General features: G+C 71.7%; 39 protein-coding genes, 1 tRNA gene, 1 other RNA gene and 1 pseudogene (1 of these 42 running past the window's edge). 12 read left to right on the plus strand and 30 right to left on the minus strand.

Annotated elements, in window-relative coordinates; all coding sequences use genetic code 11:
- Nucleotides 1-537: 537 nt before the first annotated feature.
- The 3 genes from UA75_RS25870 to UA75_RS25880 all read right to left on the minus strand — a co-directional run bounded on the left by UA75_RS25870 (nt 538) and on the right by UA75_RS25880 (nt 7,642).
- On the minus strand, nt 538-4,491 hold the full coding sequence (locus UA75_RS25870; RefSeq protein ID WP_083690909.1) for an FkbM family methyltransferase: 3,954 nt from the start codon (nt 4,489-4,491) through the stop codon (nt 538-540).
- An 88-nt stretch (nt 4,492-4,579) separates the two neighbouring features.
- On the minus strand, nt 4,580-5,923 hold the full coding sequence (locus UA75_RS25875; RefSeq protein ID WP_075742472.1) for a glutamine synthetase family protein: 1,344 nt from the start codon (nt 5,921-5,923) through the stop codon (nt 4,580-4,582).
- A gap of 129 nt (nt 5,924-6,052) precedes the next feature.
- Entirely contained in the window at nt 6,053-7,642 is a 1,590-nt protein-coding gene (locus tag UA75_RS25880; protein ID WP_232237450.1) for an alpha/beta hydrolase, read from the minus strand.
- A 78-nt stretch (nt 7,643-7,720) separates the two neighbouring features.
- On the opposite strand from UA75_RS25880, the gene UA75_RS25885 reads away from it, so the two are divergent.
- The gene (locus tag UA75_RS25885) at nt 7,721-9,478 is read left to right on the plus strand and encodes an NAD+ synthase (protein ID WP_075742473.1); all 1,758 of its coding nucleotides are present in this window, start codon (nt 7,721-7,723) and stop codon (nt 9,476-9,478) included.
- 298 nt (nt 9,479-9,776) lie between these two features.
- Here UA75_RS25885 and UA75_RS25890 read toward each other — a convergent pair whose 3' ends face one another.
- Nucleotides 9,777-10,295 (minus strand): DinB family protein, encoded by a 519-nt coding sequence (locus UA75_RS25890; protein ID WP_075742474.1) that lies wholly within the window; start codon nt 10,293-10,295, stop codon nt 9,777-9,779.
- Between the two features lie 294 nt (nt 10,296-10,589).
- On the opposite strand from UA75_RS25890, the gene panB reads away from it, so the two are divergent.
- Nucleotides 10,590-11,453, plus strand: coding sequence for a 3-methyl-2-oxobutanoate hydroxymethyltransferase (panB, locus tag UA75_RS25895; protein WP_075742475.1), 864 nt, complete (start codon nt 10,590-10,592; stop codon nt 11,451-11,453).
- A 930-nt stretch (nt 11,454-12,383) separates the two neighbouring features.
- Here the strand turns inward: panB and UA75_RS25905 are convergent.
- The 3 genes and pseudogenes from UA75_RS25905 to UA75_RS25915 all read right to left on the minus strand — a co-directional run.
- Nucleotides 12,384-13,367 carry a glutathione S-transferase family protein gene (locus UA75_RS25905; protein ID WP_075742477.1) on the minus strand — a complete coding sequence of 328 codons (984 nt, stop codon included), beginning with the start codon at nt 13,365-13,367 and terminating at the stop codon, nt 12,384-12,386.
- A 10-nt stretch (nt 13,368-13,377) separates the two neighbouring features.
- Complete coding sequence (locus UA75_RS25910) at nt 13,378-14,262, minus strand: helical backbone metal receptor (protein WP_075742478.1); 885 nt, start codon at nt 14,260-14,262, stop codon at nt 13,378-13,380.
- Nucleotides 14,263-14,522: 260 nt separating this feature from the next.
- A pseudogene (locus UA75_RS25915) lies at nt 14,523-15,926 on the minus strand (RNB domain-containing ribonuclease); the annotation flags it as partial.
- A gap of 142 nt (nt 15,927-16,068) precedes the next feature.
- On the opposite strand from UA75_RS25915, the gene UA75_RS32195 reads away from it, so the two are divergent.
- Complete coding sequence (locus tag UA75_RS32195) at nt 16,069-17,973, plus strand: M48 family metalloprotease (RefSeq protein WP_083690911.1); 1,905 nt, start codon at nt 16,069-16,071, stop codon at nt 17,971-17,973.
- A gap of 124 nt (nt 17,974-18,097) precedes the next feature.
- Here UA75_RS32195 and UA75_RS25925 read toward each other — a convergent pair whose 3' ends face one another.
- The 16 genes from UA75_RS25925 to UA75_RS26000 form a co-directional block, all read right to left on the minus strand.
- Nucleotides 18,098-18,298, minus strand: coding sequence for a hypothetical protein (locus UA75_RS25925; protein WP_075742480.1), 201 nt, complete (start codon nt 18,296-18,298; stop codon nt 18,098-18,100).
- A gap of 323 nt (nt 18,299-18,621) precedes the next feature.
- A complete protein-coding gene (locus UA75_RS25930; RefSeq protein ID WP_075742481.1) occupies nt 18,622-19,068 on the minus strand; it encodes a hypothetical protein in 447 nt (148 codons plus the stop codon).
- Between the two features lie 25 nt (nt 19,069-19,093).
- The gene (locus UA75_RS25935) at nt 19,094-20,083 is read right to left on the minus strand and encodes a C40 family peptidase (protein ID WP_075742482.1); all 990 of its coding nucleotides are present in this window, start codon (nt 20,081-20,083) and stop codon (nt 19,094-19,096) included.
- Complete coding sequence (locus UA75_RS25940; protein WP_075742483.1) at nt 20,083-20,727, minus strand: hypothetical protein; 645 nt, start codon at nt 20,725-20,727, stop codon at nt 20,083-20,085. Before UA75_RS25940 ends, UA75_RS25935 begins: the two co-directional genes overlap by 1 nt.
- Nucleotides 20,728-20,744: 17 nt before the next feature.
- Nucleotides 20,745-22,766, minus strand: a complete 2,022-nt coding sequence (locus tag UA75_RS25945) for a hypothetical protein (RefSeq protein ID WP_083683622.1) — start codon at nt 22,764-22,766, stop codon at nt 20,745-20,747.
- On the minus strand, nt 22,763-25,564 hold the full coding sequence (locus tag UA75_RS25950; protein WP_232251248.1) for an ATP-binding protein: 2,802 nt from the start codon (nt 25,562-25,564) through the stop codon (nt 22,763-22,765). Before UA75_RS25950 ends, UA75_RS25945 begins: the two co-directional genes overlap by 4 nt.
- A gap of 151 nt (nt 25,565-25,715) precedes the next feature.
- On the minus strand, nt 25,716-26,189 hold the full coding sequence (locus tag UA75_RS25955; RefSeq protein ID WP_075742484.1) for a hypothetical protein: 474 nt from the start codon (nt 26,187-26,189) through the stop codon (nt 25,716-25,718).
- 6 nt (nt 26,190-26,195) lie between these two features.
- The gene (locus UA75_RS25960; protein WP_075742485.1) at nt 26,196-26,459 is read right to left on the minus strand and encodes a hypothetical protein; all 264 of its coding nucleotides are present in this window, start codon (nt 26,457-26,459) and stop codon (nt 26,196-26,198) included.
- Nucleotides 26,460-26,999: 540 nt separating this feature from the next.
- Nucleotides 27,000-27,245, minus strand: coding sequence for a DUF2630 family protein (locus UA75_RS25965; RefSeq protein WP_075742486.1), 246 nt, complete (start codon nt 27,243-27,245; stop codon nt 27,000-27,002).
- A 621-nt stretch (nt 27,246-27,866) separates the two neighbouring features.
- Nucleotides 27,867-28,163, minus strand: a complete 297-nt coding sequence (locus tag UA75_RS25970) for a hypothetical protein (protein ID WP_075742487.1) — start codon at nt 28,161-28,163, stop codon at nt 27,867-27,869.
- Nucleotides 28,164-28,704: 541 nt separating this feature from the next.
- An RNA gene (gene rnpB, locus UA75_RS25975) (RNase P RNA component class A) lies at nt 28,705-29,109 on the minus strand.
- A gap of 78 nt (nt 29,110-29,187) precedes the next feature.
- Nucleotides 29,188-30,381, minus strand: a complete 1,194-nt coding sequence (locus UA75_RS25980; RefSeq protein WP_075742488.1) for a bifunctional RNase H/acid phosphatase — start codon at nt 30,379-30,381, stop codon at nt 29,188-29,190.
- On the minus strand, nt 30,378-31,115 hold the full coding sequence (locus tag UA75_RS25985; RefSeq protein WP_075742489.1) for a zinc ribbon domain-containing protein: 738 nt from the start codon (nt 31,113-31,115) through the stop codon (nt 30,378-30,380). The genes UA75_RS25980 and UA75_RS25985 overlap by 4 nt, the downstream gene beginning before the upstream one ends.
- A gap of 36 nt (nt 31,116-31,151) precedes the next feature.
- Nucleotides 31,152-32,009 (minus strand): Nif3-like dinuclear metal center hexameric protein, encoded by an 858-nt coding sequence (locus UA75_RS25990; RefSeq protein ID WP_075742490.1) that lies wholly within the window; start codon nt 32,007-32,009, stop codon nt 31,152-31,154.
- 13 nt (nt 32,010-32,022) lie between these two features.
- Nucleotides 32,023-33,249, minus strand: coding sequence for an Rv2231c family pyridoxal phosphate-dependent protein CobC (gene cobC, locus UA75_RS25995; RefSeq protein WP_083683627.1), 1,227 nt, complete (start codon nt 33,247-33,249; stop codon nt 32,023-32,025).
- A gap of 358 nt (nt 33,250-33,607) precedes the next feature.
- The gene (locus tag UA75_RS26000; protein WP_075742491.1) at nt 33,608-34,189 is read right to left on the minus strand and encodes an NADAR family protein; all 582 of its coding nucleotides are present in this window, start codon (nt 34,187-34,189) and stop codon (nt 33,608-33,610) included.
- A gap of 161 nt (nt 34,190-34,350) precedes the next feature.
- Between UA75_RS26000 and UA75_RS26005 the strand changes: the two genes are divergently transcribed.
- The gene (locus UA75_RS26005) at nt 34,351-35,235 is read left to right on the plus strand and encodes an SURF1 family protein (protein ID WP_083684156.1); all 885 of its coding nucleotides are present in this window, start codon (nt 34,351-34,353) and stop codon (nt 35,233-35,235) included.
- On the opposite strand, the gene UA75_RS26010 is transcribed toward UA75_RS26005, so the two are convergent.
- The gene (locus UA75_RS26010; protein ID WP_075744223.1) at nt 35,146-36,138 is read right to left on the minus strand and encodes a cobalamin biosynthesis protein; all 993 of its coding nucleotides are present in this window, start codon (nt 36,136-36,138) and stop codon (nt 35,146-35,148) included. The genes UA75_RS26005 and UA75_RS26010 overlap by 90 nt on opposite strands.
- 1,159 nt (nt 36,139-37,297) lie before the next feature.
- Between UA75_RS26010 and UA75_RS26020 the strand changes: the two genes are divergently transcribed.
- The 7 genes from UA75_RS26020 to UA75_RS26050 all read left to right on the plus strand — a co-directional run bounded on the left by UA75_RS26020 (nt 37,298) and on the right by UA75_RS26050 (nt 49,985).
- Nucleotides 37,298-39,487: a DUF2397 domain-containing protein gene (locus UA75_RS26020; protein ID WP_232251124.1), complete on the plus strand. Its 2,190-nt coding sequence runs from the start codon at nt 37,298-37,300 to the stop codon at nt 39,485-39,487.
- Nucleotides 39,484-40,740 (plus strand): TIGR02678 family protein, encoded by a 1,257-nt coding sequence (locus tag UA75_RS26025; RefSeq protein WP_075742493.1) that lies wholly within the window; start codon nt 39,484-39,486, stop codon nt 40,738-40,740. Before UA75_RS26020 ends, UA75_RS26025 begins: the two co-directional genes overlap by 4 nt.
- On the plus strand, nt 40,737-44,942 hold the full coding sequence (locus UA75_RS26030) for a TIGR02680 family protein (protein WP_075742494.1): 4,206 nt from the start codon (nt 40,737-40,739) through the stop codon (nt 44,940-44,942). The genes UA75_RS26025 and UA75_RS26030 overlap by 4 nt, the downstream gene beginning before the upstream one ends.
- A gap of 712 nt (nt 44,943-45,654) precedes the next feature.
- Complete coding sequence (locus UA75_RS32200) at nt 45,655-46,527, plus strand: DUF3152 domain-containing protein (protein WP_083683628.1); 873 nt, start codon at nt 45,655-45,657, stop codon at nt 46,525-46,527.
- A 98-nt stretch (nt 46,528-46,625) separates the two neighbouring features.
- Nucleotides 46,626-47,435 (plus strand): GNAT family N-acetyltransferase, encoded by an 810-nt coding sequence (locus tag UA75_RS26040; RefSeq protein WP_075742495.1) that lies wholly within the window; start codon nt 46,626-46,628, stop codon nt 47,433-47,435.
- A gap of 419 nt (nt 47,436-47,854) precedes the next feature.
- A complete protein-coding gene (locus tag UA75_RS26045) occupies nt 47,855-48,901 on the plus strand; it encodes an NAD(P)-dependent alcohol dehydrogenase (protein WP_075742496.1) in 1,047 nt (348 codons plus the stop codon).
- Nucleotides 48,902-49,064: 163 nt separating this feature from the next.
- Entirely contained in the window at nt 49,065-49,985 is a 921-nt protein-coding gene (locus tag UA75_RS26050) for a helix-turn-helix transcriptional regulator (protein WP_075744225.1), read from the plus strand.
- Nucleotides 49,986-50,272: 287 nt separating this feature from the next.
- Here the strand turns inward: UA75_RS26050 and UA75_RS26055 are convergent.
- The 3 genes from UA75_RS26055 to UA75_RS26065 form a co-directional block, all read right to left on the minus strand.
- A tRNA-Val gene (locus tag UA75_RS26055) sits at nt 50,273-50,347 on the minus strand.
- Nucleotides 50,348-50,389: 42 nt separating this feature from the next.
- Complete coding sequence (locus UA75_RS26060) at nt 50,390-50,854, minus strand: peroxiredoxin (RefSeq protein WP_075742497.1); 465 nt, start codon at nt 50,852-50,854, stop codon at nt 50,390-50,392.
- A gap of 89 nt (nt 50,855-50,943) precedes the next feature.
- The gene (locus UA75_RS26065; RefSeq protein ID WP_075742498.1) at nt 50,944-51,375 is read right to left on the minus strand and encodes a DUF3052 domain-containing protein; all 432 of its coding nucleotides are present in this window, start codon (nt 51,373-51,375) and stop codon (nt 50,944-50,946) included.
- Nucleotides 51,376-51,680: 305 nt separating this feature from the next.
- Here UA75_RS26065 and aceE point away from each other — a divergent pair, with 305 nt between their 5' ends.
- The gene (gene aceE, locus UA75_RS26070) at nt 51,681-54,473 is read left to right on the plus strand and encodes a pyruvate dehydrogenase (acetyl-transferring), homodimeric type (protein WP_075742499.1); all 2,793 of its coding nucleotides are present in this window, start codon (nt 51,681-51,683) and stop codon (nt 54,471-54,473) included.
- Between the two features lie 253 nt (nt 54,474-54,726).
- On the opposite strand, the gene UA75_RS26075 is transcribed toward aceE, so the two are convergent.
- The 3 genes from UA75_RS26075 to mgtE all read right to left on the minus strand — a co-directional run.
- On the minus strand, nt 54,727-55,353 hold the full coding sequence (locus UA75_RS26075) for a hypothetical protein (RefSeq protein WP_075742500.1): 627 nt from the start codon (nt 55,351-55,353) through the stop codon (nt 54,727-54,729).
- A gap of 197 nt (nt 55,354-55,550) precedes the next feature.
- Nucleotides 55,551-56,156 (minus strand): hypothetical protein, encoded by a 606-nt coding sequence (locus UA75_RS26080; protein WP_075742501.1) that lies wholly within the window; start codon nt 56,154-56,156, stop codon nt 55,551-55,553.
- A 316-nt stretch (nt 56,157-56,472) separates the two neighbouring features.
- Nucleotides 56,473-57,671: the 3' portion of a magnesium transporter gene (mgtE, locus tag UA75_RS26085; protein WP_075744226.1), read on the minus strand. 130 nt of this gene lie beyond the right edge of the window; 1,199 of the gene's 1,329 nt are visible here — the last part of the coding sequence; the start codon falls outside the window, past its right edge; the stop codon is at nt 56,473-56,475.

Consider the following 57,671-nt stretch of genomic DNA (forward strand, 5'->3'; position numbering starts at 1 on the left):
AGTGCGCTGACCTGGTACTTCCACCCGGAGGCGAAATCCCCTGCCCGCGCGCCGACAATCAATCTCGGCCGTGTATTTGTCAAAAGCCTAGACCGGCGCTGATCACCATGTCAAATCGGCTCCGCAGAAATACTCGCAGCCCATTCGACACTTATTCGATGACCGTGCCGATATGTGTTTGTCAAAACCCAGCAAGGCCACCGGGACAGACCACGGTACTGCGACTCTGCGTGAGTCCAGCGTAGGATCTGCACCAACGAACCGACGACCGGAGACATGCTGCCTCAAGCCGCCTAAGTCAACTGGGGTGCCGCAAGATCGTACCCGGTTCGACTCGCAACGTCAAGTTGCTCGACCCGGTGGAACTTGTCCGACTCGGAGAACATTACCACCGAGGCGAACCGCTCATCACCCGGCCCCACCAGGCTCTCGAAGACTCTCGAGATCCCGTTTCGGCCGGTGCTCCGTGCGGCACGGGGAAAAGTACGCACCGCGCCGCACGGAGTCAAATCCGCTGGTCATCACGCCGACGACGTGCTACTCGGCCTGATCCGCAGTCCCGACACCGGGCCGCAGCCACAGCCTCGCGCCGCCGGCCGGGGCCGAATGCACCACGTCGGCGGCCGACACCGGATCTCCCGAGTCGGCCAGGGCGAGCTCGTAACCCCAGGACTGGAACTCCCGCAGCACGGCAGCGGGCTCGGCACCGTCCCGCCGCGTCGCGGTCGGCGAGAACGTGCAGACCACGTGCGGCCGATCCCGGCGCAGCAGCCGAACCAGTCCGCCGAGGGCGCGCTGGGTGCACCCGGGGGTGTCCACCCGCACCACGGACAGCCGCAGCCCGCGCAGCTCGGCCAGCCCGTCGAGATGCCGGTCCAGCCGCACCGCGTCGACGTACTGCGGCTCGACGGTCTCGCCTGCCTCCGCGTCGGCGGGAGCCGAATCGGAGAACAGGTCCACGGCGGGCTGCGGATTCAGCCGCAGCCCGCCGCCGGGCGCAGGCTCCGCCGTCAACCTGCCCGGCTCGTCCCAGGCCGCCGCGGAGACGACCGTCAGCCGGGCCGCCGCTGTCGGACTCACATTGACCGCCACGTTGCGCCGCAGCAGCGCCGCCGTCTTCTCACAGGGTTCGACGGCGACGACCGCCCCTCGCGGGCCGAGCCTGCTCAACACCCGCACGGTCTGGTAGCCGACGTGCGCACCGATGTCGACGAAGACGCCGTCCGGTTCGAGCAGCGCGTCGATCAGCGTGGAGAACTCCGGCTCCCAGACCCCGTGGGTCGACAGCCAGGGCAGCATCACCCCGTCCTCGGCAGGCAGCCGGATGAGGCCCGCGTCGGACAGGACCAGCGAACTCGGCGGTCCGTCCGGCACGCCGACCTGCCGCTCGTGCTCCCGGACGACGACCCGTCGGAGCGCATCGGCGGTACGGGCGGTGCGCTCCACGTCGTGCAGCCGTGAGGCCAGGTCGCCGTCGCGTTCCCGGAGCGCATCGGCCACCCTGGACTCCAGGGAGTCGATCCGGTCCAAGGTCTTGTCCAGTGCGGCCGTCAGGCGGTCCAGTCGCTCGGCGACCAGATCGACCTGGCGATGCCGAGTGCTCGACTCGGTCGTGGCCGCCTCCTCCACCGCGCGCAGCCGCTGCTGATGGCCCGCGAGGTCGGATCGGGCCCGGACCACCGCATCGTCGGTGCCCACCAGGTGCTCGGCGAGCTGGCCGCGTTGCCGGTCGATCCTGGCGATCTCGGCGCGCAGGGCCTCCAGTTCCACCGGCTCGACGCCGCTCGCGATCTCGTCCTGTCTGCGCAGCAGCTCGCCTGCGGTGCGCTCGACGCCGTCGATGAGGGAGCGCATCACCTCGCGAAGGTGCCCGTCGTAATGGCTGAGCGCCTTGAGCATCGCCCGCTGCAAGGCCGGAGCCAGCATCCGGCTGCCCTGGGTGTCGACCTCGGGGGCGCGATGCAGGGCGTGCCGGGCGGCGACGAGCGGCTTGAGCGGGTCGTCGTCGACGGCCCGCTGCTGGGCGCGGGACTGCCGCCAGCTCCGATAGGCCACCTCGACCATCCCGCGCACCTGCTGTGCAGCCCAGTGGACGTCGCGTGCCGCCAGCAGGTGGTCGCGCGCGGCCGAGCCGAGGCCTGCGACCGCGTCAGGCGCGTCGGCGAAGCGACGCAGCAGCTCGGCAGCCGACCGCATGTCCGGTTCGCTACGGCCCTCGAAGCACGGCACCAGGGCCGCGAGGTCCCCGCCGAGCAGGTCGGCGGTCGAGCCGTGATCGCTGGTCAGCACCGGCACGCCCCTGGCCACCGCCGTCAGCAGCCGCAGGGCGATGTCGTCGCCGCCGGTCACCAGCTCCGCGTCGCGATGCAGCGACACGATGCAGTCCGCCGCGTCGATCAGTTCGTGCTCGGTGACCCTCGTCGAGTCCAGCAGCGTGACGCGACGATCCGCCGCCGTCGCCAGCCGCAGCCGCTCGGCGCTCTCCTGGTGTTCCCGCGCCCCGGCGACGAGCAGCACCAGCCGCACGTCGGCTCGATCCGGGAAGGCCGCGAGGAAGGTGCCGACCAGGCCGAGCGCGTTGTCCCGTCGCTCGTCGGCGTGATCGATCGAGGCGGCGAACACCATGCCGTCGTCGAGTCCGAGCCGCGCCCTGGCCGCCTTCCGCGCGGGCAGGTCGAGCAGGCCGGGGTCGGGCACCGGCAGGGACACCACCCGGACCGGACGCCCCGCCCGCTGCATCCTGGACCGCGTCGTCTCGGAGAGGACCCACAGTTCGGCGGCCTGCGGCGAGACGGCGACGCCGTTCACACACACCTGTACGAGATGGCGTTCCGGCATCGTCAGCGCATGGCCGGTGCAGTCCAGCACCACCGGATAACTCGGTTCCGTCGCGGTGGGCAGCCCGGACTGCTCCACCGCCGAGCGCAGCAGGTCGGCCACCGGATGATCACCGAGGACGGAGACGCCGAGCTGGTCGAGCAGCTCCACACCCGCGTACTCCGGTACCGAGGGGACCGTCTCGGGATGCACCCGGCCTGCGGCGAGGCCGGGCCCCGCGCACCAGGCACGGAATCCCTCCGCATCGACGCCGAAGGGGTCCGGGAACTCCCCGCGCAGCGCCTCGTCACCACGCCACACCGCCGCGACCCAGCGGTTGCCGCCCGCGCGCCGCTGCATGGCGTCGGCCGGGTCGGCCGCCCACCCGAGGAAGGCCTGTGCCTGCGGGACTCCGTCGTCGTCGGTCACCGCGAACGCGGGCGGCGGCGGCGGGGCACCGGTCCGCTCGGCCGCCATCCAGCCGTCGTGGAACTCCCGGCGCAGCTCCACCGGGAGCGCCACCCCGTCGGGCAGGACGTCGAAGCGCGGCGACTGCGGCCGAGCGCCCGGCTCGCCCGCCTTCGCCAGTTCCTTCAGGTAGGCGGCGCACAGTCCGGCGAGTTCAGGATGCTCCGACAACAGCACCCTGGGCCGGTCGCTGACCCTAGTGGACAGCAGCCACGGACGCTGCGGGTCGAAACCGTCGAAATGGACGGTCCGCAACGGCGTGCCGTCGGCGATCATCAGCAGGCCGTCCTCGTCCCGCCACAGCTCACGCTGAGCGGCGTTCCAACTCGACAGCCCGACCCCAGCGTCACGGAGCACTCGGTGGTCGACCAGGGCCGGTGCGCCGTCCAGGAAACCCGTTCCGTCCGGGGCCATGCGGACCTGCTGCGCCCAGGAGTGCAGGAAGCGCTCCGCGCCGGGTGCCACGGCGACCAGTCCGGTGTCGAAGGTGCCGCCGACGGCCAACTCCTCGGCGGCGGGCCGGAGTCCGTCCCGAGGCAGCGGTTCCAGGACTCGGGGCGCCAGCACGAGCGGGCGCTCGTGCACGGCGGGGACCACCCGGTCGAGCAGCGAGCCGACCACGTAGACCCAGGGGTCGAGATACAGGACCGGATAGCCCAGCCGCAGCAGGTGGACCAGCAGTCGAGGCCGCAGCGCGGCGCGGAGCTCCTCGCCGGTGCACGCCGTGGCCAGCCGGTTCAGCTCGGCGTCGGACACGCCGATGTCGACGGGCCGCAGCACCTCGCCGTCCCGGTCTGCCCCGCCGTCGGCGCCCGCGCCGTCCCGGCGAGGCTCGTCCACCGTCAGCAGGATGAAACGGGTGTCGGGGTGCTGAGCTCGCAGTGATCTGCGGAGCACCGTCGCGGCGGCCGCCTCGCCCGCCAAGACGATCGAGCACACCGTGATCGCCCAGGCGGTCGGCCCGTCGTCGTCGGCGTTGCGGACGACGTCGGACCGCTCGGCCCGCGGCTCGGCGACTCCGGGGAGGCCGGCCCCTGGGAGGTCCGAGGCCGCGCCGTCGAGCTCAGGGGTCTCCTCCGGCCACCGCGCCTCCAGATCGTCCTCCGGCGGGCCGGCGTCCGGCTCGGCGGCGAGGTCGGAAACAGCAGGCTGGTCTGGAGCGGCGAGGTTGGCGATGCGCTCGCCGTCTGCTGGCACATCCGTCACGGTTACCGAACCTATCGCCTCCACTGAATCACCCGTCCCATCGATCCCGTCAGAAGGTCACCGGCTGGGCGGGCGATGCCGTCGGAGATCAGAGCATCGGCATCAGGGTGCGCAGCTCGTACGGAGTGACATGACTGCGGTAGGCGTCCCACTCGGCCCGCTTGTTGCGCAGGAAGAAGTCGAAGACGTGCTCGCCGAGGGTCTCGGCGACCAGCTCAGAGGACTCCATGACCTCGAGCGCCTCGATCAGGTTCTGCGGGAGGCTGGCATAGCCCGCCGCGCGCCGCTCGCGATCGCTCAACGACCAGACGTCGTCCTCGGCGGCGGGCGGCAGCTCGTAACCCTGCTCGACGCCCTTGAGTCCGGCGGCGATGATCAGCGCATAGGCGAGGTAGGGATTGCACGCCGAGTCGAGACTGCGGATCTCCACCCGGCGGGAGGAGGCCTTGCCCGGCGAGTACATCGGCACCCGTACCAGGGCCGAACGGTTGGATCGTCCCCAGCAGACCGCGCTCGGGGCCTCTCCGCCGGTGACCAGCCGCTTGTAGGAGTTGACCCACTGGTTGGTCACCGCGGAGATCTCTCTGGCGTGCCGCAGCAGTCCTGCGACGAAGGCCTTGCCGGTCTCCGACAGTTCGTGCGGGTCCTCGGCGTCGTAGAAGGCGTTGCGGTCGCCCTCGAACAGGCTGACGTGGGTGTGCATCCCGGAGCCCGCCTGGCCGGTGAAGGGCTTCGGCATGAAGGAGGCGTTGACGCCCTGCTGGATGGCGACCTCCTTCACCACGTAGCGGAAGGTCATCACGTTGTCGGCCATGGTGAGGGCGTCGGCGTAGCGCAGGTCGATCTCCTGCTGGCCGGGCGCGGCCTCATGGTGGCTGAACTCCACCGAGATGCCCATCGCCTCCAGGGTCTCGATGGCCCGGCGGCGGAAGTGCGGGGCCGTGTTGTGGCTCGCCTGGTCGAAGTATCCGCCGGAGTCGGCCGGGATGGGCTCGGTCCCGTCGTCCGGCAGGTTGCGCAGCAGGTAGAACTCGATCTCCGGGTGCACGTAACAGGTGAAGCCCGCCTCGGTCGCCTTGGACAGCGTGCGACGCAGCACGTGCCGGGGGTCAGCCCAGCACGGCGAGCCGTCCGGCATCGCGATGTCGCAGTACATGCGCGCCGAGTAGTGCTCGCCGTCCGGGGTCTCCCAGGGCAGCACCTGGAAGGTGGCCGGGTCCGGCCTGGCCACCATGTCGGACTCGTAGGCGCGCGCGAAGCCCTCGATCGCGGAACCGTCGAAGCCGATGCCCTCGGCGAAGGCGCCCTCCAGCTCGGCGGGCGGCACCGCGACCGATTTGAGGAACCCGAGCACGTCGGTGAACCACAGCCGAACGAAGCGGATGTCCCGCTCTTCGAGCGTGCGAAGGACGAACTCCTGCTGGCGATCCATGAGCCGCAGCGTAGGCAACGCCGATGAACGGCGTGCTACGCCTCGCCGTCGATCGCCGCAGACGACGACCCGAGTCCCGCCACGCCGCGGCGTCGACGACCGTCCGGCGACCGTCGACGCCGCCGGAGATCAGCAGGTGACGTCGTCGGCGGGGACCTCGAGATCGACCAGATAGCGGATGCCGATGTCGTCCACGCAGGTCACTCCCTGAAGGAACACGCCGTGCTGATTGCCCTCGAAGGTCAACAGGCCCGCGCCCATGGCCTCGGCGAGGTCCACGCCCGCCTGGTAGGGGGTGGCCGGGTCGCCTGTGGTGGAGATCACCAGGGTGTCCGGCAGGGTCGCCGGGTCCAGTTCGAGATCCTCGGCGGTGGCGGGCACCGGCCAGAAGGAGCAGACGTCGCGCACGCCCCCCGGCTCGCGGCCGTCGTCGAGGAACGGCGCGGCCTCGCGGTAACGCCGCTCGGCCTCCTGGGCCGTCGCCTCGTCCATGCGCTCGGTCTCGTCGACACAGCGGATCGCGTTGAAGGCGTCCGTCATGTTCGAGTAGCGCCCCTCGGTGTCGCGACCGTGGTAGAGGTCGGCGACGAACATCAACATGTCGCCTTCCCCGACCGCGAGCATGGTGAGGCCTATGTCGAGCAGCTCCCACAGCTCCTGGGTGTACAGGGCCTGGATGACGCCGGTGACGGCGTCGTCGTAGGACAGCTCCCTGCCGTCCTCGGTGGGAGCGGGCGCGTCGATCAGCGGCTCGACGAGGGCGCGGAACACGGGCAGCGCCTGGGCGGGGTCGCCGCCGAGCGCACAGGTCTCGCGGGGCGCGCACCACGCGGCGAACGCGTCGAAGGCCTGCTGGAACCCGGCGCCCTGAGCCACCAGCTCGTCGACGGCGTTCTGATCGGGGTCGACGGCGCCGTCCAGGACGAGCGCCCGGACGTTGTCCGGGAACGCGTCCGCGTAGGTGCTGCCGAGCGAGGTGCCGTAGGAGAAGCCGAGGAAGGTCAGCTGCTCGTCGCCGAGGACGGAGCGCAGCAGGTCGATGTCACGGACGGCGTCCACGGTGCCGACATGGGCGAGCAGTTCCTCCCCGGAGCGTTCCACGCAGCGGGCGACGTACTCCTGAAGCCGCTCTTCGGCGGCGGCGACGCCCTCCGGCGAGGTGTCGACCTCGTTGATCAGCCGGTCCGCGTCGGCCTCGTCGTCGGTCGAGCACCGAATCTGAGGCTCGCTGGTGCCGACGCCGCGCGGATCGAAGCCGACGAGGTCGAAACGCTCGCCCAGCTCGCCGCCCGCGATCTGGGGCACGAGGCCCGCAGCGGCGACGACGCCGGACCCGCCGGGTCCGCCGGGGTTGACCAGCAGTGATCCGATCCGGGACTCCTGATCGGCGGCAGGCCTGCGGAGCAGACCGAGACTGATCGTCTCCCCGTCGGGGTCGTCGTAGTCCAACGGGGCCACGGCCCTGGCGCACTCCAGGCCGGTGCGGCCCAGCAGCGGCCGCTCCTCCTCAGTCAGGACGAAGTCGTCGCAGGGGCCCCACTGCAGCGACTGGCCGTACAGCTCGTCGAGCCCCTCGGGCACCTCGCCCGCAGGCCCCCGCTGCTCGACGGAGATCGCGGGTTCGGCGGCCCCGTCGACGGAGACGGTGCAGGCTGCGGAGACGGACAACAAGGCCAGCAGAGATGCCGCGGTCAGGGAGGCTCGGCTCAGACGTCGCACGGGGTAATCCTGCCAGTGCGGTGTGACGCGGGCCGGACCTGCTGTGACCGCGCGGTGTCGCCGTACGAAGATGTGCGCATGGCGCAGCTCCGGATGGCACTGGCTCAGGTGGACGCGACGGTCGGCGACTTGAGCGGCAACGCGACGATGATCGTGGACCGCGCACGGCAGGCGGTCGAGGAGGGCGCCCAGGTGGTGGCGTTCCCCGAGATGGTGCTGACCGGCTATCCGATCGAGGATCTCGCGCTGCGGCGTTCCTTCGCGACGGCGGCGCGCGCGGAGATGGACGTCGTGGCGCGGCGGCTCGCGGAAGCGGGCTGCGGCGGCGCCCTGGTGGTGATCGGCTACCTCGATCACGACGAGGAGGGGCCGCGCAACGCCGCCGCGCTGGTCCACGAGGGCCGGGTGGTCGAGCGCTACGCCAAGCAGCATCTGCCCAACTACGGCGTCTTCGACGAGTTCCGCTACTTCGTGCCCGGCAGGCGACTGCCGATCGTCCGCTTCGGTGGTGTGGACATCGGCGTGGTGATCTGCGAGGACATCTGGCGCGAGGAGGGGCCGACGTCGGAGCTGGCGGCGGCGGGGGTCGACCTGGTGCTCTGTCTGAACGGTTCGCCCTACGAGCGGGCCAAGGACGACACGCGGGGCGAGCTGGTGGCCAGGCGAGCCAGGGAGCTGGGTGCGCCGATGGCGTACGTGAACCTGGTCGGTGCCCAGGACGAGCTGGTGTTCGACGGCGATTCGATGATCGTCGACGGCAGCGGAGCCTGCCTCGCCCGGTCGCCGCAGTTCGTCGAGGACCTGCTCGTGCTGGATCTAGACCTTCCCCCGCGCGGCGAACAGCGAGCCGAGGAGCACGCCGCCCGTGGAACCTCGGAGATCGTGCGCACCACGATCTCCGAGTCCGTGCCGCCCGCCGCGGCAGGCACCCCGCAGCCGAGCCCCGCCGAGCCGCCGCCGCTGTCGGAGGAGGCGGAGGTGTGGTCGGCGCTGGTCACCGGGCTGCGAGACTACGTCGCGAAGAACGGCTTCCGGACGGTGCTGCTGGGGCTGTCCGGCGGCATCGACTCGGCGGTGGTCGCCGCGCTGTGCGTGGACGCCGTCGGGGCCGATCGGGTGCACGGCGTGTCGATGCCCTCGTCCTATTCCTCGGAGCACTCGAAGTCCGACGCCGCCGACCTCGCGCAGCGCACCGGGCTGCGCTACCAGGTCCAGCCGATCGTGGACATGGTCCGAGTGTTCGTCGATCAGCTCGGACTCTCGGGCCTGGCTGAGGAGAACGTCCAGGCCCGCTGCCGGGCGGTGACGCTGATGGGACTGTCCAACCAGGACGGACATCTGGTGCTGGCCACCGGCAACAAGACCGAGCTCGCGGTGGGGTACTCGACGATCTACGGCGACGCGGTCGGCGGATTCGCGCCGATCAAGGACGTGCCCAAGACCTTCGTCTGGCGACTGGCCGAGTGGCGCAACGCCGAGGCGCAGCGGCGCGGCGAGACGCTGCCCATCCCGCCGAACTCCATCACCAAGCCGCCGTCGGCGGAGTTGCGGCCCGATCAGATGGACTCCGACAGCCTGCCCGACTACCCGGTGCTGGACGCGGTGCTCGACGCCTATGTGGAGGGCGACCAGGGTTACGCGGACCTGGTGGCGGCGGGCTTCGACGCGGAACTGGTGGAGCGGATCGTCCGGATGGTCGACGCCGCCGAGTACAAGCGCAGGCAGTACCCGCCGGGCACCAAGATCACCCTGCGTGCCTTCGGTCGGGACCGGCGACTGCCCATCACCAACCGGTGGCGGGAGCACAAGCCGACGCCGGCGCAGGCTCAGGTCTGAGGGCAGGACTCTGAGGGCAGGGCAGCGAGTCCGGCTGTCGCCGCCAGGCAGGCTCAGCAACGCCTGCCGCCTGCCGACAGCCGACAGCCACTCGGCCTGCCGACTCGGCCTGCCGACTCGGCCTGCCGTCGGCCGCTGGCCTGCCGTCGGCGTCGGCCGCTCCTCGGCCGGGGACACGGCTCCGCCTCGTCGGCTGCGAGCGGCGGGCGGCGGGCGGCGGCCCCCACCGGGGCTGCGGGGCAGGCCGGACGGCCCTGCGCAGGACGGCTCCGCCCAGGGCGGCCCTGCCCAGGGCGGCCTATTCGCCGGTTCGGCCGTCGACGCGTTCGCGGAGCAGGTCGGCGTGACCGTTGTGCCTGCAGTACTCCTCGATCAGGTGGACGAGGATCCAGCGCAGCGAGCGCTTCTCCCGGCCGCCCAGCCCGATCACCTCGACGGACTCCGCCCCTGCGACGAGGGCGTCGCCGTTGGCGATCTCCGCGCGCCAGGCGTCGAACGCCTGGTCGACGTCGGCCTGCGTGACCGTCGCGGGATCGACGTCGTCGAAGTCGCCGTCGGGGCTGGCGTCGCTGTAGAACAGCGGGGGGACGCCCTCGCCCATCAGGGAGTTGCGGAACCAGCCCCGCTCCACCTCCGCGAGGTGCCGGACGAGCCCCAGTAGAGACAGTGTCGACGGCTCGACGGATCGGGTCGTGAGCTGTTGCGGCGTCAGGTCGGCGCATTTCATCGCCAGCGTCTGCCGGTGGTAGTCGAGGAAGCCCATCAGCACTTCGAGCTCGGTGCCCTGATTCGGCGGGTCACGCCTGTCATCGGTCATCGAGGCATGATGTCGGCTGCTCGTGGCCGGTGCACCTGGTTTTCCTCACCTTCGCCTACGGCGGGCGGCCGGGCAGGCCGCTCCGCGCTCGGGCCGCGCAGCACCGTTCCTGCGGCCGGGGCCTGCTCAGACGCAGCAAACGCCCGCCGACGTGAGCAGCATCCCCCCGCGTCGAGCTGTGAAGCCGATCCCACCCGGCTGCCTCACCGCCCCCGTTCGTGACACGCTCGATGTCAGGACCATTCACGATGACCCAGGGACCTGCTCGCAGGCCTTGAGGGAGGACGGTCGACGATGACCACGGTTCGTGAGGACGAGCAGCCCGCGCCGTACGGCACCGGGGCTGCCACGACCAAACCCGCCCGGCGAGTCCGGGTACATCACCTGCGGGAGATGAAGGAGCGCGGCGAGGCCTGGCCGATGCTCACCGCGTATGACATGTACACCGCGAAGATCTTCGATCAGGCGGGCATTCCCGTGCTGCTGGTCGGCGACTCGGCGGCCAACAACGTGTACGGCTACGAGAGCTCGCTGCCGGTGAGCACCGAGGAGATGCTGCCGCTCGTCCGGGCGGTCACCCGGTCGGCGAGCCGCGCGCTGGTGGTCGCAGATCTGCCCTTCGGCAGCTACCAGGCTTCGCCGGAGCAGGCGTTGACCACGGCCGTGCGGATGATGAAGGAAGGCCGCGCCCATGCGGTCAAGCTGGAGGGCGGGAGCCGCTTCGCCCCCCAGGTCGAGGCGTTGACCTCGGCGGGCATCCCGGTGATGGGACACATCGGCTTCACCCCGCAGAGCGAGCACGGCCTGGGCGGTTATCGGGTCCAGGGGCGCGGCGCGAGCGCCGACGCGCTGGTGGCCGACGCGCTGGCGTTGGAGGCGGCCGGGGCCTTCGCGGTGGTGTTGGAGATGGTGCCCGCCGAGGTCGCCAAGCGCGTGACGGCGGAACTCGCGATCCCCACCGTCGGCATCGGAGCGGGGCCGGACTGCGACGCGCAGGTCTTGGTGTGGCAGGACATGGCAGGCCTCAACCAGGGGCGGTCGCCGCGTTTCGTCAAGCGCTATGCCGACGTCGCAGGCGTGCTGTCGCAGGCGGCGAGTGAGTTCGCCGCCGACGTGCGCGGCGGGAGCTTCCCCGCCGAGGAGCACTCCTTCCACTGAGGGGTCGACGAGACGCCGAGTGCCCCGGCGCGCGGCCTGGAACGCCACGGCTCGAGCGCGTTGGGGCTGCCTGGCCCGATGGTCGTGCACGCCTCGGTGTTCTCTCGGGTTCCGGTGTTCTCTCAGGTTCCGGTGTTCACACGGGCCTCGGCACGCACGGCAGGCGGAACGGCGATTCCGCCGGGCCGAGAGGGCTGGTGGCGGACGGTCGCTGCCGACCGTCCCCATCGGCTCCGCCTGCCGCCCCGGCTGGGCCGACTCCGGCCGGGCTGATTCCGATCTGGCTCCCATTCGTCCCGGCCCCGGCTCGACCGGGCTCGAGCGGTTCGGATCTCGACCAGTTCTGATCAGACCCGACCGGCCCCGGCGGCTCCAGACCTCGGCGGGGCCGCGGCTGGACGCTGCGGGGCGCGCATGGACACGGAACGTGTCGATAGTCGCGATCGACGACAGCGACGACGCGGCAGGCGATAGGGGCCTCAGGGACGGAGACTGCGACGGCAGGACAGGATGCGAGGTCATGCCGCAGATCATCTCGGACGAGAATCACCGCAGGTAGTGTCAACTGTCATGAGTTTTCCATGACAGTTGACACCGATCTTCATGACAACTGTCATGAACCACGCTCGTCCGGCAGCGTCGCCGTCGACGCGCGACTACCGTGAGTGCATGGACGGAGACCAGACGGGCGCGCTGTCGTACCCCTGCGGCGCGGCAGGCTGCCCACATCGTCAGCCGAGGACGGCCCCGGCTCGGCAGTGCGCCTGTCTGCCGGTCGGCGCCCCCGATCACCGGGCCCGCGTCCATCGACCACGCACGGACGCCCGGGCAAGGCTTTCGACGGCGGACGAGCGCAGCGCCGGCCTGCCCGGCCCGCGCGGATCGGCTTTCCACGCCCCGCCGACGGGAACAGACGGCGTCCCGCCGGTGTCAGACGGCAGGCGGCGGGGTGCCGTCCCCGAACGGGCTGCCGCCGAGCGCCGCCCTGCCGTGCGGCGAGTGCCAGCCCGCGAGATCAGGTCCCGCCGGCACGATCCGACTCGGGTTGATCCGCTCGTGGGTCTGGTAGTAGTGCCGCTTGATGTGGTCGAAGTTCACGGTGTCCCCGAAGCCGGGTGTCTGGAACAGGTCCCTGGCATAGGCCCACAACACCGGCAGTTCGGTCAGCTTGTTCCGGTTGCACTTGAAGTGGCCGTGGTAGACCGCGTCGAACCGCACCAGGGTGGTGAAGAGCCGGACGTCGGCCTCACTGATCGACTCCCCCACCAGGTAGCGACGTCCGGCCAGCCGGTCCGACAACCTGTCGAGTTCGCCGAACAGATCCGCGAACGCCGCCTCGTAGGCCTCCTGCGAGGTGGCGAAGCCTGCCCGGTAGACGCCGTTGTTGACATTGCGGAAGATCGGCTCGACCACCTCGTCGATCTCCGCACGGGCCGCCGCCGGATACAGGTCCGGGGCGCCGGGACGGTGGAAGTCGGCCCATTCGGTCGACAGGTCCAGCGAGATCTGCGGATAGTCGTTGGTCACGACCTGCCCGGTCCGGGTGTCCACCAGACTGGGCACGGTCACCCGGCCCTTGAACTCGGGGTCGCGGGCGAGATAGGCCTCGGCCAGGAACTCGATGTCCAGCACCGGATCGCGACCGCCGGGATCGAGGGTGAACCGCCAACCCCGATCGTCGCGGATCGGATCGACGACGCCGAGGGACAGCACGTCCTCCAGGCCCAGCAGTCGCCGCACGATGATCGATCGATGCGCCCACGGACAGGCCGTCGACACCACCAGTCGATAGCGATCCGGCTCCACCGCGTGGCCCGCCGAGCCGGACGCGGTGATCCGATCGGTGAAGCGGTTCGCCTGTCGGACGAACTCGCCCTTGGCCGAGGTCTCCGCCGTGAACTGCGCACCAGACATGTCGGCAAGCCTAGGCCGGGGAGCCGGGCCTCGGCGGACTGTCGCGGTCGGCGGCGCGGGTCGACCGTGCCTCGGCGGAGCCTGCGAGCCGGTCGAGCACCGGATCGAGTGCCCGGCCCAGCACGGCCGCTGCCTCGGCGAGGGAGGGACCGTGCCAGGTGAGGTGCCTGCCGGAGATCAACGCCACCGGCACGCCGGGAAAGGCCTCCGGGCCGTCCCCCGGGTGAAAGGCGTAGGGCTCGTCGGGCAACACCAGCAGATCGGCCGCGCCGTCTTCGAACAATCCGCGCAGTTCGGCGAGACTCGGTCTCGGATACCGCTCGGCGTCGGCGGGCGGGCCCGTGAGGGTGTCGCCGGGGTCGCAGGCGTTGGCCAGGCCCAGTCTGCGCAGCAGGTCGCCCGCGAACGTGTCGCGGCCGAGGACCACCCACGGCCTGCGCCACACCGGCACCACCACCCTGGCCCGGACCGGGGGCACCTGCTCCCAGTCCGACGCCGCCTGCCGCCACCAGGCAGGCAGTGTGACGTCGAACACCTCGACGAGCAGCCGACGCAGGGAGTCCAGTGCCTCGGGCACGGTCGCAGGCGCCGCCGTCACCCACACCGGGATGCCCTGCGCCCGCAGTTCCGCGACGTCCTGCGGCCTGCTCTCCTCGCCGTTGGCCAGCACCAGGTCCGGCGCCAGCTCGATCACCTGGGCCACGACCGGGTACTTCGAGCCGCCCACCCGGACCACGTCCAAGTCCGCCGGGTGCACGCAGTAGTCGGTGGCGCCGATCAGGGCGTCGGGTGCGACGGAGGCCACCGTCTCGGTCAGCGACGGGACCAGCGAGACCACTCGCCTCGGCGCGCTGGGCACCGAGACCGCGGCACCGAGATCGTCGCGGCGGATCACGACTCGGCGCTCCCCCGCACGCAGGCATTCCCCGACAGGTCGGGACTCGCCAGCTGCTCAGTGTCATGGGAGTCGTCGCCCGTCGAACCGGCGGCGGCGATGACCAGCCCGCGCATCGGGCCGCCGCGCCTGCCCGCTCCGTCCACAGAGCTCCCGGACGATGCGGCGTCCGCCGAACCCCGCCGGGCCGCCTCGGTCGAGCCCGCCACGGCCGGTCCCTCGGCGGCCCCGGGCGAACTCTGCGAACCGGCCTCCACAGCCTCGAAACGAACCTGCCGGGTCGTCGGGTCGGCGGCGGCCAGCCGCACCCGGAGCCGTCCGCCCGGTGGCAGGCCGACCTCATACCGGGCCAGCACTGGCGGGTCCGTGATGAAGAGCTCACTGCCGGTGTCCCCGGAGCGCACCACCGTCGCCTCGAACTCCTGACCGACCCGCGAGGCCAGCACCCAGGCCTCACTCTGGCTCACGCAGGCCCGTTCCACCCGGCCCGCGAGCTGGTCCGAGGCGCCCATCAGCGATGGCAGCCTCGGCAGCGCGGCAAGCGCCCACTCGGCGGGTTCGACGCCGGCTTGAGCCGCGAGACAGATCTCGGTGCCGAAGCGGTCCACCAGCCGCCGCAGCGGCGCGGTCACGTGGGCGTAGGGAGCGCCGATGCCTGCGTGACCGTTGTTCGCCGGGGCACCGGAGTCGAAGGCCGTATAGCCCGCACCACGCAGCAGCCGGGTCGCGTCCATGTACAACGCCATGGACTCGGGTCTGGTGGGGTCGAGCCCGGCCAGCAGCTGGGCGGGCCCGGTGTCGGCGGGCCACGCCACACCCAGCGCCCGCGCGCCGGCGCGCAGCCGGTCCACGGCCGGGGCGTCGGGATCGGGCAGGGTTCGCAGCACACCGATCCCCGCTTCCAACATCATCTCCGCCGCGACCATGCCGGTGAGCAGCGATATCTCGGCGTTGAAGTCGTCGATCTCGGAACGCCGTCGAATGGCGGGACGCCAGCCGCCTGCGCCGTCGGAGACGACCTGTTGATCGGGCAGTTCCAGCTCGATGGCGCCTCGCCGCAGCGCGAGGGCACGGCGCAGCCTGCCCAGTTCCGGGAGCAGGGCGATCGAGGGGTGCGGCGTGCCTGCCGCCAGTGAGGCGGCCACGGTGTCGAAGTCGAGGCAGGCCACCGAACGCACCAGCGCCCGGCAGACCGAGGCCGTTTCGACTTCGCCTTCGGCATCGAGGTCCATCGTCCACAGCACGGCGGGTCGGACCCGGTCGGGCAGCAGGCTGGCGACGTCCTCCGACAGCACCGGCGGATGCATGGGGATCACGCCGTCGGGCAGGTAGAGGGTCTGTCCGCGTCGGCGGACCTCGGCATCGAGCAGTCCGTCGGGCACGACGAACGCGCCGAGGTCGGCGATCGCGTAATGCACGCGATAACCACGCCGCCGCCGCTCGATGTACATGATCTGGTCGAGGTCCTTGGCGCCGGGCGGATCGATGGAGGCCAGCGGGAGGTCGGTGGCGTCGCGGCGCGGACCGACGGCCAGATCCCGGCCGACCGCCTGTTCGGCTTCGACGAGCACGCCGGCTGGAAACCCCGAAGGCAGGCCGAACTCGGCACGCACCTGGGTGAAGTCCTGGCCTGCGGCTGTGCTGCGGCTCGTCCTGGCGGGCACGGTCTTCGACCCTACTGGGAATTCGCCGCTGAACACACCAGGTTCTTCCCTGACTTCGCACCGTGATGGAATCATCAAGGGTAGTCACCGCTAGTCACGGTTGATCACGCAATGGACATCCCTCTGCCGCGAGGAGCCTCCGGTGCACACCCCCCTCGGCCCGCCGTCCGATGACGCCGTCAACCCGACTCACGACCCGGCCCAGCCCGCCCCGATGCCTTCGTCCCGCGAAGCGGCCGCCCCACGCCGCGCCGCAGGCCCCGCCGATCCCGACCGGGACGACGACGTGCTCGCCACCGAGGCCGCCCGCCGGGCGGACCGGGCCGACGCCCGTGCCGAGACTCCGGCCGGGAATCCCGGCGCAGGCAGTGCCACGCCAGGACGCCCCGCCGTCGACATCCGAGGCGGTGACACGCCGGGGCGCGGCCCCGTGATCGCAGGCCCGGTGGTCGCGGGCGTGGTCACCGACGCCGCAATCCCCGAATCTATGACCATCGACACGGTGAGCGCCGATGGCGGGCGCCGAAGCACGCCCGCCGGGCCGTCCGCAGCCGCAACGGCCCCCGCCCCCGCGATCGTCGACTCGACCGGGACCGCCGTCGCGACGGAGCCCGACAGCGTGGGAACCAGGATCACCGTCGGTGGCGCCGAATCCGCGACCACTCCGACATCCGCATCCGCATCCGCATCCGCATCAGACTCGACATCGACACCCGCGCCGACACCGACAACCTCGGCACCCGAAGCCGCAGGCGTCGGGACCGGAGCCGGGACCGGCACCGCCACGGCAGGCACCGCGACCTCCGCCGCCGACGAGACCACGACCACCGCGAGGCAGGCCCGGCCCGAGAGCGGTCCCGACGCCCCGCCCGTCGGCCGCCCCGACTCCGTCAGCGAGGCGGCCGCAGCCAGGACCGCCGCAAGCGGGCAGGCCCAGCGCCCCGACGGCCGAGCCGCAGCCGACCGAGCCGCCGAGCACCGGACCGCCGATCGCCGGGCTGCCGGGGAGACGACCGACGACATCGCCGCCCAGCGCCCCGCCACTCGTCGGGAACCCCGCGTGGGCGGCCCGTCGACGTCCGCAGGCTCGTCCGAGTCTCGTCGCCCGCTGCCGCCGCCGCTGCCGACCGGCGGCAGCGCCTCGGTCCCGCGAAGCCGCGTCGATCTGAGCGCCTGGCTCGGCGCGCTGTTGAGTCTGCCGTGGACGCTGAGCAGCCTCGGTCTGCTGCTGGTCATCGGCTCGCTGCTCGGCGATCACGTGTGGGCGCCGCTGAGCTGGCTCACTCCGGTGGTGTGGCTGCTCTCCGCCTCGGTGATCTTCCTGCCCGGCTGTGAGAGCCTGCTGGCCCGGGTCTCCTTGAACTCCCGGCCGCCGACCGAGGGCGAGCGCCGCATCCTCGAGCCGGTCTGGGATTCGGTCCTGGACGACGTGGTGGCCGATCCGCGCCGCTTCCAGCTGTGGGTTCAGGACGTGCCGGAGTTGAACGCCGCCGCGGCGGGCGGGCGGATCGTCATCGTCACCAAGGGGGCGCTGCAGCTGCCGCCGCACACCCTCGCCGCCGTGCTGGCCCATGAGCTCGGTCACCACCTCGGCGGCCACTCGCTGGTCCTGCGCCTGCACGGCTGGTACTCGATTCCGATCCGGCTGTTTCTCGGTCTGACCGTGGCGCTGGCCCGGCTGGTCGGCGCGATCGGCAACGCGATCACCAGGACCGGCAGCGCGGTGGGCATGGCGATCGGCCTGATCGCGCTCGTCGCGGGCCTCGCGTTCGCGGTCTACCTCAGTCCGATTCTGCTGCTGGTGCCGGTGGCCTCGGTGCTGCTTGCCGCCGCGAGCCGGCTGAGCGAGATCCGTGCCGACCGGATGGCCGCGCAGCTCGGCTACGGCCCCGCGCTGATCGAGGTGCTGACCCGGTGGATGCGCGACGGCCATGCGGCCAATCGCACCCCGCCCGGCCTGCGGGCCAGGCTCTTCGCCTCACATCCCTCACACAGTCGACGAATTCGGAAGCTGGAGGACTATCTCGGGCGAGGTCCGGCCCGCTGATCACCGAGCTGCGGGCCGTCCGGCGTGGGCGGCATGTCGGTCGGCCCGCCCACGGGGCACGCGACGGCACCGGAGACGACAGCCGAGGAGAAGGACGTCACCCGCATCGCGGCGGTGCGGACGGTCAGTCCTCGTCGTCGTCCTCGTCACGCCAGGCCCGGTCCTGCTCGTCGGCCTCCTCGGTCCGGGCTTTCGCGATGGCCAGGGCATTCGAGGCCGTCGTGGCATCGGGGTAGGGACCGAGCCGGTCCAGGGATCGACACCCCGAACCGTGCTCGACCTTGCCGTGCTTCAGGCAGTAGTACCAACCAGCGGGATCGACCACTCCCCGAGCGTGGCACGTCCGACCGCCGCTGTCATCCGCGTGGGCGCACGCGCCCCGGCCCCGGCCGCCCGGTCGACCTCGCACGGGCGGCCCCGGAGCACAGGAGCGTCGACGGACCGAGGCCGACCCACACCGGTCGCGAGAGCGTCCGCCCTCGATGCCATGCCCCGAGCTGCCGAACCGACTCGGCCGGAGTCGCTGCGGCGCGCATACCGGGAGGTCCCGACCGGACGAGGAGCAGGGCGAGCTGCACAGCCGCTCGGGAGCACCCGGCCCGGCGAACAACCCGCCGCGTACCCGGCTTCGAGCCAGCCGGACGGGCGTCACGCGGAGCCGTTGGCCTTCGCCGCAGGCTGTCGGACGAGCGGGTCCAGACAGGACACCAGGACCGTCCGGTCCTCCGGGTCCTCGATCCGTCTGCCGTTGCGCTCCCGATAGACCAGTTCGCCCTTAGTGTCGATCTCCACCAGGCAGCCGACCTCGGCCAGTTGCTCCTCGTCGAGGTCGATCAGTCGTTCACTGCGCGAGGGCACCACCCGGTACACCGGCCACGGCAGGTGACCGTGGGCCTGATGGAACTCCGCGAGCAGGTGGACGAGCTGCTGCTGCCAGGGAAGCGGCATCGACTCCACCAGGTTTCGAGGCAGCACCGCGTACGTCGCGTCCACGCCCGCCCGACCATGGGCCTGTGCGCCCGACAGGTAGTCCCGCAACGGGGAACTCGACGCGGGAGGACCTGCGTGTCTGGGGATCGGCTCTGGCGAGAACATGCTCCTCCTCGGGTCGTGCTGTCAGTCAGGTCAGCTGGGTGGCGGGCCCTGGGCGGATCGCGGTCGGAATCAACTTGCCGCCGTCCCAGAGCGGCGCTCGTTGGACCACGTCACCCGGCTGAGGGGCATGCACCACCTCGTTGTTGCCGAGGTACAACGCGACGTGGTCGACCGCTCGCGGACTGCGTCCGGCCCCCCAGAAGATCAAATCACCTGGGAGCGCCTCGTCAAGAGGCACCGGCGTGCCCGCTCCGAGGAACTGGTCCTGGGATACTCGCGGGATCGTGACGCCTGCCGCCTCCCAGGCCCGCAGCGTCAGCCCCGAGCAGTCGAAGGTGCCCGGCCCGGTCGCGCCCCAGACGTAGGGCTTGCCGATCTGATCCAGCGCGAAGTCGATGGCCAGCGCGGCCCGCTCGTCGGCGGGCGGCAGGTCTTGACAGTCGTTGATGTCGGTGACTCCGCCGAGTTCGGAGATCAGGAAGACAGCCATCGACTCCCAGCGGTGGTACCGGTCGGGGAAGGCCGACCGCTCCACCGCCTGCGCGGCGTCGCCCGGCCGCATCTCCTCCCAGCCCGGCACGCTGAGCAGGACGTCGTAGAACTTGTTGATCTGATAGACGGGGTCCTGCAACTGCGCAGGCGTGCCCCAGCCCATCGAGGGCCGCATCTGGAAGATCCCCAGCGAGTCCCGGTCGCCGTAGTCCAGGTTGTGCAGGTTCGACTCCGTCTTGCCCGCCTGAATGGCGATCTGCCAGGCCCTGGGCGACTCCTCGCGTTCCTGTCCGATGCCGATGATCTGCCCGGTGATCTCCAGCGACTCGTCGTCGAGCGTGGCGGCGTCGCGCTCCCCGAGATCGGCGTCCTCACCGCCCCACAGGCCGTGCTGCGGCACGCAGTAGCTGTAGGTGTCGGCATAGGCCGTCCCGCCGGTCACGACCGTGCTGACGCCGCCGTAGACGAGGAAGGCGATGAAGGCCGTCGCCCCGAGGAAGCCGAAGAGCATCAGTTTGCGCATCAGGCACTCACCTGGTTGTAGGCCGACACACGCCACTGCTCTTCGCGGACGATCAGGGTCAGCTCAAGCGGCTCGGTGTTGGTCGGCAACAGGACGGTCAGGGTCGAGTCGCCGGCGTCCAGCAGCTCGGGGTCGCCGATGATCTCGTCGAAGGGAATGTTCCTCGGGTCGACGGAACTCATCACCGCCAGCCGTTCCTCCGTCGTGAACGGGGCGAGCCGGGCCAGCCACTCCTCGGTGTCGGCCGCCTCCTCGTGGCTCAGCCAGGCGGCGCCCCATTCGCGCGCCACCTCGATGCCCTGCTCCTCCGGCGGGGGCGGCAGGGCGGGCTCGGTGAGGTCGATCGAGGGCGGAGCGGCGTCCTCCCACTCCGTCGTGGGGGTCGCCGTCGAGTCGCCGAGGCCCGGCTGGCCGTCGCCGATCGTCGCGTCCGTCCCGTCGGTGTCCCGACTCACCGGGGTCGACGCCGGATCACCGGCCCGCGGCGACTCGGCCTGGGGCTGCTCGGGAAGCAGGATGCCCATGCCGGTGACCAGCAGGGCCAACAGGACGATGGTGAAGACCAGATGCCGGGGCGAACGCATCGGCCAGCCCCAGAGCCTGCGATACACCGCGGCCCTGCCTCGATTGGTGCGGATCGGCACGGTCGCTCCTCACTGACTCACCGGACATCGCCGCCTTCTCGGACCTCCAGGCCGCGAGAAGGCCGATACACCACGAACACGGGTCTGCCCTGGACGACCTCCATCTCCGCCCGACGCGGCGAGGCGACGGGACCGCGACCGGGCACGCCCGGCTCGGACGACATCCGCGAGGGCAGCACGACGGCGTCCTCCTCCCTGCGGTCCCATCCGCCGCTGACCGGCGAGGTGTCCACCACCCGGCTGCTGCGGGGCGGCATCCCGCCCGCCGCCGCACGGTCGGCGGTCGAGGCACGAGGCGGAGAGCCGCCTGCGGCATAGGGCGCCGCGCCGCCGACGCCCGGCGGCAACGCCGGTGCCCCGTCGGATCTGCCTGCGGGCAGTGCCTCCGCCGAGGCCGATCCGATGCCGGTGTTCGCCGTCACGGTGGTCCGGTCCATCCGCTCAGCGGTCACGGTGGCCGGGTTCGCCGCCTCCGGCCGGATGCGCTGCCTGCCTCGGGTGGGGGCGGTCGAATCGTCCTCATCGGACTCACGGACCTGATCCCAGAACTCGTCCTGCGGGGTGCGCTGCTTCTCGCCGCGCTTGCGGAAGAGCCCCGGCGGCCCCTTGGGCAGACTGCCGCCCACGGCACCCGCCGAGAGCTCGACCATCTGCCACATGCGACGGAAGGGTTTGACGATCATGAAGAGCACGACGGTGATCAGGATGGCCAGCAGCATCTGCGCCAGCAGCGAGAGCCCGCTGGCCGAGTTGAACAGCCAGGTCAGGATCAGCGTGTGCACACCGGCCAGCGCCGAGACCACCACGACGTTGAGCAGTGCGGCACCCACCGCGCGGCCCACTCGCCGCAGCACCTCGTGCTGGATCATCGCGATCAGGCCGATGATCGGACCGGCCAGGATCAGCACCCGCAGCAGCACCTGGGCCAGCAGGATCGCCGCCTTGGCGAGGAGCTGGAACAACGCGTAGGCGAAGCCCTGGATCATCGCGAGGAAGCCCGCGCCCATCCGGCTGCCGTCGACGCCCTGGAAGTAGCCGTAGGAGCTGCCCATCTGGTCGGCGATGGCGTGGAACGCGGCCTGCTTCTCGTCGGGGGCCTCGGCGTCGAGCCCCGCCGCGACCTCCTCCTTCGTCCAGGCCTGCGCGAGCACCAGGTCTCGGCCGAGTGCCTCGGCCTGCGGCGCGTCGGTGGCGCCGAACTCGCCGCGCAGCCAGTTGTCGTAGACGACCCGTTCGTGCAGCAGTTCGGGTAGCGCGTTGCGCTCGTCGACGTCGACCTCCTCCAGGAAGCCCGCCTGCACGGCCGAGGTTCCGGTGATGAGGATGTCGTCGAGCAGGTTCGTATAGATCAACGGCGTCAGATAGGTGGCTGCGGCCAGCCAGATCGCCGCCAACGCCCACATGCCTCGTCTGCTGATCCCGGCCAGGTCGCCGCGCCAGATCTGCCGGAACATCAGGATGCCGAGGACGATGGCGAGGATGCCGAAGAGCGGGGTGTACACGGTGTCGTAGAGGGCGTTGGTCCCGGTGGTGATCAGACCGTCCAACGGGCCCATCAGGTCGCCGTCGAGCAGCGCGTAGTGCAGGCCGTTGGTGGCGCTGACCAGGTTCTTGCCGACGTTGAACAGCTGGTTCCCCGCCCAGGTGTCGATCAGGGCGTTCGGGTTGCGCATACCCTCCGGCCCGCAGCCGAGGTCGTAGGTGTGCCACACCAGCCCCGCATAGCCGACCTCGTCGTAGACGCTGCCCGGCTGGCCGGTGCCCATCGGGGCCGGGTCGAAGGCGCCGACCATGCCCGCACCGGGCCGTTCGGGGTTGGGCGCCACGCGACACCCGTCGTTCTGCGCGTTCGCAGGTGCGCCGAGGATGATCTGGGCGCCCAGCACCGCGACCACCACGGCCAGTGCGCGACGACGAGCCCGCCCGGCAGGCCGGGTGAGGCCCGACTCGGCCCTTCGGCGGGCGGCACGTCGCCGCAGCGCTCGGAATCCTGCCGCCAGGAGCAGCAGGACCCCGACCAGCAGCAGCGTCGTGATCATGCCGAGTCGTCCCTGCCTGGGTCACGGCTGCGGTCCGCGCCGCCGCGGGCCATGCCGTTCACTCCCACCTCGTCGAGCTCCCTCGGCTCGATCTCCCTGGCGTCGATCTCCCTGGCGTCGATCTCCCTGGGATCGATCTCCCTCGGATCGAGGTCGGCGTCCAGGATCGGGTCGAGGGCGACCTCGTCGCGCCCCTCGGCACGATCGGTCGGCCGTTCCCTCGGCACGCCGCCCCGTGCGGTCGACCTCGGGTCGGCCGCCCCGGTGGGGGTGGTGTCCAGCGCGGAGCGCAGGTGGCCGAGATGCGGGCCGGAGAAGTCGATGCGGATGCGTTCCACTCCGCCCGCTCCGTCCCCGAAGATGAACTGGCGGGGCGCCATGTCCCGCTCGGTCGAGGCGCGGTGGCCGGTGGGCCTGCGCCCGAGGCTGGCCACGACCTGCTCGTAGCCCGCGCCGACCGGGACCTTGAGCAGCCGCAGCGCGTCGGCCTGGGCGTCCTCGTCGTCCACCCGGCCGATGAAGACCGAGTCCAGCAGCGACACGAAGCCCTGCATCTTGAGGAAGTCGCCGGGAACCTGGCTGGAGAGCAGGACTCGGACGTTCCACTTCCGGGAGTCACGGGCGAACCGGTTCATCAGGACGCGACCGGTGGGCACCTCGGAGAGGAAGAACGCCTCGTCGATCCAGACGCCCTTGCGCTCGTCCTTGGGCCGTTCGTAGATCGACCGCTGGGTCAACCAGGCCGCGAGATTGAGCAGCTCGACGCCCAGCGACTCGGCGTCGGTCCAGTGCTCCCGCCCGATCCCGTCCTTGGGCATGGTCAGACCCGCCATCGTGAGCACCGTGAGACGGTCGTCTCGCTGATGTGAGTACGGGTCGGCGTCGTCCTCCGGGATGAGCAGCGACATGCGCTCGCGGAGTTCGTCGAGGAAGTCGGCGACGACCACGGCGTGCTCGCGATGCTCGCTGGCATCGCGGCGCAGCGCCTCGAACACGAGACCGGGATGGGCGTCGGGCCTGCCACCGATGGTGCGGACCGCGCGCAGCAGGACGATGCGGGTCTGCGCCAGCCGGGACACCTCGTAGGGCAGGAGTCCGGTGAGGACGTCCAGCACCAGCCGCCGCCGGGTGGCCGCCGACAGGGCACGCTCGCGCCGCCAGGCCCGTTCCGGGTCCTCCTCGTCCATGAAGTGCTCGAGCTGCGGCTCGGCCACCACCCGGTACGGATTGAGGATGCCCGGCTCGGCGTTGAGCAGGTTGATCGGCCGGGCATAGGGCCGCAGCTCCGGCAGCTCGCAGAGGGACGCGAGCGGACCGGACGGGTCGAGCAGCGTCCAGTTCGCCCCGGCCCGCAGCGTCTTGTAGACGATGCCGCCGCCCAGGAACGACTTTCCGCCGCCCAGCCCGGCCACCATCGCCGTCAGTCCGGAGGCGTCGCGGACCTCCTGGGCCATCCAGGGGTCCCAGGCCACCGGTCGCCGAGTGGCGGTGCAGGTCTCGCCGAGCAGGATGCCGCGCCGGTCGCCGACGTCGGCGGTGGCGGCGGGCACCGAGGAGGCGGCCCAGACGACCGAGCCCCGACGCTGATACGCCCCGGAGGCCAGCGGCTCGCCGGGGATGAACTCGCGAGCCATGCCGTACTGGGCCTCGGGGTGCTCGATGGCGACCTTCGGCTTGTACAGCTCCAGCATCTGCTGGGCCAGGCGCAGCGCCTCGCGCTCGGTGGAACCGGCCACGGCCAGCCGCCACCAGGACCGCACGCGCGTGGCCAGCGCGGTGAAGCCGGTGGTCATCTCGTCGTCGATCTCCAGCACCCTGGAGGCCTGCCTGGACAGCGACTGCGGCGGCTCCAGCTCGTGCTCGTCGGTGTAGTGCCGGACCTGCGAACGCACCTTGTTCATCTGACGTTGCAGCTCGCCCGCGACCTCTTCCGGTCTGCGCACGTAGATCCGCGCCGACCACTCCACCGGGGCGGGCAGGCGGTCGGCACGCTGCATCCACGGGTCGTCGACCTCGGGGATGCGCAGTCCGTGCATCATGCCGACGGTCAGCACCGCGACGTGTCGGGTCATGCCCGCGTTGGAGCCCGTGCGGCCTCGGACGGTGACGGTCGGGGCGTACGGGTCCTGGTGGAGGTCGGCCGCGTCGGTGAACGACGCCAGGTCCTCCGGTTCCCAGGTGTCCGACGGCACGGCGGGCATGTTGCGCGGGGAGGGCAGCCCCAGCGAGCACGACCGGTGCATCAACCAGGACATCTCGTCGGCGGTGACCGGCCTGCCCTCGAGCCCGGCCGAGCCCATCACCTGGTCCAGGTGCTCGATCTCGCTGTCGAGCGCGAGCAGCTCGGCGTCAACGGCCTCGGGGAAGATGCGGCGCAGCAGGGGCGCGGCGCGTTCCACGGCCCGGTCCATCACGTTGCGGGTCTGGACCTGGACGCCGAGATAGACCTCCTTCTCCGCCATCGAACGGCCCATGAGCTGCTGCTGCTCGCCGACCATGTAGTCGTCGAAGGTCATGGCGCCCTGGGTGTCGGGCAGCCTGCGCACGGCGTTGTGCACGTGCGCCTCGGCCCACATCCGGATCGGATACGGCCGGGTGGTGGCCCGCAGGTGCAGCCAACGGCCCTGGAGTTCGGCGTACTGACCCCCGATCGCGTGGATCAGGTCTTGGCGCTGGGCGTCGGAGCGGAAGGACCAGCGCTGCGGCGCCAGTCGGTACCAGGCGTAGACGTCCTGGCTGGTGCGCAGCAGGTGTCCGTCGATGCTGCGCGCCAGGATCGACGGGGTGTAGGTGGGGATCGACTGCTCGCCGGGGAGCCTGCGATCCCGCCGCTTCTTGGCCGCCTTGCCGCCGCGAGGCTCGCCTGCGTACGGCTCAGTGTAGCGGCGAGACGCGGCGGAGCCCCGTCCGGACTTGCTGCCCCGGGAGCGTTTCCGGGGCTCCGGCTCCCTATCGCCTCGGCGCCCGGACACGGCGGACCTCCTTGTTCTTCTTGCGAGCAGAGCCGCGGGACGGACCTCGGCCCGCAGGTCGCCTGCCGGACCTGCCGGACCGCCTCGGCCGAGGTCGCTGAGGGTGCACCCGGATCCGGTCGGCGCTCACGGCGCCGCCCCTGGCCGAGTTGGTCTGTCGGGGTGCGGTCAGCTCGCGCACCCACATCGCCAGTACCGAGGCGAACGGCCGCTCGTGGCTGATCCGCGAGCAGATGAAGGTGGTGAGGGCGACGGTGATGACGACGGCCCACGCGGTGGAGAAGAAGTCGAAGCCGATGCCCATCTGCCGTTCGACGGTGAGCACGACCAGCAGGACGAGGACCCCGATCCCCCAGGCGACGTAGCGAGCCCGCCACGGGAAGGTCGCCTTGGGCGGACCGAGCCAGACTGCATCGACCCGATAGACCTCGTCATCGGTGCGGATTCGCACGTCCGATCACCCGCCGAACAGGCTGGCGAGCCAGGTGCCGATGTTGATGCCGCCGCCCGTCACGGCCAGACCGATCACCGCCAAGGCGATGAAGATGCCGCCGACCCGGCGCATCACACCCGCGTTGTCACCTCGCCCGGCGCCGAGCCAGAGCAACAGGATCGCCACGGTCAGCAGAAGCAGGGGCAGGACGTTGTCGAGCATCCAGTCCTGGATGCCACCGGTGCCGAGGGCGCCCTGCGCCAGGGTGTACACAGCCGTCGCGGTCATCGCTTACTCCCGAGGATGAGGAGCGTGGTCATCGGGCCGAAGCAGGGTGCTGCGGCCCCGTGGGGCACCTTCGAGTACAGCATGCCCGGCGGGCAAGGTGCACTGACAAGGGTGCCAGGTCTCGACGCAAAGACGATCCCTTCGTCCTCGGCTTCGCCTTCTCCAGCGCCACCCATCATCATGGCGAAGTCCGGGGTCGTGAATAGCCGCACCCTGTTTCTCCCAACTGCCGAGAAGGTTCACCCGCTTGCGCCCAATATGGTTACACAAAGTGATCGTTAGCGGCCGTGAAAATCCCTCGTCGCACGTTTCCACACCCTCACTTCACACGGCAGGTCCGAGGGGATCGGCCGCGCGTCGGAGCCGACTCGACGATGCGCGGGATTCGCGGCGCCTCGCTGAACTGCGAGAACGTGATCAGGGACGACAGGGCGGAACCTTCGCGGACGTGGCGGGTGACGAGGAGACGACCGCACGATCCACGTGGCCGCCGGGCAGAGGCTACCGAGAGCGATCTTGTGCGCAATCGCCGGGCATCGGTCACTGTTGGTACCGCTGGACTTCGTCCGCCGCGCGCGGCTCGACGTCGTCCGCCCCGCTCCCCGTCGCCGCCTGCACCCGGCGACGCCGCAGCAGATCCCAACATTGATCCAGGGCGGATTCCACGCGACGCAGTCGATCGGTCTCGTCGGCGCGGCCGACACGGCCGGATTCCCGTTCTTGTCGAAGCGCGTGTTCCTCGTCGACCAATTCCCGGATTCGCAGCAGGATTTCCTCTTCCTTCATCTTCTGCTCCCTCTGGTCGTTCTCGGGTCGGCAGGCCGCACGACTCGATCAGCACTGCAACACCGTGCTTCCTCGCCCGCAAGTCGAGGAGTGCCGGGCGGCCGCCGCGCCACTCGTGACCCGAGGAGAATCGTCGGTCGCGGACGCCGCAGTGCCCGGCGGGCCAGCATCGATGCGCCGGGCAGGCGGACAGCGGGGCAGGTTCGGGAGATTTCGCGTGCGACTCTCACGATTCCGGGGGTCATTGCCTGTGCGGCACGAGCTACGTGCGCTGCGGATCATCCCCATACCGCGCGAGGCGGCATCGCTTCAACCGGACGCGGCCGGGCGGCGGCAGGCTCGGCCTCTCCGGCGGCGCAGCTCGATGAATCGATCCGGATTCGTGGCGTGCTCGTCACACCGAGTGCCGGGATTCGGCGGCGAAGGTCACCGAGACGGATCGAAGTGAACGGCCGAATCGGCATTCCGCCGTTCGCGCCGGATCGAAGGCGAACGGGGCAGCCGTCCGCGCGGCCGCTCGCAGGCGCGCTGCGAGCGGCGCCCACGAGGGAGCGGGCCTGCCCCGCCCCGGCGCCGGGCGAGCGGTCGTGACCGCGCCGAAACGCCGGAACGGAGTCGAGGTCAGTGATCGTCGACATGCCCGTCGTGGACGGCGTGCCGATGCCCGTCGTGGACGTAGTCGACGTGATCACCGTGTGGCACCGAGACGTGTCCACAGCCCTCGCCGTGCTGGTGGCTGTGTGCGGAGTGCTCGATGTGCATCGCGGGATCGCACTCGTCGAAGTGCCCGTCGTGCGTCCGGTGCAGGTGTCCGTCGTGCGCATAGTCGACGTGGTCGCCGTGGGGCACGGCGACGTGCCCGCAGCCCGTCCCGTGCTCGTGCTGGTGGCCGGGGTGCTCGACGTGGGCGGTAGTCATGATGAACGCACCTCACTTGTCCTCGTGTTCGCGGCGGCCGCCGTCGGGCCGGGCAGGAGTCGACCCGATGACGTCCCTCACACCTAACGCTAGCTGGCTATATAGTCACATGCGCATGTCTCACCCCAACGTGTGACGGGGCGTGAGTTCAGGCAGGCTGCGCACGACCGTGGTCCGAGGCGCGGGACTCTCCGTTGCCTGCGATCCGCGAATCTCGATCCTGCCCCGAGCGCAGCGGGGCGGGACTCGGACACGGACCCGACGAGCCTGATGTCGGCCGGTCGGCGCGACCAGGCAGACTCCCGCAGGTCGACGCGCCGGGCGACCGTCCGAGGACGAGCCGAGCAGGCAGGCGTCCCGTCGGGGGGAGCCGCCGCGCCACCGATGCATCAGGTCCGTGGCGGTCGCTGGTCGTCGCCACGGCGGCCCCGACCGAACCGCACCGTGCCGGACCACACCGCACCGCGCCGCGAGGGCGTCGCGGGGACGTCGAGTCGAGAGAATGCGAACCGCCCGCCCACGGCGCGGGAGGGGCGGGCGGGGGACGAGCCGGTCTCTAAGCCGGATTCTGTCGTCGAACCGCCTCGCGGCGACTCGACCGGCGACCATCCATCTAGGCCCGCCGTCGCCGACGGGCTCCAGCAGCCTACCCGCGAGCATCGGGCGGGCCGCCCTCGAACGCTCGCGCAGACGCCGTCACCGACGTCCTCTTGGCCTTGCTCCGGGTGGGGTTTACCTAGCCACCCCGGTCACCCGGGGTGCTGGTGGTCTCTTACACCACCGTTTCACCCTTACCCGACCGCGCCTGCAGGCACGGCCCGGCGGTCTGTTTTCTGTGGCACTGTCCCGCGGATCGCCCCGGGTTGCCGTTAGCAACCACCCTGCCCTGCGGAGTCCGGACTTTCCTCGACGAGGTCACCCCCGTCGCGGCCGCCCGACCGGCTCGTCCAACGGCCGATTCTAGTCCCCCGATCCCGGCTGTCCGACAAGGGAGTGGAGATCACGCCGCCGCCGGAGCGTCGGATCAGCTCAGATGGGAGATGTCGTTGACGAGTCGGACCGAGGCGTTGCCGTCCGGGTAGAACTCGGCGATCGAGAGCGAGGCCAGATCGAGGTGCAGCCGATAGAGCAGCGACGGGCCCGCGTCCAGAGCCATCCGCAGCAGCGCCTTGATCGGCGTCACATGGCTGACCACGATCACCGTCGCCGCGCCGTGCGTGCTGATCAGCTCGTCCCTGGCCCGCCGCACCCTGCGATGGACGACGTCGAAGCTCTCGCCGCCGGGCGGCCGCACCGAGGGATCGCGCAGCCAGCGGGCGTGCTCCTCGGGATCACGCTCGGCCGCCTCGGTGAAGGTCAGCCGCTCCCAGTCGCCGAAGTCGGTCTCGATCAGGCCGGGATGCGTCACCGGCTCGGCCGTCCCCAGGGCTGCGGCGATCGCCGATGCGGTCTGCCGAGTCCTCGCCAGCGGCGACGTCACCACCGCCGTGTTCGCGTCCACGCCGTCCAGCCCCGCGAGCCGCCGCGCCACCGCCGCCGCCTGGCTCGCACCGAACTCGGTGAGGTCGACGTCGCCTCGACCAGAGTAGCGCCGGTCCACCGAGAGGCTGGTCTGCCCGTGCCGGACCAGCAGCAGCTTGGTCGGCGTGCCGCTCGCGCCGTTCCACCCCGAGGGCCGCGACCTGGCCGCGCCGGTCGCCGTCGTCCCTGCGGCGCTGCCCGCGCCTGCCGAGACGGAACGCGCCGCCGGGGTCGCCGCACCCGCGCCGTCGGCAGGTGCACCGCCGCGTCCCCGGCCCGCACCGTTGGCCTGCTCGTCCATCGCCCGGTTGGCCAGGCGGTCGGCGTGGGCATTGCTCGCCCGAGGAATCCACTCGTACCGCACCGTGGAGAAGGCACCCGCGAGATCCCGGGCCTCACGCGCCAACGGCGCGAGCTGCGGGTGCTTGATCTTCCATCGCCCCGACATCTGCTCCACCACGAGCTTCGAGTCCATCCGCACCGCGACGGTCGACACGCCCAGTTCCGACGCCGCCCGCAGGCCCTCGATCAGCCCCCGGTACTCGGCCACGTTGTTGGTGGCGATGCCGAGGCCGCCTGCGCGCTCGGCGAGGACCTCGCCGCTGACGCGATCCTTGACGACCGCGCCGAAGCCCGCCGGGCCGGGGTTGCCGCGTGAGCCGCCGTCGGCCTCGACGATGACGTCGGCACTGCTCACAGGCCGGACTCCACCGTACGGACCAGGATCACGCCGCACTCGTCGCACCGCACGACCTCGCTGGGATCCGCGGCCTTCAACTTGCTGACGGCCACCCGGTCCAGCTCCAGCCTGCACGCGCCGCAGCGCCGAGCCCGCAGCAGCGCGGCGCCGTTGCCCTTCTGCGCACGAATCCGCTCGTACAGGGCGAGCAGATCGGCAGGCAGGCCGTTGGTCAACGTCGCCCGGCGCTCGGCGTGCCTGCTCTCCTGGGTGCCGAGGTCAGCGAGGAGCTCGTCACGGCGGCGGGTCACCACCGCCAACGCCTCCCGGCTCTCGGCGAGCCGGTCCTCGGCGAAGCGCACGTCGGTCTCGGCGGCCTCGGCCCGCTCCATCACCTCGAGGAGTTCGTCCTCCAGCACGCCCTGGCGGCGGGTCAGCGTGTCGAGTTCGTGCTGGAGGTCGACGACCTGCCGAGCGCCCACCGTCCCGGCGTCCAGCAGCTCCCGGTCCCGTTTGCCCCTGGCCCGGACCTGGTCGATCTCCTTCTCCTGCCTGGCCAGCTCCCGCCGAAGGTCGCTCAGCGCCGTCTCGGCAACCACCTGAGCGTCCTGCCTGGTCCGCACCGTGTCCTCGGACTCATCGATCTCGGCGTGCTCAGGCAGGTTGGTGCGGCTGTAGGCGACCCTGTTCAATTCGGTATCGACATCGGCCAGGTCGAGCAGCCTGCGCTGCGTGGCGGGATCGGCTTTCACGCGGGCGTCCTCCAGGTGTGCGGGCGCGCTGACGGTTCAGGGTCGCGAGCGATCGCCGGGCTCGTGGAGATTCCACGGGTCGGTTCGACGCTGCGAGACGTGGACTTCGACGGTACTCTGCGTCGCCGCGCGGATGACCCGGGCCGCCTGCGCGCACCATGGCCACTCCCCCGCCCAGTGCGCCACGTCCACCAGAGCGGGAGCCGCCCCACCGGGAACCGTCGCCATGGCGGCGTGCTCCCCGGCCGGATGGTGTCGGAGATCGCTGGTCACGTAGGCGTCGACGCCCAGAGCGGCGGCGGTGCTCAAGAACCCGTCGCCCGCGCCGCCGGACACCGCCACGCGGCGGATCGGACGATCGGGGTCCCCCGAGGCACGCACTCCCCAGGACGTGGTCGGCAGCGCGTCGGCGACCCGGCGGACGAAGCGGGCGAAGGGCTCGGGCTCCGCCAGCTCGCCGACCCGGCCGAGGCCGAGCAGCGGTGTCTCGGCGGTCGCGCTCCGGTGCGGGCGCAGCGCCGCCGTGACGGGCAGGCCGATCGCCTCGGCGAGGGCGTCGGACACTCCGGGCACGGCGGTGTCGGCGTTGGTGTGGGCGCAGTACAGTGCCACGCCGCCGAGGAGCATCCGATGGATCAACCGCCCCTTCGGCTGGTCGGCAGGCACTCCGTGAACGCCGCGCAGCAGCAGCGGGTGGTGGGCGACGATGAGCCCGACACCGCGTTCCAGCGCTTCGGAGACGGTGTCCTCGGTGGGGTCGACGCAGATCAGCACCCTGTCCACGGCGGAGGTCGGATCACCGCAGACCAGGCCGATCGCGTCCCAGTCCTCGGCGTACTCGGGCGGGTAGGCCCGCTCCAGCGCGGTGATGACGTCGGCGACGGTGGCGCTCACGGACGGTCCCCCTTCACGACATTCGCGTGTCGCGCAGCAGATCGGACAGGGCCGCGCACAGCAGGCGGGTCCGCTCGGCAGACCGCACCGCGACGCGAAGATGATCCTCGGTCAGTCCGGGAAAGGTATCGCACCGACGGACCGCGACTCCCCGCTGACGCAGGCCCCGGCGCACCCCGGCTCCGTCGGGCACCGTCAGAAGCAGGAACGGGGCCGAGGCAGGCTGGTGGACGCGTAACGCGGCGAAGACGGTCAGCTCCTCGATCATCTCCCGGCGACGGGCGGCGAGATCGCCTGCGGCGGCCTCGGCCTCGGCGACCGCCGCAGGCGAACAGCAGGCCTGGACCGCGACGTGGACCAGGCTCCCGACCGGCCAGTGCGGTCGACGCGCGGCCAGCCTGGCCACCAGTGCCGGCGCGGCCAGGGCGTAGCCCGCCCGCAGCCCGGCCAGCGCCCAGGTCTTCGTGAGGCTGCGCACCACCACGAGCCCGGGGACCTCGCCGTCGCCTGCGAGTGACTCGGCCTCGCCGGGCACGACGTCGATGAAGGCCTCGTCCACCACCAGGGTCCGCCCAGGACGGGCCAGCGAGCGGACGACCTCCGCCGGATGCAGCACCGAGGTGGGGTTCGTCGGATTCCCCAGCACGACGAGATCGGCGTCGGCCGGGACGAGTTCCGGCCGGAGGCGGTAGCCGTCGGCGGCGGAGAGCACGACCCTGCTGATCGGCACCCCCGCCTGACGAAGCGCCAGCTCGGGCTCGGTGAAGGAGGGGTGCACGACGGCGGCGTGCCGGGGCCGCAGTTCAGGGAGCAGTGCGAAGCACTCGGCGGCGCCGTTCAGCACCAGCACCTCTTCCGGCGGCCTGCCGTGTCGCGCGGCGACGGCGGACCGGGTGGCGGCGTCCTCGGCGGGCGAGGGGTAGCGGCCGAGGTCGGCAAGGCCCGCGGCGAGTCGGTCCCGTAACCAGCGCGGCGGCGCGTCGAGCCGGACGTTGACGGCGAAGTCCAGCAGGCCCGCCGTCGCCTCGACGTCGCCGTGATGGCGCAGCGCGGCGAGGCCGGGCTCGGGGTCGGACCGGTGCCCGACGGGGAGGGGCCTGTCGACCGATGGCGCCCCGCTGCCGTGGTCGGCCCGATCGCGCTCGCGGGCCGGGGCGGCCGCCGGTGGGCGAGCGGCGGCCGCCGGGGACGGCAAGCCGTGCCCGACCGCCGGACCGTGGTGCCGATCGCCGCTGCTCATCGGCGGGAGTCTAGGCACTCGCCGCCCGGAGGTGCCGCCATCGAAGCTGTGGTGCGCACGACAGAACGCCGGGGTGGCGCGGCGCAGGAGAGCCGGGGGCTCGACGGCGCGGCTCGGCACGTCGCCCGCGCAGACCGGAGGAGCGGCCCGATGCCGCGAGCCGTTCAGGCCGTCTCGAGGGGCGGTCCGACGCCGCCGCTGTGCGGTCTTGCGGCGGGACGGCCCGGCGCTGCCTGTGCAGTGCAGGCACCCGTGCGGAACAGCGATGGATCGACGGCGATGGGCAGCGCGGGACCGAGTCGCCTGCCCGCGCCCGAGAACCGGGAACGCGCTCACGGTCATCGGGGCGGACACGGGCTCACCGCCGATCCGCCACGAGACGGGCTCGTACCTCCATCAGCGCGAAGCCGAGCAGATTGAGCCCCGGCCACCGCGACGGCCGGGTGGCCGCGTCGTCCTGCGCGGCCAGGCCGATGCCCCACACGGCGTCGAGCGGGCTCGCCTCCACGAGAATCCGGCTGCCGGTGGAGCGCAGGAACACGGCGGCCTGCTGCTGGGCGGTGAACTTCGCGAGGTTGCCTGCGACGACGATCTGCTCGCGGTGGGCGTCCCACTGCTCGGCGTCGAAGGCCCGGACCTGGCGTCCGAGCCGTTTGGCCTCGCCGGGATGACCCGCGGCCATGATCTGCTCGGCGACGACGTCATCGCCGAACAGCCGTGCCTTACGTTCCATCATGTAGTGCTCGGCCGTCGGATAGCGGCGCCCGTCGGCGGCGAAGTCGCCGAACCACCACTGGCTGAGGCACTCCGCTCGCACGTCGCCGTCCGCCCGTCGGAGGCCGTTCCAGAAGAAGACGAACCGCAGATTCTCGTCTGCCGACTCCCGCCGACGCAGCTCGGCGATCCTCGGGTCCACTCGCGCGGGTCGTGCCTCGGTCATGATCGACGACGCTAGGACACGCGGGGCATCGGCCGCGAGCGATTTCGACCGGCCTCCGCCGGGGGCGGTTGCGGCCCGCACCCGCCGCGACCACCGCCGGGCGACGTGGCGGGCGCCGGGAGCCTCGCGGTGCCAGCAACGCCGTGACGTACCGTGAGTCCGTGCGCTACCGGTTCCTGCTGCAGCCGGGATGGATCACCATGACCGTCGCCGTCCTGGTGTTCGCAGCCATCTCCGTCTTCATGCTCTCGCCATGGCAACTCGGTCGTCACGACGACAAGCTGGCCCAGAACGAGGCGATCGAGCGATCCCAGAGCAGCGAGGCCGTGCCGCTCGACACGATCGTGCCGCCCGACGCCGCGCCCGGCGAGGACGCGGTGTGGCAGCAGGTCGCCGTCGAGGGCCGGTATCTCCCCGAAGGGGAGACGGTGGCCCGGCTCCGCTCGGTGCACGGCGAGCCCGCCTACGAGGTGTTGACGCCGTTCGCCCTGACCGACGGCACCACGGTCCTGATCAACCGAGGCTTCGTCCGTCCCGATGACGAAGGCCGAGTGCCCGACGTCCCCGGGGCGCCCACCGAGTCCACCAGCCTGACCGCCCGCGTGCGGCTGGACGAGAACGACACTCGCAGGCGGGCGGCCTTCGAGGAGGACGGCAGGCTGCACGTCTACGCGGTCAACTCCGGCACCGTCTCCGAGGCGGTCGACATCCCGCTGCGGGCCGGTTACCTCCAGCTGACCGCCGACCAGCCCGGCGGCCTCGGCGCGCTGCCGCTGCCGAGGCTGAACTCCGGGCTCAACCTCGCCTACGGACTTCAGTGGGTCGCGTTCGGTGCGATGGCCCTCGGCGCGCTGATCTTCTTCATCTGGCGGGAGGCCCATCCCAAGCCGGAGGCGGGATCGGCGACCACCGACGAGACGGCGGAGCCGCCCGAGGGAAGCCGGACGTCGACCCGGTCAGCGCTGCGTGCCGCCGCGTCGGAGCGCCCCTCGGCGACGCGGACGACGACGGAGACCCTGGCCGACCGCTACGGCGGTCGCCGCTGACAGCACGCCCGCGACGGCGCCGATCACCCGGGACAGCTCCACGCCCCGCGTGACGTCGCCCGCGTCGGGCGTCCGGCCGTCGCCGAGCATGGGACGTTCCTCGGCGCCGTGGTGATAGACGGTCCGACCGCCCAGCCGTACTTCGAGTGCCCCGGCGAAGGCGGCCTCCACCTGGCCCGCGTTGGGGCTGGGATGCGCGGTCGCGTCCCGACGCCAGGTGCGCCACGCGCCCTGCGCCGAACCCCCGACGACCGGAGCGCAGAGGCTGGTCAGCATCGCGGTGGCCCGGGAGGGCACCAGGTTGGCCAGGTCGTCGAGCCGCGCCGAGGCCCAGCCGAACTGGCGGTAGCGCGGTGATCGGTGGCCCACCATGGCGTCGAGGGTGTTGATCGCGCGGTAGCCCAGCAGGCCGGGCACTCCCGCGACGGCACCCCAGAACAGCGGGGCCACCACGGCGTCGGAGGTGTTCTCCGCGATGGACTCCACCGAGGCCCTGGCCAGGCCGGGGCCGTCCAGCGAACCGGGATGCCTGCCGCAGAGCCTCGGCAGCGACTCACGGGCCTCGGCCAGCTCACCGGAGTCCAGCGCGCGTGCCATCGTGGTGCCCTCCTCCGCGAGCGAGGCGCCGCCGAGGACCACCCAGGTGGCCAGCGCGGTGGTGGCGGCCTCGGCCACCGGACTCAGCCTGCCCAGCCGTCGGGCGGCCAGGCCGACGGCCACGCCCCCGCCGACGAGCACGCCGGTGAAGACCACGCCGGACGACCGTCGATCGCGATAGATCCGACGCTCCAGCGCGCCTGCGACCCGGCCGAAGCCCGCCACCGGATGTCCTCGTCGTGGGTCACCGAAGGCCGCGTCCGCAGCCACGCCCAACAGCAGACCGACCGCGCGACCCGCGTTCACTGTTGCCCCCTCGTTCGTCTCGTCCACTGCCTCGTCATGCCGTCGACGACTCCGCTCGATCGCTGATCACGCTGTGCCGCCGCCAGTCCGGAAGCCCCCGAATCGGGGACGCCCGTTCTTGTGATCGAGCGGTCGACCTCCGTGCGGCCGTCCGCCCGGATCAACGATGATCATCGTGCCCCCTCGGGCGGCGGTCGACGGTGCCACCCGTCTGCGGGGTCCAGCCCGGTCGGCGCGACTGCTCGACCTCGCCCGTACAGGGTCCCAGACCGGCCGGTGGCCCCGTCATCGATCGGGCGAAACAGTCGACGCCGACCTGTCCCGGCGACTCCCGTCCAGAGTCTCCGACACGGCGCACCGACGTCTCCTCGGCGGGGTCGCCATGCACCGCAGCCCCGCAGGCAGACCGGTTCTTCTCGAGCGGACCGCCGTTCGTCCGCGCGGCCCACCACTCACTCCACTGCACGGCCCGCCACTCACTCCACTGCACGGCCCGCCACTCACTCCACTGCACGGCCCGCCACTCACTCCACTGCACGGCCCGCCACTCACTCCACTGCACGGCCCGCCGTGGTCGCCCCGTCGCGCCGAAGCCGCGACCGGTCACAACGCGGGCAGCCGGGTCGATCATTCCCGGCGCCGGAGAGCCCTGGTCGGCCGACCCGGCCGTCGGCGAGTCGCCGCCGCGCCGCCCGCCGACCACCGAGCGAGGTCCGCAGGTCGACGCCCCGCCCCGTACTGCGGCCCGGACGTCCACGCGGGACGCCCACGACGCAGGCGAGGCCCGGCAGACAGACCCTCGTCCACAGGGGACGGCGACCATCCCGCCCACCACGGCGCCCCGACGGACGCCACGCCGCTGCCTGCCGACTCGGCGGGGACGTCCCGCCACGCACCGCAGGCCCCGGGAGCCGCGAGGGTCGCCGTCGTCGCGGTCGGGGCCGGACAACGTGTGATCCGCCGCACGCGGATCACCGGCGGCAGGCGCCTGCGCCTGCATTCTTCGCGCCTCCCCGCACCGATCGGCGCGGCGAAGAAGGGCAGGCGAGGGGCCTGGCGCGTTCGGCACCATGCCGGGTCCGCTCACTCGCGGTAGGGGGTGGCGGCCTGCCGACCCGACCCGATTGTGCGGGGTGAGCTGCCTCTATCGTGACCTGCCGTGACCGAAGTCGAGCCGCCGCCGTCGCGAGCCCCGATCCCCGGTGGCTCGACGGAATCCGAGGCGACCCCGCGGGACACGACGAGCCCCACCGGCGCGCATCGCGACGGCAGGCCGGGGTCCGGCCGCACAGCAGACGAGCGTCCTCGGAACGGCGCGGCGACGGACGGGCCGAGCACGGGCCCGGCGGACCCCGGATCGACGAGGGCGGGCCTGCCGAGCGAGCGGCAGGCCGAGACCTCGGACGTCGATCCCGCCGGTCGACTCCAGCTCTTCGCCTACCTCGGTGCACGTGACTATCGACGTACCTATCTGGCGATCATGCGGCTGTTCGCGGGCACCCTGCTCGCCGACCTGTCCGCAGGCGAGGTCGCAGGCGCCCTGGCCGGTGTGGAGCGGGCGGGCCTGATCGACCCCGGCGAGCATCACGTGGACACCGTGATCTCGCGCCTCCGTCAGCTCGTGGAGTGGGGGAATCTCGTGCACGGCAGGCGGGAGACCGTCGCCGCGAGCATCGCGGAGTTCCAACACGGCAGCGTCCGATACCAGGTGAGCAAGCTCGCGGTCCGGGTGCAGCGGGACGTCGACGAGCTGCTCGCCGTCCCGGAGGGCGCCCGCGAGGTCTCCCGCGAGCTGCTGCCCGCGATCGAACGGGGGCTGCGCGGTCTGGGTGCCACCCTGAGCGAGGCGCTGACCGCCGAGCACGGCGACGCCGGATCGCGACGCCTGCTGAGCAGGCGCGAGCTGCTCGCCGAGCAGGTGACCACGCTGTTCCTCCAGCATGCCGAGCTGGCGGCCACCGTCCGCGACTTCTATGCCTACCTCGGGCAGGTGGTCACCCGCCATCAGCTCGACTCCGAGGAGCTGTCGGGCTTCCGCGACCTGCTCGTCGACTACATCCAGATGGTCGTGGAGGACGTGCTCCGGCACACCCCGAACATCGGCGGGCTGCTGGCCAGGCTGGCCCGCTCGCGCGGCGAGCTGCTGCGGCTGCTCGGACCGACCGAGGGCTGGGACGCCGGGCTGGAGCGGTCCAGGGGCCGGTCGGCCTCGGACTGGCGGGAGCTGACCGACTGGTTCGTCGACCGCGCCGGTCGGCCGAGCCAGGTGACGGCATTGCGGGAGGCCACGGCCCGCGCGATCGGCACGCTGCTGGCGGGCGTCAAGCGAGCCACTGCGGGCGCGGGCACGCTGCCCGGCAGGCGAGCCGAGCTGCTCCGGCTGGCCTCCTGGTTCGACGCGAGCGACCGCGAGCAGTCGGCGCGGCTCTACGCGGCGGCGTTCGGCCTGTACTCCGCGCGCAATCTGCTCCCGCCGCCGGAGCACGACGGCGACGACGAGCACACCGCCTGGCGAGACGGCCCGGTGATCGACGTCTCGGTCAGCGTCCGATCCCGTGCGGACCGAGGCGCCCGAGGCCGCACCTCGCGGGTCGTGTTCGATCCGATCACCGAGCAGACCCTGCTCGCTCAGGCCCGCCAGGACGCGCGAGCGCATCAGGCAGCGGTGGACGAACTGGCCGCCGCCGCACCGAACCTGGCCGACGCGACGCTCTCGCCGCAGGCGCTGCGGGTGGTCTGCGATCTGCTGACGCTCGCGATGGCGAGCCGGGACAGCAGACAGGACGCGAGTTCGGTGGCCGATCCGGTGCACGGACTGCGGTTGACCGTGACACCGCAGCCGGGGCGACACACCACGCTGACCGGCACGAGCGGCAGGCTGACCCTGCACGACACGATCGTCACGCTGGCCGCAGGCGAGGACGGGAGTCGAGACGCGGCAGGCCGAGCGGGTACCGGCGGGCGGCCGCGATCGGCGCGACCCGTCTCGACGGTCGGCGCACCGACCAGGCCGGCCGTCCCGTCGGCGGCGCAGGCTGCGGCAGGGGTCAGCGAGGCGGGGGCTGACGAAGCAGCGGTCGACAAAGCAGCGTTCGACAAAGCAGGGCACCACCCGGCAGCCGCCGACGAGCCGAGTCCTGCGGCGGCCGGGCTCGACAGTGCGGCACCCGGCGAGACGACCCCGGCCGAGTCCTCGGCGGCTCCCGCGACGGCCGCCCCGGAGCAGGCGCACCCCGCAGCCGAGCGGCCGACCGCAGCGACGACGGCCGTCGAGTACCGCTCCACGGTCGACGGCCCCCACCCGCCGAGTTCCGCGACGGACCGGCCGACCAGCGAGGCACAGCGATGAGCGGGCGCGCGACGCGGAGTCGGGGCAGCGGCGCGGCCGGGCTCGCCCTGCTGGACGGACTGTCCGACATCGACGCCGCCGACGTCGCCCGGTGCGCCAGAGTGCTGCTGCGCAGGCCCCTGCTGCGGGCGAGCGGCCCGGACGGCGACCTGCTGCCGCTGATCCACCGGCATCGGACGCTGCTGGTGGATCTGTTCACGACGCTGCTGGGGTACCGACTGGTGGTGGAGCGCCGCTTCGCCCGGCTCTACAAGACCGGGCCCGGCCAGGACGCGACGCGGGACGAACCCACGCTCTCGCCGCGAGGCCATGCCTACGTCGCGCTCGCGCTGGCCTGTCTCACGGGCGCGGGACGGCAGGTCCTGCTGTCGCGACTGGTCAACGATCTCCGAGGGGCGGCGGCCGAGGCGGGCATCAAGGTGACCGACGACATCGCTGATCGTCGCGCGCTGACCGCCGCCCTACGGCTGCTGCTGAGTCTCGGCGTGATCAGCGAGACGGAGGGCACCGTCGCGCCCTGGCAGCAGGACGGGCCCGCCGAGGCATTGATCACCATCGACACCGATCTGCTCGGGCTGCTGGTCAGCGGGCCGCTCGGCGAGGCGGAGACCCCGGCCGACCTGATCCGGCTGGCGGCCCGTCCCGGCGCGCGCGGCGTGGAGCACTCGGTGCGGCGCAGGCTGGTCGAGGACCCGGTGGTGCTGCACTCGGAGCTGTCCGATGAGGAGTCCGCCTGGCTGCGCCGCAACCAACGGCGCGAGTCGCTGCTGCTGGACCGCGGCTTCGGGCTGCTCAGCGAGATCCGGCTGGAGGGCGTGGCCGTCACCGACCCCGAGGAGTACCTCACCGACGTGGCATTTCCCGGTGCGAGCACGGTGTCGCGCATCGCGCTGCTGGCGCTGCCGGTGCTGACGGACCTGCACGAGGCATGCGCCGACGGGAGCCGTCCGGTGACGACGGCGGAGGTGCGCCAGGCCTGCGACGAGCTGGTCACGGCGTTCCCCGCCGCCTGGTCGCGGGGCGCGACGGAGGATCTCGACGGCCTGACCACCGAGGTTTTGCGCCTGTTGATCAGGCTGCGGCTGGCCCGCCGGGACGAGGACGATCCGGCGGGCTGGCTGCTCTCCCCCGCCGCGCACCGTTGGCTGCCGCAGCCGGACGACGCGCCGGGGCGCCCGACCGAGGCACCTGAACCGAGTCCGGCCCCGCAGGCCGACTGGTCCCTGTTCGACGAGACGGAAGGTCTGATGTGAGCGAGTCCGGTCGGTGGCGGCTGCATCGCGGCGGCATCGTCAACATCTGGCAGTACGCCGAGCAGACCTTCGATCTCTCCGGCGGCCGGGCCATCTTCCAAGGCACCAACGGGTCGGGGAAGTCCCGCACGCTGGAGCTGCTGCTTCCGCTGTGCCTGGACGGGGATCTGCGGCAGCTCGGCTCCAAGGGCTTCGACACGGTGAGCATCCGCAGGCTGATGCTCGACGACTACACCGGTGGTCCGAACCGGATCGGCTACGCCTGGGTCGAGCTGGCCAGGACCGCACCCGCCGGGCCCGAGAAGGACCCAGCGGACCAGGACGGCGCCGCCCCGGACGCACTCGAGTATCTGACCTGCGGAATCGGGGTCAAGGCCTCCAAGACCTCCCAGCAGATCACCGACTCGTGGCGCTTCATCACCACGCGGCGGATCGGCGTCGATCTACGGCTGGTCGGCGTCGACGAAGTGCCGTTGAGCGCGGCCGGGCTGCGCGACGTGCTCGGGCCGGACTGCGTGCTCGACGAGAGCACCTTCCGGGCCAGGGTGGCGGAGCTGGTCTATCGACTTCCTGCCGCCCGCTATGGCGACCTCCTGCATCTGCAGCGGACGCTGCGCAACCCGGACGTGGGCCTGAAGGTGTTGGAGGGCCAGCTCGAACAGATCCTCTCCGACGCGCTCCCGCCGTTGGACACGACGCTGGTCGAGTCGCTGGCGGGCTCGTTCGACGACCTGGAGGCGATTCGGGAGAACATCATCGGCCTGAGCACCGCCGACCGAGCGCTGAGCACCTTCGTGGCGGGCTACTCGGGGTACGCGGCGGGTTCGCTGCGCAAGCTTGGCAGGCAGATGAGCGCCGCCGCCGAGGAGCTGGCCGCGCTGCGCGCCGAGCTGGCCGACCTGGAACGGCGCGGTGACAAGGCCTTCGCCGAACGCGAGGCGGCGGCGGGCACGGTACGGCGGCTGGAGACCGAGGAGAGCGAGCTGGAGGTGCGCATCGACGGCATGAAGTCGATGCCTGCCTATCAGGGACTCCGGGATCTGGAGGACCGCGAGGCGTTGGTGGCGGCGGGCCGGGCCTCCGCGCAGACGGCGTTGGAGACGGCGGGCAGGCAACGCGGCCAGGAGGATCGCGCCGTCGACGCCGTCCTCGGCGTGCTGCGACGGCTGCATCAGGACGCCTCGGCGGCCCGGGAACTGGCCGACGCCGCAGCCGCGCGACTGGCGGCGGCGGGGCTGGATCCGAGCCTGTGTCCGACCGTGCCGCCCGCCCCGAGCGTCGACGTCGAGGTGCGGCACGAGCCGGTGCTGGCCAAGCCCGACCCCGGTTCGGAGCCGCTGCCGGTGGAGCGCAGGCACCTGCCCGCGTTGTCCCCGGAGATGCTGACCGACCAGCTCCAGGCGGCGGCAGGTGTCGCAGAGCGGGCGACGGCGGAGACCCGTCGGCGGGTGGCGTTGATCTCCAGCCTGCATCAGCAGGCCGCCGAGGCGGACCGGGCCGGTGTCGCCCTGGCCCAGTCCCATCGGGACGTGCGGGCGGCGCAGGTCGCGGCCACCGAGGCCGCCGGGCGCCGTCATGAGGCCGATCAACGGCTCGGCGACGCCGCCGAACGCTGGCGGGACCGGGCCAGGGCGTGGTTCGAGTCGGCGTCGCACGCGCCTGCGGGCGAGCGGTTCGATGCACTGCACACCGTGCCGGAGCTGCCCTCGACGGCCGACCTGCAACGGGATCTCGCCGCGCCGCGTGCCGTGCGCGACGCCGCCCGTGCCTGGTGCGCGCCTGGCGTCGCCTCGGCCGCTGCGCGGACGGCGGCGGCGCGGGGCGAGCTGTCCAGGGTGCGCGGGGCGATCGAGCAGCGGGACCGAGAGCTGGCGGGCACGCGGTCCGGTGAGCGGCACCGCCCGCCGACGGCGGGCTGGGTCGAGCACGACCAGGATGCGACGCGGGGCGCCCCGTTCTACCGACTGGTGGACTTCCGGCCCGAGGTCGAGCCTGCGGACCAGGCAGGGCTCGAGGCGGCCTTGACCGCATCGGGTCTGCTCACGGCGTGGGTCGACGCCGCGGGCGCCGCCCGCCTGCCCGCCTCGGCCGAGCTGCTGGCGGTCTCCGACGGAACCACGCTCCCGCCCGGCCGGACCCTGGCGGAGCTGCTGATCCCGGCCGACGACGGCGATTCGCCCGTGGCGGCCGAGGTGGTCGAGGCGCTGCTGCGGACGGTGAGCGTCGACACGCCTGGTTCGGGTGCGGAGCCGTCGACGAGCCTCACCGTCTCGACCTCGGGCCGCTGGTCGGCGGGGGTGCTGCGGGGCGCCTGGCACAAGGACGCCGCCGAGTACGTCGGCGCGGGCGCCCGCAAGGCCGCGCGGATGCGGCGGATCGTCGAGCTGGAGGACGAGCTGGACAGCCTGCGCGGTGAACAGGCCGCCGCAGAGCGGGCCCTCACCGAGGCGGTCGACGCCGAGGCCGAGCTGGTGGCGCGGGTGGAGTCCTTCCCGGACGACGGGGAGTTGATCGCGGCGCACGCCTCGGCGAGCAGCGCGCGGGGCGTCGCAGACGAGGCTGCGACCCGAGCCGAGTCGCTGCGGGCCCGCCATCGGCTCACGGAGCAGCGCGAACAGGCGGTGGCGGCGGAGCTGGCCAGGGCGGGCGCCTCGGCGGGGCTGTCCTCGGACAGCGCCGAGCTGGCCGCCGCCCGGCAGGCCGCCGAGCAGGCCAGGGAGACCATCGAGCGGCTCGCCGAGTCGCTCAGCCAGCGGGCGGTGCGCACCGTGGCGGACCTGGCCGAGGGCCTGCGTCATCTGCACGCCGCCGAACAGGATCGTGTCGAGGCGGAACGACAGGCCGAGCAGGCCTGTTCCTCCCATGCCGAGCAAGCCGCGGCACTGGCGGAGCTGACCGACGCGGTCGGCCGCGAGGCAGGCGAGGTGGCGGACCTGCTGGCCGCATTGGAGCAGCGGCGAGTCGACTGCCGCGCGGAGCTGCCCGCCGCCAGGGAGCGGGTCGCCGCGCTGCGGGAGCGGGCCGCGAAGGTCGCGACGCTGACCGAGACCCGGCAGGCGCAGCTCGACGGTCGGGCGGCGCAGGAAGAGCGGGCGACGGCGGCGTTCCGCGAGTCGCTGCGCACCCCCGGCCTGTGGGCTGCTGCGGTGGCCGAGGCCGGGCAGGACGTCCCGCGAACTCCGCCCGCCGACCCGGCCGAGGCGCTGCGGCTGCTCGGCGAAGGCCGGGCGGGCGCGGCCGTCTCGGAGGCGTCGGTGATCGGCAGGCTCCAAGCGCTCCAGGCCGCGCTGGCAGGCACCCACGACATCCAGGCCACCGAGCAGGCAGGCGTGCTGTGCGTGACGGTGAGCAGTGCCGACGGGCCCCGGCCGGTGGCCGAGGCGGCGAGTCGCGTCGCGGAGCAGCTCGGCAGGCAGCGCGGCTTCCTCGGCGAGCGATACCAGACGATCTTCTCCGACTACCTGATCAGGGACCTCGCGGAGCGCCTGCGGGGTCAGATCGCGGTGGCCGAGGACCTGTGCCGACGGATGAACGACGTGCTGGATCGGGCCCGATCGAGTCAAGGGGTGCACGTCCAGCTGGAGTGGCGCCCGTCCGCCGCGCTGGACGAGCCGACGAGGCAGGCCCTGGAACTCGTCCGCACGCCCTTCGCCGACCGCGACGGCGGGCAGGACGAGGCGCTGCGGCGAGCGTTGACCGAGCGGATTGAGGCCGAGCGCGACACCAGGACCGGCGGCTATGCGGAGATCCTCACCAGGGCCTTGGACTATCGAGGCTGGCACGCCTTCACCGTGCGGGTCCGCGACGACGGACCGGACGGCAGGCCCCGGGTGCGCAGGCTGCGTCAGCTGTCCTCCGGCGAGACCCGGCTGGTGTCCTACGTGACGTTGTTCGCGGCGGCGGCCTCGTTCTACGACGCGGTCGGGGCGGCGGGCACCGAGGAGACGACGGTGGAGCCGCTGCGGCTGGTACTGCTGGACGAGGCCTTCGAACGGCTGGACGATCCGACCATCGCCCGGATGCTGGGGCTGCTGGTCGACGTCGACATGGACTGGCTGATCACCTGGCCGAGCGGCTGGGGGGTGTCTCCGAAGATTCCCCGGATGCACATCTACGACGTGCTGCGGCCGAAGAGCGGCGGCGGACTGGCCTGCACGCACACCACCTGGGACGGCCGAGACCTGACCGGACAGGACAGATGATCACGCTGAGTACGCCTCCAATCGCGAAAGGTCAACCATTCGCTTGAGAATCACGCGAATGTAGGAAACGTTTAGCGACGTACGGCAAGCTGACCCTCGGCACGGTGGTGATGGGGGTCTCCGCCGCGTCGTCGGACCCGGTGGGTGACGACATTGTCGTCGGGTCTACCGCCGGGGGCGGGCAGGCAGGCCGAGCACGGGGCCCGTTTCGCGACCCGCGTCGCGTCGCCGCCGCCCGCTCCCGAGAGCGGTGTGATCACCTCGTCGACCACGGGACGAACCGGTCACCGCGTGCGCATTCGGATGAGGCAGCCGTGATCGGGCGAGTGCCTCGCCGGGCTGCTGCCCCGAACCGCTGTCCGATCGAGCCGTCCTGCCTGCCCGTCCCGGGCACACCAGGCAGGCCGACCGGCCGACTTCACCGCCCGGAGACCGCCGGTCCCGTGCTCGGCGGCCCGAACACGCCATCCGAGTCCGGGGCGTGGAGCAAGTCTGCCGCGCACCCTTCGCCGAACAGCCGGCCCGCCCGCTCGACGCCCCCGGGAGCCGCCCGGCGTGTCGGCCGCCCCGCTCGGCGTGTCGGACAGCCCCGTAGGCGCGTCGGCCCCGTGGCGCGCTCGGGCGGTCCGCAGGCCGAGCCGAGCCGAGCATCCCCCCGGACGGGGACCGACGTCGCGCCGCGTCCACGCGGGCGGACTACGCTCTCCCCTCGATGAGCACGGGCGAGGGCAAGCGACGGGACGACACTCCGGCAGAGTCTGCGGAGGGTCCTTCACCTGCGAAGACCAGCCGGAAGGCAGGCAGGCGGGAGACCGTTCGCCGGGTCAGGAGACTGATCTTGTTGATCACCATTCCGGTGGCGTTGCTGTGGGCCGTGGACACGGCGGGCGGCCTGCGCGAGCGGGAGACGCCGCCGACGGACACGGCTCAGGAGGAGGTGAGCGAGCCGCTCACGACCCCGGCCGACGTTCCCGGCGCGCCGGAGGCACGTTCGGCGCGTCCTGGCGCGTCGCCGGGCGTCTCGGCACCCCCTCCCGAGGTGGGTTTCGCTCGCGAGACGGAGGTGTGGAGCGCGGATCGGACGCTGACGGTCGTCCCCGGCGAGGGCCGGGTGTACGGCGACGGCCCGCTGCGCCGCTATCTCGTGGAGGTGGAGGACGGACTGCCCGGCTATCCGAGGGCGTTCGCCGAGGACGTCGAGCGCACCCTGGGCGACGAACGGAGCTGGAGCAACGAGGGCGCCATGTCCTTCCAACGGGTCGATGCCGAACCGGTCGACTTCCGCGTGACGCTGGCCTCTCCGGAGTTCACCGACGAGCTGTGCGCGCCGCTGAGTACGAACGGCGAGGTCTCCTGCTTCAACGGCACCCGATCGGTGATCAATCAGAACCGCTGGGTCAGCGGTGTTCCGCACTTCGACGGCGATCTGGAGAGCTACCGGATCTACGTGATCAATCACGAGGTCGGGCACGCCCTGGGCTTCGGACACGTCAACTGCCCCGCCCCCGGTGCCCTCGCCCCGGTGATGCAGCAGCAGACCTACGGCCTGCAGGGCTGCGAGCGCAACGGCTGGCCGTTCCCGTGAGAACCGGGCCCTAGCCGGGCCGGTTGATCGACGAGCCTGCGGTCGCCTGAGTGATCAGCGCTCGCGGACGACTGATCGGGTCGCGGTAACGTCACGGCATGGCGCAGCGAGTCGTCGACACGATCACGGCCTACTGGGCTCTCGGGGACAGCCGATCCGCGGTCGACGGCGGCACGGTGGTCTCCCATCCGGGGATCGCGCCCCACCCACTGGGCGACTTCCTCCAGCTCTCGGCCGAGACCGGCGCCGATCGGCTGCCCGAGGTGCTGGCGGCCGCCGAACGCCGGACCGGCCGGGTCTGTTCGACGGTTCGGCTGCACCCCGCCGGGCGGCTCGACGTCGAGCCTCGGCTGATCATCGAGGGCTGGCAGGGAGACTCGGAACTCCAACTCGTGTGCGACGGACCGCTCACCGTTCCCGACGGCGCCGCGTCTGAGGTCGACGTCCCCGGCCTCGAGGTCCGACCACTGCGCGAGGCCGACTGGCCTGCCGTGGCCCGGCTGTTCCGGCTCGACCACGAGGAAGAGGACCGGGCGGCGGGCGTGCAGACGCGCCCCCACGAGGTGACGGACGCCGCCGTCGGGCTGCGGCGGGAGCTGAGCCGCCACGCGGACTTCCAGGTGGCCGCCGCAGGCGAGACGGTCGTCGGTTTCGTGGTCTCCGCGGCGGGGGAAGGCGGTCTCGGGATCGTCGAGGACGTCTTCGTCCGATCCGACCACCGCCGCCAGGGCATCGCGACCGCCCTGATCGTCGCGGCCGTGGCACAGGCCAGGCGACGAGGCGCACGCGAGCTGCTGATCGCCGCCGATCCGGACGACCATCCCAAACACCTCTACGCCAGGCTGGGATTCCGCCCGACCCTCGTGACCTGGTCCTACAGTCGGCCTGCACCACAGACCGAGTCCTGACCGACCGGGAGGTGCCTCGGCGGGGCGTCCGGTCCGCGTCGACCAGGGCAGCACCGACACAGCACGATCGGCGGCGAAGCCGACGGACGACGTCCGGCCGGTCCGCCTGCGCCCAGCGCAGGCCCGTCGCTCCTGCTCAGGTCGAGCGACCAGGACCCGAGCGATCGCCAAACCGGGCCTGCGCCAGCGTCGAGATCGCTCCGAAGGCGCTCACCCGCCAGGCCGAGCCCCTGCGACGCACGTCACCGCCGCCCCCGGCGGAGAGGGGTTCTGAGAGAACCTCCCGCCCGGGGCGGCGCGATGGTTCCGTGGTGAAGGCGTCCCACGTCCGCTGCGGCGCTCGAGCCGCCTGCGGCCCGACCCCGCCGGACGAGCACGGACGCGCCTTGTCGCACCCCCGAACATCACGAAGGACTTCGATGACCCTCGTACCCGCCTACACCGCCGTCTCGGCCACCGACCCGCTCACGCCCGGGATGATCTCCCGCCGGGAGGTCGGTCCTCGGGACGTGCTGATCGAGATCGCCTGGGCAGGCGTGTGTCACTCCGACATCCACACCGTCCGGGGCGACTGGGGCGACGTGCCCTACCCGCTCACCGTCGGGCACGAGATCGCCGGGACCGTCACCCAGGTCGGCGCCGAGGTCACCCGCCACCAGATCGGCGACCGCGTCGGCGTCGGCTGCATGGTCGAATCGTGCCGAGAATGCACGAACTGCCTGGCAGGCCAGGAGCAGTACTGCCTCGCCGGGTTCACCGACACCTATAACGGCACCGAACCCGACGGCTCCATCACCCAGGGCGGTTACTCCTCGCACATCGTCGTCGACGAGCACTTCACGCTGCGCATCCCCGAGGCGATCCCGTTCGAGAAGGCCGCCCCGCTGCTGTGCGCGGGGATCACCACCTACTCGCCGCTGCGACGCTGGAACGCGGGCCCCGGCAAGAAGGTCGCCGTCGTCGGCCTCGGCGGCCTCGGACACATGGCCGTCCAGCTCGCCCATGCCCTCGGCGCCGAGGTCACCGTCCTCTCGCAGAGCCTCCGCAAGAAGGACGACGGTCTGCGCCTCGGCGCGGACCACTATCACGCGACCAGCGACCCGGCGACGTTCGAGGAGCTGGCGAACACCTTCGACCTGATCGTGAACACCGTCAGCGCCCCGCTGAATCTGGACGCCTATCTGGGACTGCTCACGCTGCACGGCACGCTCGTGAACGTCGGCGCCCCGCCGGAGCCGGTCCCGGTGACCCTGTTCACGCTCTTCGAGAACCAGCGGTCCTTCGCCGGGTCGAAGATCGGCGGGATCGCCGAGACCCAGGAGATGCTCGACTTCTGCGCCGAGCACGGCATCGCCCCGGAGGTCGAGATCATTCGCGCCGACCAGATCAACACCGCCTGGGAGCGCGTCCTGGCCTCGGACGTCCGCTACCGATTCGTCATCGACATCTCCACCCTGGCCTCCTGAGCAGGCCGGGATCGCCGGGGCGGCGGCGTCAGACGAGAGCGTGGCTGCTCTTTCGCGCGCCCCGGCGGGCTCGGACGTCGCAGACGACAGCGTCGGCGTCGAGCAGCGGCGGGGGTCGATCCGACCGCTCTCCGCTGCTCGTGGCCGCTCTACCATCGGATTCATGAGCACCAGGGACGAGGTTCGGGAGTTCGTCGTCTCCCGTCGCGCGAACGTCACCCCCGAGCAGGCAGGCATTCCCGACTTCGGCGGCGGGCGGCGCGTGCCCGGCCTGCGGCGTGAAGAGGTCGCGATGCTGGCAGGCGTCAGCCTGGACTACTACACGAGGCTGGAACGCGGAGACATCCGGCGGGCCTCGGACAGCGTGCTCAACGCGATCGCCCGCGCCTTGCAGCTCGACGAGGCCGAACGGGAGTACCTGTTCGATCTCGCCCGCGCTGCGCCGTCGGCAGCCGCAGTCCGCACCCGGCCCGTCGTCCGGTCGGTGCGGACGTCGGTGCAGCGTGTGCTGGACAACCTGACGGTCCCCGCGATCGTGCACAACGCGAGTCAGGACCTCATCGCGGCCAACCTCCCCGGCCGGGCGCTCTATGCACCGCATTTCGACACCGAGGGCGTGCCGAACATCGCTCGGTTCATCTTCCTCGACCCCCGCGCTCGGGACTACTACCTCTACTGGCCGCAGGCCCGCCGGACGGCGGCGGCGGTGATGCGGCTGGAAGCAGGCCGCGATCCGCTGAACAGGGACCTGACCGCGCTCATCGGCGAGCTGTCCGCCCGCAGCCCGCACTTCCGGCAGGATTGGGCAGGCCACGACGTGCACTCGCATCGCACGGGCGTCAAGTCGTTCCGCCATCCGGAGGTCGGCCTGATCGAGGTCGCCTTCGACGTGTTCGAGCAGGTGGGCGAGTCGGGTCTGCAGATCGTCACCTACAGTGCCCCGCCCGGCAGCGACTCCGCAGACAAGTTCGCCCGCTTGACGGCCTGGGCCGCGACCCGCCTGCCCGAGGCACACCGTCGGGCGAAGTCCGCGACGGCGCAGGACGATGAGGAGGCGATGCCGCCGAGGGCCGGGAACGACTGATCGACAGACCCACGTCGCAGCCGTCCGGCCCACACACCGTGCGTCGCAGGCCGACCCCGGACACGCCCCCGACCCGGGCGCGTCCCGAGGGGATGGAAGCCCGTCCTGCCGAACCGTGCCGAAGGAGCCTGCGTGGGCTCGCGACGGCAGCGCGTCACACCGTGACGACCGGCGGCCTGCATCGCGAGGCGCCGCACCGGGCGCCGCACTCGCCGACTGGGCGAGGCAGCCTGCCCGTGATGACGCTCCGCCTGCACCGGACCTCGCGGCGGGCACGTCGACGGACATGGTGGGCGCAGCAGGATTCGAACCTGCGACCGCTCGGGTGTAAACCGAGTGCTCTCCCGCTGAGCTATGCGCCCGATCGTGTCGGGAAGCCTACCCGGCTCCCCGACACGGTCGAGTCAGGCCGCCAGTTCGGCGATCGCCTTCTTCCAGGCCGACTGGTCGCGCGCCTCGCCTGCCCCGTTGCGCTCGGCGAAGCGGATGACACCCTGCTTGTCGATCAGGAAGGTGCCGCGATTCGCGAACCCGGCTGCCTCGTTGAACACGCCGTAGGTCTGCGCGACGGCACCGTGCGGCCAGAAGTCGGACAGCAGCGGGAAGGTGTATCCCTCCTGGCCCGCCCACTTCTTCAGGCTGAACGTCGTGTCGACCGACACGCCGAGCACGGTCACGTCGGCACCCTGGTAGTCGGCGAGCTCGTCGCGAACCTGGCACAGCTCACCGGTGCAGGTCCCGCTGAAGGCGAAGGGGTAGAAGACGAGCAGCACGTTGCTCTTCCCCTGGAACGACGAGAGCGTCACCGACTGCTTGTCGTAGTCGTTGAGCGTGAAGTCCGGGGCCTGAGTACCGACCTCAAGTGTCATTACCGCGAACCCTTCTGCTGGAAGCTCTGATAGGCGCCGTCCCGACCGCGTCAGCGCAGGCCGGGACAGCGTGTTCGGGAGCTGGTGGGTCAGCGTTTCGACTTGGCCGCCTTCGGCGAGACCAGCCGCGTCGCGGACCAGTCCTCCGCGACGCTGACGCTGGATGTCCGAGACAGTCCGGCTGTCGGCGCGGCCTCGGCGATCTCGCTGGGCTCGACGTAGCCGTCTCTGCCGGTCTTCGGCGTGAAGACCCAGATCACGCCGTTGTCGGCCAGCGGAGAGATCGCGTCGACGAGCGTGTCCACCAGATCACCGTCGTCATCCCGCCACCACAGCAGGACGACGTCCACGACTTCGTCGACTTCCTCGTCGCGCAGCTCACTGCCGCAACGCTCCTGGACCGCTGCACGAAGTTCGTCATCGACGTCCTCGTCCCAGCCGATCTCCTGGACCACCATATCCGGCTCGATCCCGAGCCTGTCGGCGACGCCGACCTTTCCGGCGTCTCCCGCGGCGACCACGGCTTACTCACTCCTCCTACAGTGGAGGTGCCAGGGCCTCGAACGGCCCTCGCACACAGTTGCTCTGTCCGATCTACTGCGACCGATTCCGGCTAGCGAACACCGATCGCACCCCCCAGCGCAACCGCTGGCAGGTGGACACGCCGCAGGAGATCCAATCACCACCGGTCAGGGTACTCGTGCCTGCGAAAAGTTACTGACCGGTACAGATGACGGCACCAGCGGTCCGAGACGACGATGGTGAAGGATGGCAGCGTTGGGCGAAGCCCAGCTTGACGACACCTCGACGTTGGCGAGGAGATCCCTTGGCCCCGCAGAACAACGGCAACGCCGCCGACAACGCCCCGCAGCGGGTGCGTGTGATCCGGGACGGCCTTGCCGCGCACCTTCCGGACATCGACCCGGAGGAGACAGCCGAGTGGCTGGAGAGCTTCGACTCGATCCTGTCCGCCACCGGCAGGCAGCGCGCCCGATACGTGATGCTCCGACTTCTCGAGCGCGCCAGGGAGAGCGGCGTCGGCCTGCCCTCCCTGACCTCCACCGACTACGTCAACTCGATCCCCACCGATGTGGAGCCCTGGTTCCCCGGTGACGAGGAGACCGAACGCCGCTACCGGGCGTGGATCCGCTGGAACGCCGCCATGACCGTGCACCGCGCGCAGCGGCCGGGCATCGGGGTCGGCGGCCACATCTCCACCTACGCCTCGTCCGCGACGCTCTACGAGGTCGGCTTCAACTGGTTCTTCCGAGGCAAGGACCACCCCGGCGGCGGCGACCAGGTCTTCATTCAGGGACACGGCTCCCCCGGCATCTACGCCAGGGCCTTCCTGGAAGGCAGGCTCACCGAGTCGCAGCTCGACGGCTTCCGGCAGGAGTACTCCCACGCGGGACCGGGCGGTGGGCTGCCCTCGTACCCGCACCCCCGGCTGATGCCGCATTTCTGGGAGTTCCCGACGGTGTCGATGGGCCTCGGCCCGATGAACGCCATCTACCAGGCACGGTTCAACCGCTATCTGCACAACCGGGGTATCAAGGACACCTCGGATCAGCACGTGTGGGCGTTCCTCGGCGACGGCGAGATGGACGAGCCGGAGTCACGCGGTCTGATCCACGTCGCCGCGAACGAGGGCCTGGACAACCTCACCTTCGTGATCAACTGCAACCTCCAGCGGCTCGACGGGCCGGTCCGAGGCAACGGGAAGATCATCCAGGAGCTGGAGTCCTACTTCCGGGGCGCGGGCTGGAACGTCATCAAGGTCGTCTGGGGCCGCGAGTGGGACTCGCTGCTGCACGGCGACCGCGACGGCGCGCTGATCAACCTGATGAACACCACGCCGGACGGCGACTACCAGACGTACAAGGCCAACGACGGCGCCTACGTGCGTGAGCACTTCTTCGGCCGCGACCCGCGTACCAAGGAACTGGTCACCGAGTACACCGACCAGCAGATCTGGAACCTCAAGCGCGGCGGCCACGACTACCGCAAGGTCTACGCCGCGTACCAGGCGGCGACCTCGCACCACGGCCAGCCCACGGTGATCCTCGCCAAGACCATCAAGGGCTACGGCCTCGGTCCGACGTTCGCCGGTCGCAACGCCACGCACCAGATGAAGAAGATGACCCTCAACGACCTCAAGCTGTTCCGAGACAGCACGCGGGTGCCGATCACGGACGCGCAGTTGGAGGCCGACCCGTACCTGCCGCCGTACTACCACCCCGGGAACGACGCCCCGGAGATCCAGTACCTGCTGGATCGACGCCGCAGGCTCGGCGGTTTCGTGCCGGAGCGCCGGGTGAAGGCCAAGCCGCTGGTGCTGCCGGGTGACAAGGTCTACGACGTCGTCAAACGCGGCTCCGGCAAGCAGGACGTCGCCACGACGATGGCCTTCGTGCGGCTGATCCGCGACCTGGCCAAGGACCCCGAGATCGGGCCGAGGCTGGTGCCGATCATCCCGGACGAGGCACGCACGTTCGGGATGGACTCGATGTTCCCGACGCAGAAGATCTACAACCCCAGCGGCCAGCTCTACACGTCGGTGGACGCCCAGCTCATGCTCGCCTACAAGGAGAGCGAGCAGGGTCAGATCCTGCACGAGGGCATCAACGAGGGCGGCTCAACCGCCTCGTTCACGGCGGCGGCGACCTCCTACGCCACGCACGGCGAGCACATGATCCCGGTCTACATCTTCTATTCGATGTTCGGGTTCCAGCGCACCGGCGACGGCCTGTGGGCGGCGGCCGACCAGATGGCGCGCGGATTCGTCCTCGGCGCCACGGCGGGCCGGACCACGCTCACCGGCGAGGGCCTCCAGCACAACGACGGACACTCACTGCTGCTGGCGGCGACCAACCCCGCGGTCGTCTCCTACGACCCGGCGTGGTCCTTCGAGGTCGCGCACATCGTCAAAGACGGTCTGCGCCGCATGTACGGGGAGTCCGAGGAGTTCCCGCACGGCGAGGACGTCATGTTCTACCTCACCGTCTACAACGACCCCTACCGGCAGCCTGCCGAGCCCGATGATCTCGACGTCGACGGGCTGCTGCGCGGGCTGTACCGGTACGCGAAGGCTCCTGCGGGCGACGGCCCGACGGCACAGATCCTCGCCTCCGGGGTGTCGATGCCCTGGGCGTTGCGGGCGCAGGAGCTGCTGGCCGAGCACCACGGCGTGCAGGCGGCGGTCTGGTCGGCGACGTCCTGGGCGGAGCTGCGCCGCGAGGCGGTGCGGACCGAGCAGGACAACCTGCTCCGGCCGGGGTCGAGGCGTGAGGTGCCGCACGTGACCCGTGCGTTGGAGGGCACCGGCGGCCCGGTCGTGGCGGTGTCGGACTGGATGCGCGCGGTGCCGGACCTCATCCGGCCGTGGGTGCCCACCGACATGCTCACCCTCGGCACGGACGGCTTCGGCTTCTCGGACACCAGGCCTGCGGCCCGGCGGAAGTTCCTCGTCGACGCGGAGTCGATCGTGGTGGGCACGCTGCTGGCGTTGGCCCGACGCGGCGACATCGACCACTCGGTGGCCGAGCAGGCGGCGCGGACCTACCGGATCGAGGACGTGCAGGCGGCCGGTCCGCAGACCTCCGATCCCGGGGTCTCCTGAGGTCCCATGACCTCGACGGCCTCTCGCCCGGCTTCGGCCGGGGCGGGAGGCCGTCGGCGTGTCGGGGAGTGTGCCGTGGGCCTGGCCGGTCAGGTCTCGGTGTCGGACGGGTCTCGGTGTCGGACGGCGCGGGTCGGCGCCTGAGGCCGGACCGACCGTTGGCAACACCGCCCCTGGCTGCCGGGCCGGGATGTCGAGAAGCGCCGTCTCTTCAACGAGGGCGGAGCACAGCCGCCTCGCAGGCGGCACCTGGTCACCGCGCCCGCCGCGCCCGCCGCGCGAGGGAGAAGGTGGCGATCGTCAGGGCAACGGCGAGCAGCCCTGCCACCAGCGCGAGGTCGAGCCAGCCACCCGACGGCTCCGGCACCACCACCGGACCGGTGGGTGTACGCACCTCCAGCGTGGCGCCGCGCGGCGTGATCGCATAACTCTCCATGGACGGCGTGTCCGGGGCCAGGGTGAACTCCGGCCAATCGGGCTGGTTCAGATTCCGCCTTCGCAGGCCCATGATCGCGGCGATCCGCAGCAGCACGACGACGGCGACCAGCGCGAGCCAGCCCGCCCAGCGTCGCCAGGGGCCTGCCCACAACAGCAGCAGGGTGGCCGTCGCGACGACCAGCGCCAAGGCCGCCGCCACCGCGATCTCACCCCAGTCCAGTGCGAGGAACGTCGTGCCGTCCTGAGCAAGCACACACCGGGTGTCGAGGCTCCGTCCGGTGAGCCCCGGCTGGTCGAAGCCTGCGGCACAGTCGCGCTGCATCAGCACCACATGGGCGGACCAGGCGGCCGCTAGCAGCACCGAGAACAGGACGAGCAGCACGGCGGGGGCCCACCACCAGACGGGCCGGATCGGGCTGCTGCGCCCCGGCGACACGGTCATCGCCTCGGCGTCAGTCTCGATGCGCCGCGGCTGCGGCGCGCGCGGTCGTCGTCACCGCGACGGCGAGCAGCCCGGCGATCAGGGCCGGAATCCACCAGGGCTGCGGCGTGGCCAGGACGTGGTCGCCGCCCGGAGTGTGCAGGGTGTACTCCGCGACAGTGGCCGTGTGGAAGCGATAGGCATAGGCGTCGTCCGGATCACTGTCGAGTGCGGCGGGGGTGGACGAACCAGGGGTGCACGTCTAAGAGCCTGTTTTTGATCCTCCTGGAGTCGTGAGCGGGGATCAGCGTGGCTGAGCTGCAAGGCGAAGGAAGGAGACATAACGGAGTTATGTTGACTGACGACAACGCCGCAGATAGCCGCGCTGGCCCCGCGCAACTCCGAAAGTGGGGATTAAAAACAGGCTCTACGGAGATCAGCTGCAACTCGCGCACGGCCGCGACGGCCCCGGCGACGAGCAGCGCGGGCACGGGCACCAGCGCGGCGCGCACGCCGCCGCCCCGCTGCACGGCACGCAGGGTGAGCAGGGTCGCGACCAAGGCCGCCGCCGCGAGCGTCCCGCCCAGCGCCAGATCCGCCCACGGCAGCCGGAACAACGGGATGCCGTCCTCGATCAGCAGGCACGCGGCGCCGTCGAGCCTGCCGGACAGCCCGGCGTTGCCGAACCCGTCCCCGCAGCCCGTGACGACGGCCAGCGCGTCGAACAGCCACCCGAACGCGGCGCTGCCTGCGGCGGCGACGAGCAGCCAGGCGCAGGCCCGCCACCACGTGGGCCAGCCGAGGCGCGGAGCCGCGCAGGTCATGCCCGGACTCCGAAGCACGGATGCCTGCCGAGGTCGACGACCGATTCGGCGGCTGCGGGCGTCGAGGCGATCCGGTCTCGTCTCATGTCACTGGGACGTTCGCGGGCCGATGACGTTCCCTCGGCTGCGAACAGCCCGCTGCCGCGCCCGCGACACGGGCTTCGCCCGGCCTGGGGGCGGGGTCACGCCGGGACCGCCTCGACCACGGCGCAGTGCCGCAGGCGCAGACCGGCCGAGTGGCCTGCCCGGCGGCGGACGATCTCCGATGCGTCCCGCACCGGCCGACCGAGTCGGGTCCGGCCGCCGCCGGGGGCGATCAGAGCCCGAGGACGAGATGGGCGGTGAGGAAGTAGATGATCAGTCCGGTCGCGTCGACCAGGGTGGTGACCATCGGGGCGGAGACCACGGCGGGGTCGACGCCGATCTTCTTCGCCAGCAACGGCATCCCGCCGCCCACGATGGCGGCCCAAGTGCAGACCGCGATCAGCGACAGCGCCACCACCAGCCCGAGCCGCCACCCGGCGAACAGGGTGCAGACGACCACGCCGATCGTCGCGAGCGCGACGCCCAGCATCAGGCCGACTCGCCCCTCCCGCCAGAGCACCTTCGGCAGGTCACCGAATCGCACGTCGCCGACGGCGAGCGCCCGCACGATCGACGTCGCCGACTGCGAACCGGCGTTGCCGCCCGTGCCGGTGATCAGCGGGATGAACAGCGCCAATGCCGTCACCTCCGCGAGGCTGGCCTCGAAGAACGTCAGGACGTTCACCGTCATGGTCGCCGCCACGATGAGCAGCAGCAGCCAGGGCAGTCGCGACCGGGCCAGGGCGATCACGCTCGCCGCCAGATAGGGCCTGCCGAGCGGGCTGGCCGCGGCCTGACGTTCGACGTCCTCGGTGTCGGCCTCCTCGATGACCTCGATCGCGTCGTCGACGGTGAGCAGACCGACGAGCCGCTGTTCACTGTCGACGATCGGCAGGCCGAGCAGGTCGGCCTCCTGCATGAGCCGTGCGGCGCCCTCGGCCTCATCGGTGGCGGCCACCGAGGGGACCTCGGTGTTCACCAGATCTTCGAGACGTTCCTCGGTTCCGCTGAGCACCAGGGTGCGCAGCGACACCACGCCGAGGAGCCTGCGCCCGGTGTCGATGACGGGAAGCGTGTAGACGGTCTCGGCGTCAGCGCCCCGACGCCGGACCGTCGCCAGCGCCTCCGCGACCGTCTGCCACGGATGCACCCAGACGACCTCCGGAGTCATCACCCGTCCCACCGAGCCCTCGGGATACCCGAGCAGCGCGGCCGTGGTGCGCCGCTCCCCCGGACTCAGCCCGGCCAGGACCCGACGGACCACGGTGGCAGGCGCCTCGGCGAGCATCCGCGCGCGGTCGTCGGGGTCCATCCCCTCGACAAGTTCCCGGAAGGCGTGATCCCGCAGGCCGTCCAACACACACTGCTGATGCACCGGATCGAGTTCCTCGAAGACCTCCAGTGCCCGGTCCTTCTCCAACAGCCGGAAGG

The sequence above is a fragment of the Actinoalloteichus sp. GBA129-24 genome (assembly GCF_001941645.1).
Lineage (GTDB): Bacteria > Actinomycetota > Actinomycetes > Mycobacteriales > Pseudonocardiaceae > Actinoalloteichus_A > Actinoalloteichus_A fjordicus.

Excerpts from the sequence above, each read along its gene's own strand:
- UA75_RS25875 (WP_075742472.1), bottom strand. The coding sequence starts at position 5,923 with ATGGATCGCCAGCAGGAGTTCGTCCTTCGCACGCTCGAAGAGCGGGAC.
- UA75_RS25885 (WP_075742473.1), top strand. The coding sequence starts at position 7,721 with ATGGCGCAGCTCCGGATGGCACTGGCTCAGGTGGACGCGACGGTCGGC.
- UA75_RS25890 (WP_075742474.1), bottom strand. The coding sequence starts at position 10,295 with ATGACCGATGACAGGCGTGACCCGCCGAATCAGGGCACCGAGCTCGAA.
- panB (WP_075742475.1), top strand. The coding sequence starts at position 10,590 with ATGACCACGGTTCGTGAGGACGAGCAGCCCGCGCCGTACGGCACCGGG.
- UA75_RS25905 (WP_075742477.1), bottom strand. The coding sequence starts at position 13,367 with ATGTCTGGTGCGCAGTTCACGGCGGAGACCTCGGCCAAGGGCGAGTTC.
- UA75_RS25930 (WP_075742481.1), bottom strand. The coding sequence starts at position 19,068 with ATGTTCTCGCCAGAGCCGATCCCCAGACACGCAGGTCCTCCCGCGTCG.
- UA75_RS25935 (WP_075742482.1), bottom strand. The coding sequence starts at position 20,083 with ATGCGCAAACTGATGCTCTTCGGCTTCCTCGGGGCGACGGCCTTCATC.
- UA75_RS25945 (WP_083683622.1), bottom strand. The coding sequence starts at position 22,766 with ATGATCACGACGCTGCTGCTGGTCGGGGTCCTGCTGCTCCTGGCGGCA.
- UA75_RS25960 (WP_075742485.1), bottom strand. The coding sequence starts at position 26,459 with ATGACCGCGACGGCTGTGTACACCCTGGCGCAGGGCGCCCTCGGCACC.
- UA75_RS25965 (WP_075742486.1), bottom strand. The coding sequence starts at position 27,245 with ATGAAGGAAGAGGAAATCCTGCTGCGAATCCGGGAATTGGTCGACGAG.
- UA75_RS25970 (WP_075742487.1), bottom strand. The coding sequence starts at position 28,163 with ATGACTACCGCCCACGTCGAGCACCCCGGCCACCAGCACGAGCACGGG.
- cobC (WP_083683627.1), bottom strand. The coding sequence starts at position 33,249 with ATGAGCAGCGGCGATCGGCACCACGGTCCGGCGGTCGGGCACGGCTTG.
- UA75_RS26000 (WP_075742491.1), bottom strand. The coding sequence starts at position 34,189 with ATGACCGAGGCACGACCCGCGCGAGTGGACCCGAGGATCGCCGAGCTG.
- UA75_RS26025 (WP_075742493.1), top strand. The coding sequence starts at position 39,484 with ATGAGCGGGCGCGCGACGCGGAGTCGGGGCAGCGGCGCGGCCGGGCTC.
- UA75_RS32200 (WP_083683628.1), top strand. The coding sequence starts at position 45,655 with ATGAGCACGGGCGAGGGCAAGCGACGGGACGACACTCCGGCAGAGTCT.
- UA75_RS26040 (WP_075742495.1), top strand. The coding sequence starts at position 46,626 with ATGGCGCAGCGAGTCGTCGACACGATCACGGCCTACTGGGCTCTCGGG.
- UA75_RS26045 (WP_075742496.1), top strand. The coding sequence starts at position 47,855 with ATGACCCTCGTACCCGCCTACACCGCCGTCTCGGCCACCGACCCGCTC.
- UA75_RS26050 (WP_075744225.1), top strand. The coding sequence starts at position 49,065 with ATGAGCACCAGGGACGAGGTTCGGGAGTTCGTCGTCTCCCGTCGCGCG.
- UA75_RS26060 (WP_075742497.1), bottom strand. The coding sequence starts at position 50,854 with ATGACACTTGAGGTCGGTACTCAGGCCCCGGACTTCACGCTCAACGAC.
- UA75_RS26075 (WP_075742500.1), bottom strand. The coding sequence starts at position 55,353 with ATGACCGTGTCGCCGGGGCGCAGCAGCCCGATCCGGCCCGTCTGGTGG.
- UA75_RS26080 (WP_075742501.1), bottom strand. The coding sequence starts at position 56,156 with ATGACCTGCGCGGCTCCGCGCCTCGGCTGGCCCACGTGGTGGCGGGCC.